A 57,671-nucleotide genomic window follows, 5' to 3' on the forward strand; every position below is an offset into this window, starting at 1 on the left:
ACTCGAGCGGCTTTTTTGTGTCTGCAGTTTCTTACACGTGCTTCCATAGGCTTAAGCGTGTTCATTATCAGCGCCGTTGAAGACTAGCGTCTTGTATAAATCAGCGTAGGCATCGGTCATCCTTTCTATACCAAATTTACTTGTTACAAGCTTATACAAGGCCTCTCCATATTGTGCTCTTTTATCAGGGGCTTCAATTAGACTAATTAAGCTCTCCCCAATTCCGTCAATATCTCCCGGCGCTACCATAACACCTGTTTCCTTATGCTTGATAACTTCGGGTATTCCCCCTACAGGACTAGATAACACTGCACATTTATTAGCACCTGCCTGAAGTAAAATATCGCCTAAACCCTCTGAATAGGAAGGATGAACTAGAATATCTACATTAGGGAGTATTTTAGCTACCTCTTTAGTAAAACCGCAAAGCTTCACATGCTCGTCTAGCTTGTGGCGTTCTATAAGTGATTGATAGCTCTCTTTTAGATTTCCCTCGCCAAACAATAAACAGGTTACATTTTCATGCTTGTTCAATACATCGTGCATAGCCAAAATGATATCCGCTTGCCCTTTTTGAGATATGTACTGAGCGAAGTTTGCAATGACGATATGGTCTTCAGGAATAGAGAATGTACGTCGCAGCCAACCGCTATCTTTGCGTTGGGAATACTCTGTTAAGTCGACTGCTGGATATATAACGCGCTGATGTTCTACGCCTTCACAATGTAGTGAAACCACTTTCCTCACACCTTCAGATACGCTGATAACTGCATCGAATTGTTTGTACTTATAAAATGAAAAGTGAGTTTCGGGGTTATCTATTCGCCTTGTGCAAACCGTAGGCACACCTGAAATTTTGGCGAGCATGGCACCCCATACATCCGAACCCCGTTCGCTGTGCACATGAATAATATCTGGGTTAACCCCATTTACGACTTCCAGTAAACGCTTTACACATAGGAAGTCTGACTCACCGGCATACTTAATGGTATGCGTTTCACAATACCCAAAAGCCGTATGACGAATCTCACTGTCTTCAGCGCAAACCAAGTGAAGTGAAATATCATCATGGTGCTCTAACGCATTGATGAGGTATGCAACTTGTTCTGCGCCACCGTGAAGATGTATGCCAAGTTCAATGTGAAGAACGCGTATACTCAAATGCCTTCCTTAAAATTTATTTAATATTCTGTATACGCTGCTTTTTTATTTAAGACCGTTTTTTTGCGGCTTTTCTTATATGGTTGTGGTTACATCTTGCTGTTTAAACATCGCTATACGCATAAAGCGAGTGATCAATATATTATTGCCTTTCTCATATACACTATTTACTTACGTATAGGGTCGCTTTGCCCTAGACGCGGGCTATTTAGCCACTACAATGTCGAAAGAATCTATCGGGAACTGCGGCACTAGATAGCTAGAATTACCTGCTTACCTCTGGGAGTGGGTGTTTCGCAGTGCCCAGCACACCGTATTTGAAAAGCATAATTCAACATCGATAGTCGATCACTTGTAGTCGTGCCGTCGAAGTATCTGTATCAAAAAGGATGTATTTATGGTTGTTGCCAATACACGTGGCTATAAACCTACTCTACTTGAAACGCTCTGCCGGTGGGGATATTCGCTTGTATTGGCGATTGCCATTCCCTTCGCATTTATTCATTTATTAATAAAAGCCACGAAAACAAGCGATGACTCACATCGAGGGAGATTTGAGCGTTTTGGCATAGTTCCAAAGCCGCTCAAGCAGAATGGCTATTTGTTTCACTGTGTTTCAGTGGGAGAAGTCGTGGCTGCTTCATGCGTAATAAAGCGAATAATGCAACACGAGCCAGACGCGCAAATAACCGTTACTACAACCACGTCTACAGGCTCTGCTCGCGTTCGAGATATATTCAAAGACACTGTTCACCATTTCTATCTGCCTTATGATTTGTCGCTGACTATGTCTTCAATGCTGAAACGCATTAAGCCCAAAGCAGTAATGATTACAGAAGTTGAACTATGGCCAAACCTAATTCACGTGTGCTGGAAGCGCAATATTCCCGTTATGGTAATAAATGCTCGCATGACTGAGCGCTCGGCTAAACGTTATAAAAAAATCGGACAACTATTTAACCCTATGTTGGCTAAGCTATCTCACGTATGTGCTCAAGGGCAGAGAGACTATGATAATTATGCATGGCTTGGTGTTGCGCAAGATAAGCTAACCCTCACGAATAATATTAAGTTTGATCAAGCCGCAAATACAGCGAGCTCTTCTGCACATTTTCTTGGGTTAGCTAAGGGTGAAAGGCCAATACTAGTTGCAGGCAGCACGCACGAACCTGAAGAGAGCGTTATCGTTGAATCTGCAAAGGTTTTATGGAAAGAGAGCCCTCAACTACGGGTGATTATTGTCCCTCGCCATCCAGAGCGCTTTGAAGCCGTAGCAAAATTACTTGAAAAGCATAATCTGAACTTCGTCAAAAGTTCAGAGGTAGATAACGTTCCAAACGATGTGAACGTTATCCTGTTGGATGAAATGGGTAAGTTAAATCATGCTTATGCGGTAGCAACATTTGCCTTTGTTGGCGGCTCTATTGCCGATAGAGGCGGCCATAATGCGCTTGAGCCGGCAGCATTCTCGTTGCCAATAATGATGGGGCCACACACCTATAATAACCCTGTTATCTGCGAATATTTAAAAGAATGTGGCGCATTAAGCATTGTAGAAGATGCTTCTCGCGTTTCTTCAACGGTACAAGAATGGCTTGAATCACCCAGTAAAGCTGAAAAAGCGGGAATGGCCGGTAAAAAGGTACTACAGGATAACAGCGGCGCGTTAGATTCTACTTTAGCGTGTATACATCGCAGTATTCGTTAAATGCCGTCAGTCAAAAACAGCAACTCGTTGTTATTGAACAAAAAAGGAACCCCGCATTTGTGCGTCTGATGCACCAAATTAGGCGCTGTGACAGCTAAAAGATAATGAATAGGGACTTGGTTTTTAGCTATCTATTTGATTATAAAAGGATTGTCAAAGTTGGTTCGCTGCTTGCTATAAAGTGTGCGACAGCGTAACAACAGTAAAATCCAAATAAATATGCACCTTTTAAAAAGGGCACTGCGTTGCGCGTTTTCCAGGGAGAGACCTCCTGCCGGTGGGCAGGAGGTTTTCTTACTTTTGCACTTCTACTTTTTCTTCTTTTCGTTCTGGTTCAATCAAGCTAATCACACGCCATCCTGCTTTAGGCTGAATACTGTTACCGTTGATAAAAGTATAGCTCTTACCTTCAGCGTTGATTGCAATGAGAGGTGTAGCGCGCTCACCATACTGTTTAATGTACTGCTCGTAAGTAAACTCTTCAGATAAACGGGTGGTTTTCACCATTGAGTCACGGGCAATGGCCGATGCTAAATACCCATAAGTAACACCTTCATCGAACAGAGTAAGTTTTTTCGCGTATTGTTCGCTAACTTGGTGACTTGGTCGCGTAGATTGTTCGTTATTTGTCAGCGCCCATACTTTGTCTTTGCCCATCGTGTATTCAAAGTGATAAGCAATAAGTGGGTTAAGCTGTTTATAAGGCGACATAATCAGCACGGTCCCGAATGTATTCAGGTCAAGATGTCGTGCTGCATGGTCAGACATTGGGTTGCCAAAATATACTGGGATATCCTTCATACGCGCTTCTCTTATTGCGTCCCAGTTAGTATCTGCAATGGTAACGTCTAGTTTTTGGTTTATCATTTCCGTCGCTAAAGCGCGGTTGAATTTACTGCCACCGAAAATCAGATAGCCAGTTGGCGCAGGCGCTCTCACCTTAAGTAGCGACGCAACAGTGCGTGAAGTAAGGCTCTGTACCACTACTGTTGCAATAATCACCATAAAGACAATAGGAACGATAATACCCGCGCCTTCATAGCCAATTTCTTCAAGCTTTAAAGAGAAAAGGGCTGATACCGCCGCTGCAACAATACCGCGAGGTGCAATCCAGCTTAGCAAGGCTAATTCGTTTAACTTGAGTCCGGTACCAACGGAGGACGCCAATACGGACAAAGGCCGAGCCACAAACATAATGGCGGCAAGCACTACAACGGAGCCCCAACCTACATCCACTACCGATTGTAAGTTCAAACGCGTGGCAAGCAGAATAAATAAGCCTGAAATAAGTAAAACACTGAGGGTTTCTTTAAATTCAAGAATGTCTTCTACGTCTACGTCCTTCATATTGGCCAGTACCATACCAGAGATGGTAACGGCCAAAAGGCCAGACTCGTGCGCAACATAATTAGACGCTGCAAACACACCCAGAATAACGGTTAACACTGCGGTGTTAAGCAAATAGTGCGGTATCCAGTCTTTGCGAATAGACAGACCAAGCAGATAGCCAGAAGCGAGACCAAGTACGGAGCCAATTCCAATGGTTTTGCCAAACGCTATTAGCGTATGGGTAATGGCGGTTTCTTGCGATGCAACGATAAACTCGAAAACCAGTACGGCGAGCAGAGCGCCGATAGGGTCTATGACAATCCCTTCCCAGCGCAAGATATTGGCCAAATTCGTTTTCGGTCGCACGGTTCTGAGCATGGGCACTATAACCGTGGGGCCTGTTACGGTAACAATGGCTCCGAATAGGAAGGATAGCTGCCAAGTAAGATCAAGACTGTAGTGCGCTGCAGTGGCTGCGACAAGCCAGGTTACAACCACGCCCACAGAGCAAAGGTTTCGAACCATGTTTCCGTGACCCGCGATGTCGCTGAACTTCAGCGTCAGTGACCCTTCAAAAAGAATAATGGCAACAGAGAGAGAAACGACAGGAAACAGCAAATCACCGAATAAGTCGTCCGCGTTGAGCACGCCAAAAACAGGGCCAACCACAATACCGACAATTAACAACGGTAAAATAGCAGGGAGCCTAACCTTATAGGCTAAGTATTGGCAGGTAATTGACAGCAATCCAACTGCAACGAGTGAAAGAAGCGGGTCTGACAAAGTGAGTCCTTAACGTGTTGATATTATTCCATGGTATATCAGCCTAAACATTTGTCATACAGAGACTTTAGGCCAACCTATGTTTATAGCGATATACGCTTGGGCTAAGAGTTTAGACCAATAGACCTTATTTAGCGCACTAAAATGCATGTTAGAGAGTGGGTAGGTTTGATATTATTCGTTACTTATCGTTCTTTTCGGAGCCTTTCATTGAGCACTCACTTTAAATTCGCGGCGTTATCAGCATCGCTTGTACTAGCATCGGCATGCGCGGTTCAATATCCCATCCCTTCTGCACAGTTACAAATAGAAAATATCGTTGAGTTGCCGGAAGAACTTTCAGAAACATCGGGTCTATTTTGCGAAACGGACGGCATGTATTCATTAAATGACTCAGGTAATGCTCCCGTCATTTATCGTATAAATTACCAGGGTGAAATTATTGAACGAACGCGCTTACCGCTCACCAATAAAGACTGGGAAGCAATAACCGCCGACGCTTCATCGTTTTACATTGCGGATGTGGGAAACAATAAAGGCAAAAGAGAGCAGGTCGAAATACATAAAGTAAACCGCTCAAATGTAAATGACATCACCTCTATTACGTTGAAATACGAGGGTAATGACGCTTCGAATAACATTCCTTATGCACATGATTTCGACTCAGAGGCGATGGTTAAGCATGGCGATGACCTGCTTCTTTTTTCTAAAAGTTGGAAAACAGGTATAACCCATATTTATAAAGTGAACGAAGACGAAGCTGAGCAAACCATTAGTACGTTTGCGTCCATTGATGGACTGCCGGGCGTGGTAACTGGGGTAGACTTCGATCAGCGCCAAAATAGGTTTGTTATCACCGGCTACAAATCAGATCCATTTGGAAACTTTGCTACTTTCATGGCTCAAGTATCAAGCGACTTTGCCCTTCTTGATGTATGGCCGCTTAAGCAATATAAACAAGTTGAAGGCATATGCGTGGATAATAGCGGCACATATTGGTTCAGCGAAGAAGCTACTGAAGGGCGCAAAGCATCGTTGTCTAGCGCCAGAGTAATGCCATAACAAGAAGCGCCATAACAAGTAGCGCCAAAACAGGCAACGCCGCAACGAGCAACGCCATAAAAAAGGCGAGCTGATTGATGTCTGGCAGCCAATCCCCCCAAGCTTATTCACGGTTGTGAATAAGCGCTCTTTCATTGTCAGCAGTTGTTCTTTTAAAGTTATCTTTTAGTCGATGTTAGTAAAATGGCTAATACCCAACTGCCTACTTTCCTGTCTATACTGCAATTGTGATCGAATAAGTTGTAGCCAACCACAATTTGAGAGGCAGCGAAAAATGAGACGATTGAACCAGTCCTTTTTAGCAATGTGTATTTGCCCGTGTTTTTTATTGGCGGGTGCAGCAAATGCTTCCGTAGTTGAAAAAGCACAGGAATGGCTCAACAAATACTCAAGCAATGACGACACGTTTTCCTTAACCCTCACCAAAAACAAAATTAAGTTCAAAGGCTGCAAACAAAAGCAGTATCAACTTGCATTTAGCCAAAAACTGGCGCCAATGTTTAACGTTGAAGCCATTGTCCATTACAACAAAGGGTTGCTTGACTACGGTGTTATGTCTCAGCGTGTCAGAAGCCACGAATTTGAAGTGGTTAGCTGGTGGGATAGAGGTGATTATCGGTTGGGGTTAAGCCATAAAGTACGCCCCCGTCATGAGATGAGCATTCCGGTTGCCGATACAATTCGTCTGCCTACCAGTACATCAGCAGGCCTTTATGTAGAAATTCCATTCAAGGAAGACAAGCACCTTCTTACTGTTGGAGCTATGAGAGAGTCGTGGGAAAGTGAAGGAGCATCAATGCAATTGCCATGGCGCTCCAGCCGTGACAATCAAGTAAAAGTAGAATACGCCATCACTTTCTAAATGATGGCGCATAAGGTTGTATTATCTCACCGCTTTGCCATTCATAAGACATAAGTAAACTTAAAGTTTAAATCTGCTCACTTCAGACGAGAGTTCTTGCGCAAGTTCATCGAGCTTGTCACTCACGCTAACCAATATCTTAGTCGCATTCAGGGTTTCTTCACTTAATGCACTAATGTCATTAATGTTTCGACTGATATCTTCAACCACAGTAGCTTGCTCTTCCGTAGCCGTCGCTACTTGCGTGTTCACATCATTAATGTGAGCAATCTCTTCGGCGATATCTTGAAGCAGTTTGTCTATTTCATTGGTTGCGGTTACCACATCGGTTGTGCGTGCTCGACTTGACTCCATTTGCGAAACGGCAGATTTAGAGTCTTGCTGGAACTTATCGATCTTCACCTGTATTTCATCAGTCGCTTGAGCGGCACGTTGTGCAAGTGTTCGCACCTCATCAGCAACGACTGAGAAGCCTCGGCCGTGATCGCCAGCCCGAGCTGCTTCTATAGCAGCATTTAGCGCAAGTAAATTGGTTTGCTCTGAAATACCTCGAATTGTATCGAGGATACCGCCAATGGCTGCGGTGTGTTCATCTAGCGATTGAATAACCCGAGACACATCTTTAATTTGACCCGAAAGACCGTTTATCGCGTGTACTGCACGTTGGGTAATTTCTCGACCGTGAGCGGAATTAGTCGTAGCCATATTCGCATTTTGCGCAGCATGGGTAGCTGACTGGGCTACTTCATTTACCGTACTGCCCATTTCTGTTAGCGCGGCTGCCGCCTGTAAGGTTTGATCGCGCTGGCTCTTGGTTGAGTTTTCTGTTTGATGAGACTGCTTCGCAACATCTTGTGCTGACGCCTTTAGTGCGTGACTTGTTTTCGCCACTTGCGAAATGGTGCCGTGAAGGTGATCAATAAAGTTATTGAACCCTTCCACTAATCGGGCAATTTCCTTTTGTTCTGGCATAGGAATACGAGAGCGTAAGTCGCCTTGTCCTCTGCCAAGCTGCTGGAAAACATCGGCCAGTGATTCAAGTGGCTTGGTAAGCGTGCCTGCTAGCCAAATACCAATAAGTGCGAAAGCGCCTGCTATCACCAAAGCCCAAATAATAATCTGGCGGCTGCCTGCATTTAGCGATGCGTAGAGCTCATGCTCAGGTACTTGTGCAACCACGTACCAACCGGCTTTTTCCACATAGGTACTGGCAAACAGTTGCGTGTCGCCCGCCGCGTCACTGGTGGCCATAGCAAAGCTCTGACGATTGAGTAGTTGCCCTGATGTGCTTGAATCGCTTATGGACGCTAACTTAGCCTTTCCCAATAACTCGGTATTGGGATGAGCGATAATGGTGCCGTTTCCGTCAACAAGAAAGACAAAGCCGGTTTGCGCAATTTTCACCGCATTGATGATATCTAGCAGCTCATCGACCGATTTAGCGACACCCGACATACCTCTGCCGTTTACTTGCTGGTAATTCGCAAAAAGTCGGTAACCTTGACCCGGTTCGTTGTATAGGCTTAGTGAAATTGGTTCGCCGCTATTTTTGTAAGCGAAAAACCACCCATCAAATTCATCGTTTTGTAGCACCCGTAAGAAACCATCTTGGTTCCAATATTTGTAGGTGGTTCTGTCTACAAATGAGGCTACCGTTAAATCGTTAAATTCAACGATATTACTTAAATAGCTAAGGAGACGGCGTTCGCCAGCGCTATCTGCGCCTGCCGACGACCAGGCAAGAATGTCGGGGTTAGAAGCAATGCCGTGAGCAACGGTAAGCATTACACTTGCTTCCCTGTCCACTCGGTTACCAACCTGTTTAAGTAATGAAGGAAGCTGAAGTTCTTCCATGTTCTCTTTAACGAGATCACGGGCAATCCATTGGCTAATAGAACCTACAAGAATAGCAGCAGCGAGCACCGCCACAATAAGAGAAATAATGAGTTTTTGTTTTATACTGAAAGTCATGACTTTCGACCACGTAAGTTAATGCTGAAATTTATGATCAAGGGTGACGTGGCATTGCAGGCACAGCAACGTCTGATACTGAGTCCTAGGCGGGTCAGTACTACTCTCTGATTCTTACGCTAGTGCTATTGTTATTTTTAAAGCGCAGACAAGTTATCGACCTTTTCCCTGCAAAGTTTATACATTTTGCTAGGGCAAAGAGATTGTGAAGCATAATTGACCAATAGGTCAATAGAAAGATGAGGCTTTACAAAAACGTCAGTTACAAAAAAGCCCTCTGCTTTACGAAGAAAACAAGAGGGCCAATGGCGTACTGAAGCTAAATATTTAATTAGCCACAGCTAGGGCCTGTTGCTCTTTGATGTAGAGCGAATAACAACAGGACCTAGGAAGGGTAAGGACGTTAACTTACTCTTTGCTTTCCTTAGGAATAGGGAACCCACGGTCACGCATCAATGCGTCTACCTTGGCGTCACGACCACGGAACTTGCGATATGCTTCAGCTGGATCCATTGCGTTACGTACGGCGAATAGATATTTCACTAACCGATCGCCTACTTCTTTATCGTAGAAACCACCCGGTGCTTCCATAAAGGCTTCTGCTGCGTCAGCAGTAAGAACCTCTGCCCACATGTAGCCGTAATAGGCCGCAGCATAACCTTCACCCGAGAACACGTGACCGAAGTGAGGTGAACGGTGACGCATAACGATTTCTTCTGGCATACCAAGCTTCTTAAGCTCTTCACGCTCAAAAGTATCAGGGGCAATCTTGCTAGGATCGGTAGTATGATACTTCAGATCCATAATGGCAGAAGCCATGTACTCAGTGGTTTTGAAGCCTTCATTGAAGGTTGAGGCCTTCTTAATCTTCTCAACTAGTTCTGCTGGAATTGGCTCGCCTGTTTCATGGTGAACCAGATAGTTGTTGATTACCTCATCGGTGGTCAACCAGCGCTCTAATAACTGAGACTGGAACTCAGTGTAATCGCGTACGCCAGAATGCGAAGACGGGTATTCTACGTCAGACGCTAAGAAGTGAAGAGCATGACCAAATTCATGGAAGTAGGTTTCAGCATCATCCCACGAAATAAGTGTAGCTTCGCCATCAGCACCTTTCACGAAGTTCGAGTTGTTTGAAGACAATACGGTCTTCTTGCCATCGAACGTGGTGTAAGAGCGATACGTCGTTGCCCAAGCACCAGAGCGTTTACCTTGGCGTGAGAATGGGTCAAGGTACCAAAGACCGATATGCTCACCGCTGTCTTTGTCAGTTACTTCCCATACTTTCACGTCTTCGTGGAAAACGGGTACTTTGCCTTCTTCAACAGGTGTGAAGTTGAAGTTGAACAAGCGACCTGCAACGTAAAACATCGCTTCGCGCAGCTTATCAAGCTGTAAGTACTGCTTTACTTCGTTTGAATCTAGGTCGTACTTCGCTTGGCGCACTTTTTCTGCATAGAAGCGGTAGTCCCATGGCGCAATAGTGATGTCTGCACCTTCTTCATCGGCAATGGCCTGCATGTCGGCCACTTCTTCTTCAACGCGAGCAATAGCGGCAGGCCATACTTTCATCATCAGATCCATGGCGTTTTCTGGGTTCTTCGCCATACGATCTTCTAAACGCCACTGTGCGTAATTTTCGTAACCTAACAGCTCAACGCGCTCATCTCGAAGGATTAGGATGCGCTTGATAATGTCATTGTTATCAAACTCGTCGGCATTGTCACCGCGGTTGTAGTAAGTACGCCATACTTTTTCGCGAAGCTCACGATTGGTTGAGTAGGTCAAGAACGGGTCCATAGACGAACGCGTATTGGTAATCGCATACTTACCTTCTTCGCCGCGAGACTCTGCTGCCGCTTTAGCTGCCTTTACAAACGAAGCGGGTAGGCCGTCAAGCTGGTCTTCAGTAATATAAGTAACGTAGTTTTCTTCGTCTGCTAGCACGTTGTTAGAAAACTTGGTGTGCAGAGTAGCAAGTTCTTGGTTAATTTCAGCATAGCGCTTTTTCGCTTCGCCATCTAACGTTGCACCGTTGCGCGCGAAGCTGTTGTAAGTCATCCACGTAATACGCTGTTCTTCTGGCGTGAGCGATTTCAGTTCATCAGACTCGTACACCGTTTTCACTCTTTCAAAGAGTTTTTCATTTTGCGTAATTTGAGTGAAGAAAGCTGACAGTTTTGGTGACATCTCGGCCTGAATTTCGCGGAATTCAGGGCTAGACTTGTTTGAGCTCCAAATGCCGTAATACGTGAATAAGCGTCCAAGCTCTGCACCTGCGCGCTCCATTTCAACAATGACGTTTTCAAACGTTGGTGGCGCTTCGTTATTTGCGATGGCTTCGATCTCTTTAAGATTCAGTTCCATGGCTTTTTCTAGCGCAGGCTTCAAATCTTCCAAATTCATTTTATCGAAAGCAGGCACGCCACCGTACGGGCCTTTAAACTCTTGAAGCAGCACGTTATCAAACTGTGCTTGTTGAGATGTCGCTGTATTTTGTACATCTGTGCTGGTGGTCTCAGGTGCTTTTTGTTCTGAACATGCACCGAGTGCAACCACAACCGCCATAGCGGTGAGTGATGATTTAAATTTACCCATGAGTTTTCCTGTCTGTTTTTATCTATACGTTTTATGACAAAAACCATCTTAAGATAATGTAAAAATAAGTTAAATGCTCTTTAACGTAATTCCTTGCAGCACAGCGGTTTGAAGAGAAATCGCGCTGATATGTAATTCGTCGAAATTGGTCAAATTTTGATTGGCTTTATGCTGGTTGGAAATTACACTGCGCGCGTTCTGAATAGCTGTCTTCCGCAGCTCGTAAACCACTGACTTTTTTACTGTGATCATCATGTTTGAATTACTTCTTCACGCGTTTCCCGTTGCATTCGCTTTGGCTTCCTTTTGGTCGAACACTGAACGTAAATTACTGCTACTGAATTTAGGGTTATGTATTGCTATTGGCTCACTTTTGGTTTTCGAGCAAGCGTGGGGAGGAGCTGTAGTAATTACGGTGGCGGGGCTGAGTACCAGTTATCGTTTAATAAAACAAAAACTACTATCTCCTGTGGCAACCTACATTACATTAATCTCTATGATGGTTATTGTGCTGACGGTGAATAACCTAACCGGTAAAACATCGTTAGTTGAAGCTATGCCGGTGTTAACTTTTATGGCATACCGGTTTGGCGAACTTCACTGCAAGGAAGCGGGTTTAAGGGTATGCATGATCATTGGCTCCATCAACTTCACTGCGTACGGAATAATTACGCAAACGTGGGGATTAGCCATTACTGAAGCCCTGTTTGCAGCCTCGAACCTGTGGTATTACATGAAGCTAAGACGTGCCATGCGCACCAGCCCTGTTTGAAGCGTAAAGTAGTTCATGTCAGACCGATAACTGCACTAACTTAATGACAAGAAAGTGGACGTATTGAAACCGTTGCTTGTATTGAAACCATAGCCGCTTTGTGATTTATTGCGTCTTTAAAGGGAATCAAAATTTCACAGGGAAGACGATGCAACGCAAACCCATCGACAAGGCACTATTTCTTGGTGTTCCAGTGTTTCTACTGGCTCTTTTTATTTTAAATATCACCGCAGAAGGTGAAGTTAAACTCGCGGCTACCCTAGGTAGTGTTGGGCTATGTATTGGCTTTTTCTCTTATTTAAGAAGCAGGCGCTTCGGCAATAGATATCCCATTGAAAAATTGATAGAAAAAGATGGTGATGTTGTAGTGTTTCAATTTTTACATGGACTTGATCGCCAGCCCCTCAGGGTTAACGCCAATACTATCTATGCGCTTAATTTCTCTCACCATTACCTTGGAGTTATCTTGGAAAAGGGCAACGGCAGAGGGTTTGACTTTCACTATCCTCATAAGGAAGCCGCAATAAAAGCGAGACTTCAAGAGGTGCTTGGTGATGATGGGTTTAACAACATAAAAGTGAATGTATAGATAGAGCAAAGGTAGTTTTAAATGGAAGCCCGTGAGTAGTTTTTACTTGCGGGCTTTTTTATTTTATCAGTATAAAAACTTACGCAAACACCACGGTCTTATTTCTGTGAATAATCACGCGGTCTTCTAAATGGTAGCGCACGCCATGAGCCAGTGCGGTTACTTCACAATCTTTACCTTTGCGCACCATGTCAGCCGCGCTATCGCTGTGACTAATGCGTTTTACGCTTTGCTCAATGATAGGCCCTTCATCTAAGTCTTTAGTAACGTAGTGACAGGTTGCACCAATTAATTTCACGCCGCGATCATAGGCTTGCTGGTATGGCTTAGCGCCTGCAAAACTGGGTAAGAAGCTGTGATGAATATTAATGGCTTTGCCTTCTAATTCTTGGCAAAGGGTATCAGGTAAAATCTGCATAAAGCGAGCAAGCACGGTCAAATCAATCTTGTACTCTTGAAGTAAAGTCGTGATTTGCGCAAAAGCGGCTTCTTTCCCTAACGCTTTAAAGTCTACCCAATGGAAAGGGACTTTGTACCAGTCTGCAAACTGTTTCATTTGCGGGTGGTTACCAATAATAACCGGAATATCACAGTGTAGTTCGCCTGTGTGCCAGCGGTGAAGCAGGTCAACTAAACAGTGAGACTCAAGGCTGGCAAGCAGAGCGACGCGCTGTTTTTTGCCGGAGTCGCTCAGCTTCCAGTTCATCTGATATTCGTTAGCAAGTGGGGTGAACTCTTTAACAAAGCTCTGGTGATCTAATTTTAGCGAGTCGGTACTAATTTCATGGCGCATGAAAAAGCGGCCGGTTTGTAAATCGGTATGGTGACTTGCTTCAACGATGGTTGCGTTATGGTCGGCTAAAAATTGCGACACGCTAGCAACGAGCCCGATTTGATCAGGGCAATCTATAACTAATCTAAATGTTTGTTGCATGTGGGCAGAATGGTTAAAAAAACAGGCTATCTTTTTACCCGTGACGCCAGGCGTTGTAAAGGCTAAGCGCCACTTAAAACCAGCTTAAATTGCTATAACTCATAATCATGCTGGGTCTTTAGCAATTTCTGGCTTTAAAAGAGCGCTCATCAAAGCGATGGGAATAAGAAAGACTCGCTCGGTGTTGGATTTATCTTTATTCGTCAGTTATTCCACGCCGCAGCTTTTCTCTTACTGACATGTTGTGTTTTAACGACCAAGACTGACGAATAGGGTAGGTCACTCCTTGCGGCGTAGAAACTGATTCAAACAGATGAAATGCTGAAATGTGGACGTCTACGCTCGGGCTGTAAAGTGGTAGTGGCAAGGTCGAAGTGGCCTTTCGAACAAGGGTTACGTGAGGTTTATACTCTCTGTTTTCTAGCTCAATTGCCGCTCTACGAGCCGCTTTTCGCGATAATTTGGCGAGTTCGCTGAGTGCTTTTGGTGTATCTGTCGGTGCAGCGAAAAGTATTTTAGGGCCATTCCATAACCCCGTTGTATTTAGTGTTAAAGAAAAGGGTTCGCTAACGAGCTGGTCGAGTTCATACACAAGTGCCTCGTGCTGACGATGATTTATTTCACCTAAAAAGCTTAGCGTAATGTGGAAGTTTGCCGCTGGCACTGCATAAGGTTGTGCAGGCCCTTGACTGTTGATGTGGTCGTTATGCTTATTGGCAAACTTACGGGTTCGAGTTGATTCGCTTTTCACCCATTGGCGAGGCATGACTTCAGGCAATGCCTGTTGGCGCCAGCTGTCTAGAGCAAGCTTTTCTGTGGCGCTAAGGTCTAAACCAATAAAGCTTCGCATAGCTTTCCTCCTTCAAATTTGCCCTTTAGTTTGTACATAAAGTTAACGTGTCACCTGCAAGGTAAAAGCGTTGCCACACGTTCATCAAGACTTAAACTTGTCATAGTGCTACCTACGAATTCCAAACAAGGCGCAAGCGTTATGTCTTTTACCAAGTTTAAAAAATAGCAGTGATGTTCGGGTACATCGTGCAAATCAGGTACACTATACTCATCAACTTATAACACCTTTATGCCCTTTATGTTACAGCCGTTTTCTCATTTACCTGCTTATGAACTTGTTACACCGTTACGCGAGGCGGTTACAGCTAACAACACCATTATAGGGGCGCCGCCGGGCGCGGGAAAGTCCACCGTACTTCCTTTGTCACTGCTGAAATCATCGCTTAAAGGAAAAATATTACTTATGCAGCCACGGCGCGTGGTGGTGAGAAACCTTGCGGACTATTTAGCTAGGCAATTAAATGAAAATGTGGGCGAAACGGTTGGCTATCGCATTAAAGGGGAGTCGAAAACATCGTCTGCCACTCGGCTTGAGATCATAACCGAAGGGGTGCTGACTCGCATGATTCAGCAAGACCCTGAGCTTGATGGAGTAGCCGCTATTGTCTTCGATGAATTTCATGAACGCAGTATTCACAGTGACTTTGGTTTGGCACTAGCGCTTGAAGTACAGTCTGGACTTCGCGATGACTTACGTTTAATTATCATGTCGGCAACCTTGGATATAGGACCACTTCAAACGTTGCTCAATGCGCATAGCGTACAGCCAGTAGTGAACTTGAATACCGAAGGGCGCATGTTTCCCGTTGATATCCGCTACACTCAAGATGTGCAGGCGCATGAGTTAGTACCCAAAACCTGCAATATCATAAAGCAGGCCGTAGGCGAACACGACGGTGATATATTGGTTTTCCTGCCTGGGCGAGGAAGTATTAATGCCGTTGCCAGAGAAATAAAAGGGTTAGCTGAGAGTGCGGACATGGCCGTTCACATGCTCTATGGGGCGCTGAGCAAATCAGCCCAACAAGCCGCTATTATGCCAGACCCGCAAGGCAGGCGAAAAATCATATTATCTACCAATATTGCAGAGACAAGTTTAACCATTGAAGGCGTAACTGTGGTTATTGATAGCCTATGGGAAAACAGTGCGCAGTATCATCCGTCAAGTGACATTACAGCGCTTACCCAGCAGCGCATTTCGCAAGCATCTGCCACTCAAAGAGCAGGACGCGCGGGGCGGGTCATGGCCGGAACCTGCTATCGTTTGTGTAGCAAAAGCAGCTTTGAACGTTTGGCCAAACACAATGCGGCGCAAATTGAAAAAGAAGACTTAAGTAGCTTTTTGCTTGATACCTTAGCCTGGGGCAGTAGCCCAGATACCTTGGCATTGTTGACGAAGCCTACACAAGCGCAGCAGCAGGTCACACAACAAAAGCTTCAGCGGGTTAATGCTATCTCACAATCCAGCATTACTCCCTATGGAAGAGCGCTGGCCCAGTTACCCTGTCAGCCCCATTTAGCCCACTTATTGCTGACCGTTAAACAAGGGATTGATGGACTTAGTGCTGATGACAACGAAGCGCTTCGCCACGCTGCTCCCTTTGTTGTGGCTCTTAGCGAAAGTAATATCAGTGTGGGCGGCACAACAAATGTAATGGAAGCGCTGCTAAACGCCAATAGTAATACGCGCAGTCAGCTTACACAGCAAGCTTCCCGTTATGCGCGCTACGTGCAAGATAATGATGGAAAAGCACAACGCTTAAAGCTTGATATTAACGAACTAGATGAGCAAGCCCTTGGGCTTGGTATCGCCATCGCATTTCCTTTGCAGGTGGGCTATCGGCGCAGTGCGTCAGATAAATCGGCAGAGAGCTCGAATACAACAAACGGTAAGCCTAAGACCAGTATAGTCGAATATAAGCTGGCAAGTGGCAAAGGTGCAGAGCTCACTTCTGCTGGAAGCTCATCTGCTTTTGATGAAAGCGAAAATGGCGATGGGCCATGGCTGGCAGTCATTGACGGGCAGCTGATAAAAAGCACGGTGGCAATACGTTTGGCACAGCCTGTACCTGAACGCGGGTTGCGCTTTGCCTTCCCAGACGCATTCAGCGAAAAGCGCAGCGTTATTCTTAACAGCGATACTGGGGTAATGGAAGCCAGAGTAAGTACGGGCTTTTATGAGATAACGTTAAATAGCACACCGGTTTCTGGGCAGGAAAAAAGTCGTGAAAAAGCATTCTGGGATGATGCGTTATGCAATGCATGGTTTACATACCTTGATGCGCTTCCTCTAGCAAGCTGGCCACTTTCTGATGCAGACTGGCAATGGTGGCGAAGAGTGTCCATGGCAGGAAAGCTCAATTTACCACAAGAAAAAGCCTTCGATGAGCCCGACCCCTGGCCGTTGTCATTAAGCGCCCTGGTGCACCAGGCCAAAGACAGTTTAGCGCCTGTCTTAAAAAACTGTAAAAGCATAAGAAATCTCAAGCAGTTACCGTGGAAAACAGCCTTGAATAATGGTTTGTCTTGGCCTCAGCAAGATGCGTTAGCCACGCTCTTGCCAACTCACGTGACTATTCCAACGGGCAGGGAGGCTAGCCTGGATTACCGCGATAATGGGGATATGGTGCTGTCTGTCAAAATGCCAGAATTGTATTCTCAAAGCACGCCATTAACGGTAGCTGGTGGGCGAGTTACGGTTGTGTGCGAACTGTTGTCGCCAGCAGGAAGGCCATTACAAACCACCAGTGATTTAGCGGCATTTTGGCAAGGCAGTTATAAGGAAATACAAAAAGAAATGAAGGGGCGCTATCCAAAGCATTTTTGGCCAGATGACCCAGCAAATGCATTGCCGACCAGCAAAACAAAAAAGCATATGTAGCGCGCCGATACGGCTATACGAACCATCGTTTTCAGGTGATTTTTGTTTGTTTTAAACAAGAGTAGTATTTATACGCCTTTTTCTTATATGCCAGTTTCGTACACAGTATGTTTTTTACGACAGTGGTCGTACGCGGAAACTTGCGCTAAGTTGAAGTATGTAATCTTACTCTTATTTACGGGTTAAACGACGCAATGAAACTACATTGTATTGCTACTGCTGCTTTTTTGTTTGTTACTTCAATTAACGTACAAGCTCATGATTTTTGGCTAGAACCCACAGCCTATCGCTCTAAAGAGCCGAGTTCGCTGGCATTGCAGTTTAAAGTGGGTCATAAGGAAGATACGTCTCATTGGAACCTTGCATGGGATAGAATAGTCGCGTTGCGCACCTACTCTTTTGACGGTGTGACTGATATGGCTGCCAGTGTTGTACCTAAAACCTCAATGCTGCCGGGCATGGCAAAAACAACCAAGCTCCCATCCGGTACCCACGTCATAGGGTTTGAAAGCTATCACGCCACAAGCACATTAAAAGCGAAGAAGTTTAATCAGTATGCAAGAGAAGAAGGCTTAACTGAGGTGCTGGCGCACCGCGAGGCGAGGGGACAAAACGATATCGCCGGCAAAGAGCTGTACTCTAGAAAGGCGAAAACCATTGTGCAAGTTGGTGACGCGGTAACGAACAACGTATTAAAACCCATTGGCCACACATTGGAAATAGTGCCTCTTGAACATCCTTACAAGCTTGCAGGAAACACGCTATCTGTTCAGGTATTATTTAAAGGTAAGCCTTTGAGTAACGCGCTTATTGATGCGTATTCCTTGGTTGATCACAGCGCTAAAGAGCAAGCGGTTAAAACGGATAGTGAGGGCAAGGCGACATTTAAATTTGACGTCGAAGGACCTGTAATTCTGAATACAGTTTGGGGAGTCCCACTTGCAAATAGCGCGGCCGCAGATTTCGAAACCTATTTTTCAAGCCTAACGTTTGAGTACTTTCAGTCACCAACAAAGTGAGTGGTTTACACCTTGTAGGCCACTGAAAATACCAAACAGTGAATGCGTGCCAGAAATGGCGCAGCATATTTCAAGTTTAAGAAGTCGTCGTTGCAAGGTCTATATTAAGTGCAGCCATCACTTCAAGTCCTGGGAACCCATCAGCAATCATGTTGTTACTAATTTGGTAATTGCGAATGCCTTCACGGGTAGCGGGGCCAATAATGCCGTCAGGCTTACCCACATCAAAGCCCAAATTATTCAGCTTGCTTTGAAGGGCAATAATATCTTTGCGATTGTACGCAGGTAAATCAGGTAACGTGGCTTTAATGCCAGACGCGCCAGCGATGCGGTCGGCCAATACACCCACGGCAATGGCATAAAACTCTGAGTTGTTCCAGCGCATAATAACGCGGAAGTTTTTGTAGGCGATAAAGGCGGGTCCGTTGTGACCAGCTGGCACAATAACATAGGCGGTAGTATCGCCTTCGCCCAATTCAGAACCATCAGCTTTTTTCACGCCTTGGGCGTGCCATTCACTGAGAGATTTTCTATTTTTATAGCCTGACTCTTGATAGTCAAAGTTCTCCGGCAGTTGCACTTCACGACCCCAGCGGAAGCTGCGCTCCCAACCCAAGTTGGCAAGAAAGTTTGCCGCAGAAGACAACGCATCTTCTTCACTTGCCCACAAGTTTATTTGTCCGTCGCCATCGCCATCAATAGCGTAGTGGGTATAGGCCGAAGGCATAAATTGGGTGTGCCCCATGGCACCGGCCCACGAGCCAATCATGTCTTCTTTTTGCAGCTTCTCTCGCTCCATCAATTTCACAGCAACAAGAAACTCTTGGGTGAAGTAGGCGCTTCGTCGCTTATCACAAGCCAAAGTGGCAAGCGAGTCGAGTACCGGCATTTTGCCTTTATAAGAGCCAAAGTTTGTTTCTAGTCCCCAAAAAGCGAGCAGATAATGAGGAGGCACGCCGTATTTTTCACTTAGCTTATGCAAAAGTTTGTCGTGCTTTGCATACATCTCTTTACCTTTTTCGGTACGCCAGTCGGTAACGCGCTTGCTGAAGTACCCTGGAAAGGTTTGTACAAATTCTGGTTGGCTTCGGTCTAGCTCAATCACACGATCTTGGTGAACAAGACGAGGAAACACATCATCGATAGTCTGATGGCTAACCCCTTCCTGCTTGGCTTTATCAGCAAGCGCTGCGGTGCAGCTAGCGAATTGTTCATTGGCTAGCGCTGAATTCATTGTCGCACCCGCGAGAAGCAGCGCCATAGACGTGCAAAGTGACGGTCGAAGAAATGAGGCGTAAGACTTGGCCCCTTTAGGCGAACGAGTAGAGAAAAAAGAAGACTTAAATGAAGCTAAGCGCATAGTACGGTTCCTGTGTTACTTGCCAGCATGCTATCGTATTGTGACCGTGAAACGCGAGTAAAATTCATTTTAGTCCTTCAACATATTAGCGCCATGGGACGTTTCAGAAGTATACAAATTCGGAGTGTGTATATTTGGAAACAGTTGTTGAGAGGCGGCCCGAATGGTAATGTTGATACTATTAAAACTAACGTTTTAAAGGCGTTCGTTAAATCCATATCGCAATATGTGCGATGTCATCCTCAATGATCTTCATGGCGTTTTCACGTGGCAAAAAGACAGACAAAAGACAATCCATCTTCAAAAAGTAAAGCATCAAGCAATGGCAAAGGCTCGGCCAAGCGCTCGTGGTTTTTCAAACTGTTTTGGCGAGTCACTCTTATTGGTTTGGTTGTGCTTGGGGCGTATGCCTTCTACCTTGACGCCCAAATTAAGCATGCGTTCTCTGGAAATAAATGGGAAGTTCCCGCGCAGATCTTCGCCCGTCCGTTGGAAATCAGCAAAGGTGAAGAGATAACGCCCCAAGAAGTCATTGATGAGCTCAATTTGCTGGGCTACCGCAAGGTAACCTTTGCCGACAGTAGCGGTGAATATAGCTATCAAAATAAGGTGCTGACTGTACAGCGTCGCGCGTTTCAGTTTCCTGAAGGTGCAGAGCCGTTGCGCCACTTGATTATAACGTGGGAAGGAGCGCGCATTGGTGAAATTTACGATAAGACTCAGAGTCGACCCTTTGGCTCGGTTAGGCTTGAACCTTGGTTAGTAACGCGTATGACAAGCGGTTCGCAAGAAGACCGCATGCTGGTAACGTTAGACACTATTCCTGAAATGTTGCCTAAAGCGCTAACGCTGGTGGAAGACCGTAATTTTTATAATCACCATGGCGTTGCGCCGCTTTCAATTTTGAGAGCCCTAATGGCAAATATTGCAGCCGGTAGAACGGTTCAAGGTGGCAGCACGCTAACGCAGCAGCTGGTTAAAAACATGTTTTTAACCCGTGAGCGTTCTATTGTGAGAAAGGCAAAAGAAGCCATTATGGCGGTGATCATTGATGCCCGTTACAGCAAATCAGAAATTATTGAAGCGTACTTAAACGAAGTGTTTTTGGGGCAAAATGGCGATATGGCCGTACATGGTTTTGGACTTGCTAGCTATTTCTATTTTGACCGACCAGCTAACGAGCTAAGTACGCCCGAAATAGCCACGTTGGTTGCTATTATTAAAGGCCCATCTTATTACAACCCACGCAAATATGCTGAGCGCACGAAAGAGCGTCGTGATTTAGTGCTGCGCATGCTGTTTGATGAAAATGAAATTAGTCGTCAAGACTACGAACGTTTTGTGAATATGCCGTTAGGGCTCGCCAGTGGGGCGAGCCTAGCAAGCGGTAAACACCCTGCTTTCATGGAGCAGGTTCGTCGGGAACTCAATGAAATTCTGGCTGAGCCTAGCTTAAGAGATTCGGGCGTAAAAGTGTTTACAACACTTGATATCGTAGCCCAGCGCCGCGCTGAAAGTGCATTGTCGGGTACGCTAGACGGTTTGCAAAAAGACAGGAAAGTGCCATTACAGGGCGCAATGGTAGTCACAGATAGTGCAAGTGGTGAAGTACGCGCTATCGTTGGCGGAAAAGACTTTGCGTTCAAAGGCTTTAACCGAGCACTAGACGCAAAACGCCCTATAGGCTCGTTGATTAAACCTGCGGTTTACTTAACCGCACTAGAAGATCCAACACAATTTAACTTGGCAACGCCGCTTAAAGACGAGCCCATTACCCTTGAAAGTCGAAATGGAAAAACCTGGTCCCCGCAAAACTACGATAAAGAGTTCAGAGGGCAGGTACCGTTACTTCAAGGACTTGTCGAGTCTTTAAATATACCAACCGTTAATTTAGGCATGCAGATAGGGCTTGATGCGTTAGCCGATACGATAGAGCGATTAGGGGTGACCACGCCGGTCGACAAAGTACCGTCTTTGACCCTTGGTGCTTTTGAATTGACACCATTTAGTACCAATCAAATGTATCAGACCCTATCAAATGATGGGCGTTATATCCCTCTTCATACGGTGACTTCTGTAGTAACAGCAGATAACGCGCTGCTTTGGAAGAAGGCAGAGTTTTTTGCACAGCGCACCGATGAGGCTGCGACCTATCTGCTCAACTATGCCTTGTACAAGGTAACCACAGAAGGCACAGCGAAGCGCATTGGCTGGAATTTTGGCAATGTGAACATGGCTGGCAAAACAGGCACCACAGATGATTATCGTGATAGCTGGTTTAGTGGCTTCGATAGAAACAATGTGGTCACGGTTTGGGTAGGCAATGACGATAACCAACCGGTTAATTTAACCGGTGCAGGTGGTGCCTTGCCTGTCTTTATAAACTATATGAAATCTCAGTCGCCCAAGTCCTTATCACGGCGTTTCCCCAAAGGCTTAGGCATTGCACACTTTGACGCCAAGACTGGCGCTGTTGTGGTTGCAGGGTGTGCAGGAAGTTTAAGCGTACCGGCTATTTTGGATGTGCTTCCTCCACCTCAACAAGATTGTTCAGGCCGCCCTGTAGACAAAGACAGCGATAAAGATGAAAAAAGCTGGTGGGAACGCATATTCGGATAAAAAAACTCCAGGAAGAAGATAGAAAACACAATCATTTGGCTGGGATACTGTCAGTGCTTTCTATCTCCCTCTGGAGTAAAAGGCCCAGGGAAGGCAAATTTTTTAGCGGTAGTCGGTTAGGTTCCTATGTGTTTTTATTGCGTTTTCAGTGACCTTTCTGAAGGAATAGGCGCGCTGTTGAAAACACCAGCGCACTGACTACAAACGCAATAACCGGACCGAGTACCACCATAAATAGGGTTGCGGCGGTTAACATGTGCATTCTCCTTATGCGTCGTTATCGTCTGAGCTGATAGGCTCAATCGGCGTAATAGTGATGTCAGCAACCAATGCATTTGCTTCTTCTGCTTCTGGCTCAAACGTATGGCTTGCAGTTAACACGTCATAAGTCACGCCCAGGTCCAAGCTCTGCTTTACGTCATGCATGGCGCTTTCAACGATGAAATCTGTATGCGAAACAATGTTGTTCTGAGTGTCGTCAGCGAACGCTGATGCGCCCAATACGCTAGTTGCTAAAGTTAGTGCAGTGAAAGTTTTGCGACCGATAAACATAGTAATCTCCAAAAATTAAGTTAGACACTGCACTTGAACATACTGCGTGGCAGCTATCATGTTGCTAAAGGTTTCGATAATAAGTCGTTATCAATTAACAATTAGTTTATAGCGAGGGATGTGCCAACTCGTTAAAAAGTGGCAAGTGGTTGAATTTATGGTGTTTTATCTTTTTATAAAAAATGAAGGTCAAATTGAGAGATTAAAGAAATGCTAAAATTTAGCGAATTTATTATGGAGGTGGTCAAAATGACTAACGCAAAGTTTTTGACATTCGCGCAGCGACACTGGTGACCATGAGAAAGGTCGAAAATAGGGGCGCAGGTCTATAAAAAAGAGCAGCGCCGCCAATGTAATACCAATCCGCATAGATCATTACCCACTCAGCGAGAGTTAAAATGTTCGTAATCGCGGCGTGTTACCGCAGGTATAGTGGTTCTACATCAAGGTGACACAACAAAGAGTACGGACATTTTAAACTCGCCCTTCGGAAAGGTCTGGCAAGCTTCCTAGCTTCATTCTGGGAATTTGAAAGGGAACAGCCATTCCTGCATTCCCACGCTTTGCTAGGAAACTTGCCAGCGCCTTCTGAGTGGGCAATTATCTATGCGGATTGGTATAAAAAAGAGTGAATAGGTCTAGGACGCTTTACTTCTAAATTGTGAAACCATTGTCACTACTAGCGCAATGATCACACCAGCAGCAATACCAACAACACCATCAGCAAGTATAGACATTACCAGCGATGCGTTAGGGATAAGTGCGGTAAACCAGTCGGTAATAATATGCAAAAAACCAATACTGTGAGTGAGGATGCCACCACCGACTAAAAACATAGCCACAGTACCTACTACCGCAAGGGTCTTCATTAGAGCGGGGGCGGCGACCAATAGCGCTCTGCCAATAAATCGTTGAAGGGTGTTCATTGAACCTGTTAACGACTTGCGAAGCATGTAAAGCCCGACATCGTCCATTTTAACTAGTGCCGCTACCAGCCCATAAACGCCAAGGGTAATGGCTAAGCTTAATGCTACTAGAACACCAATTTGCGTAGTAAGTGTTGCATCGGTCACAGTACCTAATGCAATAACAATGATTTCAGCAGACAGTATGAAGTCGGTGCGTATAGCGCCTTTAATTTTATCTTTCTCAAACGCTACCATATCCACATCTTCGTGGGTAAGTGCTTCTATTCTGGCTTCTCGTGTTTTCTCTTCATCTTCGTGGGGAAGGTATTTGTGCAGCAGTTTTTCTGCACCTTCAAAACATAAATATAACCCGCCTAGTACCAAAAGGACGGTTATAAGTGAGGGAACAAAAGCACTTATGGCCAACGCCGCAGGAACCAATATTGCTTTGTTAATAAGTGAGCCCTTTGCTACTGCCCACACAACAGGTAGCTCTCGGTCGGCTTTAACGCCTTGAACCTGGTCGGCGTTTACCGCTAAATCGTCGCCCAAAACGCCCGCTGTTTTTTGCGCAGCGACTTTCGACATGGTTGCGATGTCGTCCATTAACGTTGCTATATCATCAAGTAGGGCAAGTAAGTTAGCTGCGGCCACGTCGAGTATCCTTTGTTATGTATTACAGTTAGAGTAATCCCCAGTGAATAGCAGCTTAGCGTACTTAAAACATGGGTGATATACAATCAGGAATAAAGCTGATAAATCACAGTTTTTAATGGCGCCGTCGGTGGAAAAAATGTGGTGACAGTTGGTATTCATTTATTTTCAGTAATTGTTTTAGTTCAACCCTTTACTTACCCTTAAACGTAGTGTTCGACGCCTTCCTAGGCGTATCAAATATTGCACGTATTTGTGACAAAATGAATAAAAGTGCTTAGTCTAACGGCAGAGAGTACTGAGTTAACGGCAAGGAAATAGATGCAAATAAACGGTGAGTTAAGCAAAAGTTCAGTATTACCTTATATGGACTGTTGGGAGCAATAAAATGACTGACAGCTCAATTCCATCGCTATCCGTACGCTCATATACAAAGCAAACGTGCCGCCATAAACACAACTACTTTCAGTTAGTGCTGCCCATCAACGGGCATATCTTGATAGAAATCGATAATTTTAGCGGGCGAGTAGGCGTAGGCGAAGGCGTATGCATAGCGCCGAATGAGGTCCATTATTTTAGCGCTAACGAACTGTCAAAATTTATTGTGGCGGACTTGGAGTATGTGCCAGTTAATTTAAATGACAGGTTGCACCCGATATTTCAGGTAACGTCAGCATTACAGGCATTTTTATCGTTTGTAGAGATTCAAATTAGCCAATTTGCTGACCAAGGCCATGAAGAAATATTGGCGCTATTTTTAACCTTGCTAGAAACATCCTTGAAGGGATGTGGTATGGATAAGCGAATGACTCCTGTATTAAGTTATATTCATCGAGATCTTTCTCGAGGCTTCACTCAGGGGGAGTTAGCACAGATAGCCTGCATGGGAACAACGCAATTCAAAATACGTTTTAAAGAGGCCACCGGGCATAGTTTACGAGATTATCTTGTGAAAGTGAGAATGGAAAAGGCCAAAGCACTGTTAAGAAATACGGATACACCAATGTCGAGTATTGCTCAATTGACGGGATATGACGATGTTCCAGCATTCAGTAGACGGTTTAAAGCGTATTTCGGGCAACCCCCTAAGTTTTTCAAAAGAAAGTGACTGTGATAAGGGCTTACCTCACATGTCGGTAAATCGTTGATAGAGACAACTAGTTAATCTCTTCGTCTTTAGGAAGTTTATTGACTCTGGCTTCTATAAAACGTTTGTGGTCGTCCATTTTGGTGCATTCTAAGGTTCCACCAGCAATCCCACTCAATATCGCCAAAGTTTTATTGGTCGTACTGCTACAGTTTACGCGTTTTGAAGGGCGTCGATTTTCATTAGCTTGTATTTGCTGTGTGCTTGGCCCGCTAAGCACAGGACTATTTTTACGCTCTTGAAATGCTTTTGCTGCCTGTTCTGCGTCTTCAGCGACTTTGTCACTGTGATACTTTTCAAAGTAGAGGGCTGCGCCATCTTTTACCGATAGATTCAACGAGCCTGCGCGCCGATTTGCGTCTTTTGATAAAGTGGGCGACGGCAGTGTATTAGTCGGCTTACTTTCAATGGGTACCTGCTGTGTATCGGGCTCAGCATTTTTCTGCTGCTTGGGCGCAGGGCTTTCTACAATTTCATTCTTACTATCAAGTGCTTCAGTCGCTTTGGTTGCGTCAGGCTTCAACTCAATTTCTTGCCTTTTAGGGGAAACATCGATTGGTTTAGTTTCTTGTGGTTTAGCTTGGGCAGGAGGGCGTGGAACGGGGGGGTAGTACAGTCTGGCGCTTATCTCCGGCGTTCGCTCCAAAACATTTACTCGTGCTTTTTGGTTGTTGATGCCCATTTGAGAAAGTATGACCACTACGATGACCCCAAACACATGTGCACAGCCCGAAATTAATAGTGGGCGCCACGCCGTTTTCTTTGCAACGGAATGGTGTTCAATGCTGCGCTCAGGCGCAAAGAAAGATGGGGTGATAGTCGTCATAGTAAACAACAGACCATGGGCCCTATCGAATAGTTCCTTCCTAATTTCATCGCACTTTTTAGTCCTCTCACCTTACCGCAACCTCATACCGCTTCAAAATTGGGCAAATTTTTAACAGTGCACCATTAGTGTGCATTATTTTTGTGCGTTCTTGAAGCGTTTGCTTGTATGTATTTGATTTATTTGGCTAATCATTTGTGGCATGGCTCTTGGTTTATCTTCCCATAGTTGGAAACACGACCATAAATCACAGAATAACCAAAACAAACTGGGAGCAACTCATGAAACTAGTCACAGCGATCATCAAGCCGTTCAAGCTAGATGATGTTCGTGAAGCCATTTCAGAAATCGGTATCGACGGTTTGACCGTGACCGAAGTGAAGGGCTTTGGACGTCAAAAAGGACACACTGAACTTTACCGCGGAGCGGAATATCAGGTGGATTTTCTACCTAAAGTCAAACTGGAAATTGCTGTTCAGGATGATCAAGTAGAGCGCCTGGTAGAAGCCATCGTTGGCGCTGCCAAAACAGGCAAAATTGGAGACGGCAAGGTGTTTGTTTACGACCTTGAACACGCCGTTCGTATTCGAACTGGTGAGTCGGATAGCGACGCGCTGTAAGCCACAACGATATATTTGCGGAGAAAACCATAATGGAAATCACTTTTGAACTTGGGTATGCGCTAGATACCTTTTATTTTCTAATCTGCGGTGCACTGGTTATGTGGATGGCTGCAGGTTTTGCGATGCTTGAAGCTGGTCTTGTTCGAGCGAAAAACACCACAGAAATTCTAACTAAAAACGTGGCGCTATTCGCTATCGCTTGCACTATGTACATGATTTGCGGTTACGGCATTATGTACGGTGGCGGCGACTGGGGTCCATTCCTAAGCGGTATCATGGCTGATGGCGCAACAGGTGTCGCTGAAGAGCCAGCAACATATGCACCTTCTGCTGACTTCTTCTTCCAAGTAGTATTTGTTGCAACAGCAATGTCTATCGTATCTGGTGCGGTAGCTGAGCGTATGAAGCTTTGGGCATTCCTAGCGTTCGCAGTTGTTATGACGGGCTTCATCTACCCAATGGAAGGTGCTTGGACATGGGGCGGCGAAGCAGTATTCGGTATGTATACGCTTGGCGACCTTGGTTTCTCTGACTTTGCAGGTTCAGGTATTGTTCACATGGCTGGTGCAGCTGCTGCTCTTGCTGGTGTTCTTGTGCTTGGTGCTCGTAAGGGTAAATACACCGCTGACGGTAAAGTAAACGCGATTCCAGGTGCAAACTTACCGCTTGCAACTTTAGGTACATTTATCCTGTGGATGGGTTGGTTTGGCTTCAACGGCGGTTCAGTACTGGCTACTGCAACTGTTGAAAGTGCAAACTCAGTAGCGATTGTATTTATGAACACAAATGCTGCAGCTGCTGGTGGTGCAATTGCTGCACTTATCGTAGCACGCATTCTATTCGGTAAAGCTGACCTAACTATGGTACTTAACGGTGCACTAGCCGGTCTTGTGGCTATTACAGCAGAGCCTTCAACACCTACACCATTACAAGCTACTTTGTTCGGCGGCCTTGGTGGTATTTTAGTAGTACTTAGCATCGTTGCACTAGACAAGCTTAAGATTGACGATCCAGTGGGCGCAATTTCAGTTCACGGCGTGGTAGGTCTTCTAGGTCTTATCCTTGTACCTTTCACTAACGATGGTTCAAGCATCTCTGGTCAGCTAATTGGTGCAGCGACTATCTTTGTATGGGTATTCGTAGTGAGCCTAGTGGTATGGCTAGTGATTAAAGCGGTTATGGGTGTACGTGTGAGCGAAGAAGAAGAATTCGACGGCGTAGACATGAGCGAATGTGGTCTGGAAGCATACCCAGACTTCACAAGCAGCCGTTCGTAAGAGAGTCTCGATTAGGCAACGAAACAACAATAACAATAATGCCTTATTACTTCGTTTAAGCCCCGCTAATGCGGGGCTTTTTTCGTTTCATGCAATGTGTTTTAAGCTCATTACTGAGCTTAGGAAAAGAGCCTATGCGTAATGTGACAATAACGCTACACTATGAATCGATATACTGACGCTAGATTTATTATCGGCAACGTTTTAGTAAAAGGACGGTTATGATTGCAAGTGTGCGACTTCTACCTTTGATACTGGCTTTCTTTAGTATCAGCTGTTTGGGCTATGACAGAATAACGGGGCATCCCTTTGCAAGTCGCTCAGAAGTTATTGCAAAGAACGGCATGGCAGCAACAAGCCAACCATTAGCTACGCAAGTGGCGTTGGATATTTTAAAACAAGGCGGCAGTGCGGTTGATGCAGCTATTGCAGCTAACGCCATGTTAGGTTTAGTTGAGCCTACAGGCAGCGGTATTGGCGGCGACCTATTTGCTATTGTGTGGGATGCAAAAGAAGAAAAGCTAGTCGGTTTAAACGCTTCTGGCCGTTCACCCAGACAGTTAACCAAAGCGGTGTTTGCCGAGCGTGGTTTGCATCAAATTCCAAAATTCGGTCCTCTACCTGTTTCTGTCCCTGGCGCTGTAGATGGCTGGTTTGCACTACACGAAAAATTTGGCAAGCTGCCCATGTCTGCGCTGCTTACGCCATCTATCAAATATGCCCGTGAGGGGTTTCCTGTTTCAGAAGTCATTGCCTATTACTGGCAGATGAATCAAGAGCGAATAGGTCATTATGACGGCTTCGCAGAGACTTTTCTTATCGACGGGAAAGTTCCGCAAAAAGGCGATGTTTTTAAAAACCCTGGCTTAGCCGTGACCTATGAAAAGATTGCAACAGGCGGGCGAGATGCTTTTTATAAGGGCGATATCGCACGCACTATCGATGCTTACATGAAGTCTCAAGGCGGCTTTTTGTCATACCAGGATTTGTCATCACATACCTCGGAGTGGGTAGAGCCCGTCTCTGCTAACTATCGCGGGTATGATGTGTGGGAACTTCCGCCCAACGGACAAGGCATAGCGGCACTACAGATTCTCAATGTGCTTGAGCACTATGATATCGAAGGAATGGGGTTTAACTCAGCAGACTACATCCATACCTTTGTTGAAGCCAAGAAGCTCGCCTTCGAAGATCGCGCTAAGTTCTATGCGGATCCAGACTTCAACGATATTCCAGTCGACTGGCTAATTTCGAAAGAGTATGCCGCTAAGCGCCAGAAGCTCATAGATAATGAACGCGCAGCGAATCGCGTTGATGCGGGTATTTATGAAGGGGATACCATTTATCTGACCGTTGCTGATAAAGAGGGCAATATGGTGTCCTTAATTCAAAGTAACTACCGCGGAATGGGCTCAGGCATGACACCTCCAGGGCTAGGTTTTATTCTTCAAAATAGAGGTGAGATGTTTACCCTTGAAGAAGGGCACTTTAACGAATATCGCCCGGGAAAGCGTCCATTTCACACCATTATCCCGGCTTTTGTAACAAGAAACGGTAAGCCGGTGATGAGCTTTGGCGTGATGGGCGGTGGGACTCAGCCTCAAATGCATGCGCAAATTATTGTAAACATTCTCGACTTCGGAATGAATTTGCAGGAAGCGGGGGATGCTCCACGCATACTGCACAGTGGGTCGAGTAGCCCAACGGGCGCGTTGATGACTGATGGTGGCTATGTGAGCTTAGAATCGGGGTTCAGTGAAACCGTTCAGCGAGAACTCATGGAGCGGGGGCATAAGCTTCAACGCGTGGTAGGCGCGTTCGGTGGCTATCAGGCCATCGCTTGGGACGAGCAGAAAGGTGTCTATTTTGGCGCTTCAGAAACGCGAAAAGATGGACAAGCCGCGGGCTATTAAGCACACTAGTGTAGATAATAGGCGGCGGAGTTAATTTGTTCCCCCGTTTGCTGCTTCGCTTTAAAGGGTTTCAAAGTTTGAAGCAGCCGCTACACTTTACGATAAGGTTCGCACAACAAAGCGCGGCGAATGATCGCCAGCAGCGAAACGTCAGAACAAGGCGTTAATAACAACAAGAGCGGCAATGACACAACCACAAAAAGGCCTCTGCGCTGAGCCAAATTTACATGCACAGTATTTACTACTGAACGTCATTGATGACGATAGCCAAGCCGTACGCGCCAAACTATCTCGCGTGCTGGATATATTCGAGCATTTTGAGAATGAGCACTACGAAGCCATGGTAACCGGCGTTGTCGCTATTGGCACCGGTTACTGGGCTGAGGTATACCCCGGTTTGATACCTGTTGAGCTTGCCCCTTTTCCTGATATGCAGTGTGATGATAGAAGTGCCCCCACCATGCCTTGCGATCTCTTCATTCAAATTCGCGCTGATAGGCTGGATATTTGCCATGCGGTTGGCATTGAAGTGATGGATTTGTTGCGTATTCATGTAGAACTGGTAGAGCAAATAAGAGGGTTTAGGTACTTAGATGGCCGTGACCTCAATGGTTTTCTCTATGGCGCAGATAATCCACGTGGAATGAAGCGGAGACAAGTCGGCATTATTGGCGAAGATGACCCTGATTTTAGCGGTGGCAGCTATGTTCACATACAACGCTATCGCCACGATTTAAGGCGCTGGAATAGTCTTTCAAGCCGTCAGCAAGAACAAGTGATGGGCACCACGCAAGAACACAATTTGGTAAGTAGCGAACAGTCTGAATCTTCGCATTGTGTTAGGGCAAGCACTGTTGCGCCCGATGGCGACGAACCAAGGCTAATTAAGCAAGGCATGCCATACGGTGATATGGCCTCCCAAGGTTTATTCTTTGTAAGCTGTAGTGCCAGTGCGCGGCCATTTAAACAGATGCTCCACAGCCAAATATACGGCAACGGTGAAGGCGATTATGACAGATGGCTGGACTTTACCAGTGCTGGAACAGGTGCTGCGTTTTTCGCGCCATCCATTAATTTTATTCGCCAGCAGGCTAAGTTATCTGAGTCCTAAATTTAACCGTCGCTTATGGCCATTGGGATTAGTAGACTAGCGCACCATCCCAATCTTCCTTAAAATCGACGCTTCTGTAAATTCGACAAACATCTATGTGATGATGCGCTAGCGAATCGTTTGGGCTCATAGCGACAGCGGTCTCAAAAAAAGAAATGGCCTCGTCCCACTGCTGATTTATACGGCATGCGATACCTGCGGCAATCTTGGTCTGAACCGCCAATTTCTTTTCCTGCTCACTCTCTGAAAGGTGGCTTAACACCTCGTATATTTCAATTGGCGCTTTTCGTCCTTTCACTCTTACCCAGTCAAGCAAGCGGGTTTTAATTGGGAAGCCAGACCCTATGGTCTGAAGAACTTGGGCACTAACGATAATATCCGCCTCGTATTTGGGGGTTAAAGCTTCTAAGCGGGAAGCAATGTTTACGCTATCGCCAATGACGGTGGTATCCATTCTATCTTCTGAACCTACCGTACCCATAATAACAGGCCCAAAGTGAATACCTATTCCCATATTAATTGGTTCGTAGTTACTGTTCTTTCTATGGCCGTTATATATTGTCAGGGCTTTGCGTAAGTCGAGCGCAGCATTAACCGCATCCATAGCTTTTTGTTGTGAAGATCCTTCGCGATGGTCGAACAGCGCCATAATGGCGTCGCCCATGAACTTATCAATAAAACCGTGGTTTTGATGAATAGGATCGTTCATTCTGGTGAAATAAGAATTAAGAAAGTTCATCAACTCTTGTGGCGTAATACGTTCAGAAAAACCGGTAAAGCCTCTGATATCGCAAAACATAATCGCAACGTCGTTTTCAGCCGCATAGCCAAGACCCAGCGCGTCTACGTCAGAATTCGACATGTGCTCCACAAACTGCTTTGGAATGAATTTTTGAAAGGTTTGTGTAAGCCTTTGGGCCTCATCGGCTGCTGTGTGAAAGTGCGTTTCATCGTCGTTTTTTGCGACAGTGGTGGAGACATGACGCCGACGTTTAAATTGGCTAGCTCTGTATGCAAACCGACGGCTGCGCCTTACGTGCAAAATTGTGATAGCGACACTGTAGAGAAAAAGCGCGCAAATAGCGCCAAACTGCCAATCCATTGATAACACCACACCTATAAACTGCTTTTAAATGAAGGCTAATAATCTAGCCCGCGAGGAATTCAAGCGTTACGTATGAGAGAAGCAATGAAGAAGAGGCACTAACACGCCACGGTGGGCGTATTAGTGCAAAAATTACCAGAAAGGAATTAACTTAAAGCGTTGAGAACACTTTATCTGCTGCAGCAAGGGTTTGCTCAATGACTGCAGCGTCATGCGCTTTAGAAACAAAGCCCGCTTCATAAGATGCAGGTGCTAAGTAAACGCCTTGCTCTAGCATACCGTGATAGAACTTGTTGAATTGCTCGGTATTACAGTTAATTGCTTGCTTGTAGTTCGTGACTTTCTCTACGTCAGTAAAGAATATCCCAAACATACTGCCGGCAATATTAGTAGTTAGACTAATATTGTGTTTGTCAGCAAGGGCTTGGAAACCATCAACTAGCGTTTGCGTATTTTCGAAAATTGAATCGTAAAGTCCAGGCTGCTTTATTTGCGTTAAAGCAGCAAGACCTGCAGCCATTGCTACCGGGTTACCAGAAAGCGTACCCGCTTGGTAAATTGGCCCTGTCGGTGCTATGTGAGTAATAATGTCACGACGACCACCAAAACAGCCCACTGGCATGCCGCCGCCAATGACTTTACCCAAGCAAGTCAGGTCTGGTTTGATGTTATAACGCTCTTGCGCCCCGCCGCGAGATACGCGGAAGCCTGTCATTACTTCATCAAAAATCAATACGCTGCCATATTGGTCACAAATAGCGCGAAGTCCTTCAAGGAAGCCTTCCACAGGAGGGATACAGTTCATGTTTCCTGCGACAGGTTCAACGATAACGCACGCAATATCATCGCCATGGGCTTCGAATATTTCTTTTACGCTGTCTAGGTTGTTGTATTCAACGGTAAGCGTATGCTCAGCAACATTTGCTGGAACACCTGGTGAACTTGGTACACCAAGGGTTAGCGCCCCTGAGCCCGCTTTCACTAGCAGAGAGTCGGCGTGCCCGTGATAGCAGCCTTCAAACTTAACAATTTTGTTTCTGCTCGTGTAGCCGCGAGCCAGGCGAATAGCTGACATAGTGGCCTCTGTACCAGAGTTCACCATGCGTACCATTTCCATAGATGGAACCAGTTCGCTAACCAACTCAGCCATGATCACTTCAGCTTCGGTAGGTGCACCGAAAGATAGGCCGTTATACGACGCTTCAATAACCGCTTCGCGAATTTGGGCGTTATTGTGACCTAGAACCATAGGGCCCCAAGACTGAATATAGTCAATATATTGCTTACCATCCGCATCCCACATGTAAGCGCCATCAGCTTTCGTGATGAAGCGAGGTGTACCGCCTACCGCTTTAAAAGCGCGAACGGGTGAATTTACGCCACCAGGAATGGTTTTTTGGGCGCGGGTAAATAGGGCTTCAGATTTTTGCATGTAATTACTTACTCTTATTGCTGTACCAAACAACGTCACGCTCGTACTTAGTGAGAAGGTTTTCTACACCCAGAGTAAGCGCAAACAATGCCATTCTGACAAGTACACCATTATCGGTTTGTCTAAAAATGGCGAGGTTTGGATTGAGGTTTAGATCGTTATCTAATTCGTTGGCTTCCATACGTGAATCTCGTGGAAGTGGATGCATGATAACGGTCTTCGACTGAAAGTGTTTTGTGTAAATCGACTGATTAAGGCGGAACTTACCTCGGTATTTGTTGGCTTCTTCCTGAGAAGGAAAGCGCTCTTCCTGAATGCGTGTTTGATAGCATATGTCCGCATCCATATTCCCTTCAAGGGTATCGGTAATCGTAAGCTGGTGCCCCGCATTTTCGATGGCGTCTATGATGGGCTGAGGCATGGCCAGCTCTTTTGGCGAAATGAGCGTAAAGCGAATGTTTTTAAACAAACATAACAAGCGAGATAAAGAGTGTACTGTTCGGCCGTAGCGCAAATCACCAATCATGGCGATGTGTAAGCCGTCAATGCCGTGGCCATTGTATTCCAGTTCACGTTTAATCGTGAACAAGTCCAACAGTGCTTGGGTTGGGTGTTCGTTTGCACCATCACCACCGTTGATAACAGGTACACGACTACCTTCGGCAAATTCTGCCACTGAACCCGCCGCAGGATGTCGCATTGCAATAATGTCGGAATAGCCGCTCAGCACACGGGCTGTGTCGTACAATGACTCACCTTTAGCCAGCGCAGAGCTCGACATGCCGGTGGTTTCTCTAACTTCACCACCTAAAAGGTTGAATGCGGTACCAAAGCTAACTCGCGTACGGGTACTTGGCTCAAAGAAAAGGTTACCGAGAATGGCGCCATCTAGCACGGTTGTGCGCTTTTGTCGTTTGGCATAGGGTTGCATGGAATTGGCAACTGAGAACACTTTCTCAATGGCCTCGCGATCGAATTGATTAACCGAAAGAATGTGGTTACCGGTAAAGTCAGACATGCGCTTCTCAATCATCAACGAAAACGGCGCTAGTTTATAATACCGCTGGGGTTAAGTCATTAGCGCAACGTTAATCTTGCCTTACGTTTTTCTCAGTTTGGCGTTTTATTGAAAAGGGCTTTCCAAAAATCAAAATGCAAGTGTGCATGTGCGCATATGTCGGCTAATTGTGTTGCTGAGTATAGTGGGTAAAGAGTAAAAGGATCTTTTCAGCCGCGCTATTTACGTGGGCTGTAATCGCTTCGTCTTGAAGCGGAGACTGTATGCCGCACAGCATCATGGTGTGATATTCCCCCTTAAGCAGGGCGCAATAGTCAACTGCCAGCTGTTGGGCGATATCACGGCTTAAGCTACCTTCTCCGAACTTCTCTATGACATCACTCAATGTAGATAGGGAAGCTTCGGGGCCAGCCTGATAAAAAAGTGTTGCCACATGAGGGCTATTTACCGCTTCAGCTATAATTACTCGAAAGATAGCAATGGCTTCAGGATCTTGTAATAGTCGCACAAACTGACAGCCAACTTTTCGTAAACATTCTAATAGTGAGAGTGAGCCTGAAGTGGCGTCGATAAGTTGCTGGGTGTCGAGTTGGTATGATCTGCATTTCGATGAGATTGCCGCTTTAAAGAGAGCATCTTTTCCTTCGAAATGAGAATAGACCGTTTGTTTAGACACACCAGAGGCTTTAGCCACAGTGTCCATAGATGTGTTGGCAAAGCCCTCTTTTAAGAACAGGCAAGACGCTGCATGCAATATAAGATGGTATTTCTCTTCGCTCTTAGGTCGGCCTTGCTTTCGAGTGGTAGCCACGTTCGTTCTCACTGTATTAACGAATATTTAAATATCAAACTGGACGGTCTAGTATTTATATACTAGCATAGCACAATAAGTATGCAAATATAGCCCAGAGCAAACGCTAAACTGGTTAAAGGAAATGTTATGACTGCTGCAACGACGCCTTCTAAAAGTGGCAAACTCTCACTTATTATCGCTATTGCCGTTTTTACTGCAGCGTTGGTCATTCTTTTGATGACAGCAGGGCTTGGCAATGCGACACAAACGCCAGAGGCAAGAGTTCCCGTTGCAGTGTCCACTGGAACAGTCAAAATTCAATCGGGCTTTGAAACTCCAATCAATGTTTTTGGGCTTATCGAATCCCCACGGGCCACTTCGCTTTCATTCGATATGGCAGGGCAAGTCAATACATTACTTGTTGAAGAGGGCGATGTAGTAAGCAAGGGAGATGTTCTAGCCCGTCAAGATATTCAGCGTCTCAATGCCAGAAAACGTGAGCTTCAAGCCTCACTTGAGCGTGCGAACGCCGACCTTGAACTTGCTAGAGTAAACAGCGAAAGAACCACGTCGTTGGTTGAGAAAAAGCTAGAATCAGCGCAGCGACTAGACGAAACTAAGGCAAGTCTCAATGTCGCTAAGGCCCAAGTTAGTGAAATGCAGGCCGCCCTTGAATCACTGAATGTAGAAATAGAAAAAACGACCCTTATTTCTCCCTTCGATGGCGTAGTCAATCGACGATTTTTTGATGAAGGCAGTGTAGTTAGCGCTGGAACCCCCGTGTTTGGAATTACGGGCATAGAGAATTATCAGGCACGTTTCGCGGTACCTGCCGATGTTGTGGATCAGTTTGACCTTAATGAGCCGGTGCTGGTTAGCGTCGGGGATATTGATGTGGCGGGTACTGTTACACAGCGCTTACCTGTTCGCAACGTGCAAACGCGAACCATTGATATTTTAGTGACATTAAATAGTAATGAGCGGGTACGCCCCGGTGACATGGCTATTTTGTCTGGCTTTCGTTCTCACTCTGAGACAGGAAGTTGGCTGCCGGTTAACGCGCTAAGCAACGGCTTGCGCGGTTTGTGGCGCGTATTTGTTTTATCAAACGAGCAAAACGCCACCCTTGAAGCCCGTGTAGTGGAAGTTGTATATACCGACGGAAACAACGCGTTTGTGCGCGGAGCGCTTAAAGGTGGAGAGGTTTACGTAAGCGAAGGTACACACAAACTCGCACCTGGCCAGATGGTATCAATCCCTAGTCAACATCAAGCTGGGGCACGCTAATGAAGTCCTTTAACTTCGGCTCAGATAAATCTTATCCATGGTATACCTTATTTTACCGACGAGGGCATTTACTCATACTAAGTCTTCTGGTGCTAGTCACAGCAGGGTTGTCAGCATTAGGCTCTCTGCCGCGTATTGAGGACCCGCGAATAGATACGCGAAACGCACTGATCATCACTCAATACCCAGGCGCGTCGGCGGAACGGGTAGAGGCTTTGGTTAGTGATGTGCTTGAAGACAGGCTTAGAGAAATATTTGAAATAAAGGAAGTGAAGTCCACGTCGCGTGCTGGTATCTCCATTATTCTCATAGAGACGCAAGACTGGATAAATAATTCAAGTAACGAACAACTATTCAGTGAAATTCGCGATGCCATTGGCGCTGCCGCTGAGTCATTCCCTGAAGGTGCAATGGCGCCAGTTTTCGATGAAAAGCGCGGCGCGACAGCGTTCACTTTATTGCTATCTGTGCGAGCAGACCACTTTGAAAATACCCCTATTACACTCACCGCGCGTTTAGCTCAAGAACTTACAGACAGGCTGCGAAACGTTAACGGCACTGAGCTAGTGCGTGTATACGGCGCACCGCAGGAAGAGATTAGCGTCAATATCGACCCTATTAAGCTTGCCGCAACGGGTCTTACCTTACAGCAAGTAAGCAATTTAATAAGCCGCGCCGACCCCAAATTACCTGCGGGTATGCTTAACTCCCAGCAAAGTAATTTGCGCTTTACCGTGGGAGAGGGCTTAAATGGCGTGAACATGATTGCTTCAATTCCCTTAGTTAACGAGCAAGGTCGCTACTTACGGGTAGAAGACGTCGCTACAGTGGAGCGCAGTTTTACTACCCCTCGCAACGAAGTGGCATTTCTAAATGGTGAAGAGTCTATCTTTGTGGCAGCGCGTATGCAGCCGTCACTGCGTTCTGATGTATGGACAGAAAATGCATTAGCAGTAGTGGAGCAGTTCAATAAAGACTTCAGCGGAACCTTAACCGCTACCGTCGCATTTGAGCAAAACGAATATACCGCTACTCGACTTGCTGACTTATCGATGAACCTGCTTATGGGGTGCGCCGTGGTCATGATGGTTATTCTACTTTTCATGGGGTTTCGTGCTGCGTGGATTGTGGGCCTGGCACTTCCCTTATGCGCCGCTTTTGCCTTGTTCTCTTTAAGTTTTTACGACGAGCAAATTCACCAAATGTCTATCTTTGGCATGATCATCGCCATTGGTTTACTTATCGATAATGCCATTGTTATTACCGATGAAATTCGCATTAATTTACAAGATCCTAATTTAACGCGAGTAGGTGCTATGGCCAAAAGCGTTTCACATCTTTTTGTACCGCTTTTGGCTTCAACGCTGACGACCATTTTAGGCTTTATGCCCATCTTTCTTTTAGACGGAAACATCGGTGACTTTGTTGGCCCGATTGCCATTAGCGTGGTGATGGCACTTATTGGCTCGCTGTTTATTTCTCTTACTATCATTGCAGCCCTCGCTGCCCGATTTTTGCCAAAGCACGACAATAGTTCGCAACATGAAACAGCATCGAAGGCGTGGTGGAAAGTGGGATTACAAGCGCCAGAGCTCAGTCTCGCTTTTAAAAAGCAATTGGGTAGATGGGTTAAACAGCCAATTTTGGTGTTACCGGTTATTGCTTTGCTTTGTTTATCTGGCTTTGTACTGTCTAAAAGCTTAGCCAATGTGTTTTTCCCAAGTGCAGATAGAGACCAGTTCGAAGTGTACCTGTGGACCAAAGAAGGGAGCAGTATCGACAACACAACGAGCTATGTTAAAAAAATAGATAGTGCTATTCGCAGTGAGCAAGGCGTGAAACAAGTTAGTTGGTTAGTCGGGGGCTCTGCGCCGTCGGTGTACTACAACCAGATGATGACGCGTGACAACATGCCCTATTTCGCAAATGCTGTGGTGTCGACAGATACAGTGGATGACGCCGTTGCGCTAGTGGGCAAACTACAACAAGAGCTTGATAGCGCGTATCCGGAAGTACAAATTGTAGTGCGAGCCTTTGGGCAGGGTCCGCCTATTGCGGCGCCTGTTGAGGTAGAGATTTTCGGCCCTGATCTGAATGTGTTGAATGACCTAGGCGACAAAGTACGCATGTTAATGTCTGAAGTCGACGGCATTTCTCAGTCTATAACCAGCGTTTCAATGGGAGAACCCGAGCTTAAAATAAACGCGGACAGCGATAACCTGTCTTACTTGGGGCTTACGCTTTCCGAGCTTGCCAATCAAATGCAGATAAACTTTTCAGGTATTACCGGTGGTTCTGTTTTGGAAAGCACAGAAGAAATTCCTGTACGCGTAAGGCTAGACGAGGCGTATAGACAAAATGTAACGGGCGTAGACGCCATGCCAATTCCGGTTGCAGGAGACAATGCTATTTCTTGGTCGCCACTTGCTGCTGTAACAAACTTAACGCTTCAGCCTGCAACCAGCAGTATTACGCGCCTTGATGGCGAAAGGTTAAATCGTATTCAGGCGTTTTTGCTTCCTGGTGTCCCGGCCATTGATGCAAGTAACCATTTGCGAGATCTGCTCGAAAGCCGATTAATTCTTCCCGAAGGATATCGTATTCATTTAGCGGGAGACGCTGATGAACAGCAGCAAGCATTAGGTAAATTAGCGACCTATGCGCCGGTGCTGTTGGTTCTTATGGTAACAACGCTCATTCTGACTTTTACCAGCTTGCGCATGGCGGGTGTAATCGGATTAGTGGCAATACTTTCTGTAGGGCTGGGTATGTTCAGTCTTTGGATATCTGGATTGCCGGTTGGGTTTAATCCGCTGCTAGGTTGTGCAGGCCTTATTGGCGTAGCAATCAACGGATCGATAGTGGTCATTGCCGCTATCAACGCGAACCCCAAAGCAAAGCAGGGAGACACGAAAGCCATTGTTGAAGAAACCATGAGCTGTAGCCGCCATATTTTATCGACTACTTTCACAACGGTAGGTGGATTGATTCCTTTGCTATTGTTCAGTGAAGGTAGCTTTTGGCCGCCGTTGGCCGTGGTGCTGGCTGGTGGAGTAGGATTCTCGGTAATCTTGTCGTTAGTCTTTACGCCAACTTTAGTGGCTGCTTTTCAACGATACCGTTATAGAAATCACACATTGGCATAATTTTACGGTTAAACTATCCCTTTTTAACCCACGTATAAGTTTGGCTTACTTAGCGTATGCGAAAATCAAATCCTCTTTTGCGTTGGTGGCAAACCGACTGCGTGAAGTGTAAACGCATGAGACTTTATATCGTTTGGGCCGTAATCATGTTAGTGGTGTATTTTTATGTCTGGTACTAGTGTCGAACCAATTTATATCCGAGCTGCCTCGAAAAGTAACGGTATCACTAGCCTGGTGCTGGGCTGTATCGGTTTGTGTATTGCGGCACTGTGGTTAGCCTTTCTTCCCGATTGGCTGTTCTTAGCGGGGATTTTTATCACCAGTGCAGCGTTAGTGTGCTTGCTCGTAGGGTACTTCAAAATTCGTGAGCCCGACTATAGTTTGGAAATAGCCAAAGACTATATTACTTATCGCCACCGTCTGGGCAGTTGGCGCATTCATTGGGACAACCTGCTGCGCGCAGATTGCCCCCGTGTTCGCCATGGGCTGGAGCATATTCCCCTTGAAACCATCGGTTTCAAAATCAAAAGTTACACGGATTTCCTCAATACGATTTCACCACGGCTTGCAACGCACTTGTTAATGGAGCAGCGGCCATTGCTAATGCAGAACACAGATGAGAATTGCGCCTCTGGAAGCTGTTATGAGCAATCTATGTTTGACGATAAGCAGTACGTTATGGAAGACGGGACCATCATTAAAGGCATTAAAGCTATGCTGGCACATCGTATGGTAGAGCTAAGAAAGCGCCTTGGGTATGATATTTTTATCGCGAGTTCAGAGCTAGATAGGGATGCCAGCGAGTTTGCAGGACTTATTGCTCAGTGCCAGAAAGCTAGGCAGTCTCCTGAAGCCAGCTAAGCTCATCGTAGCAATTAGACTTTATTCGCCTAGCTGCGGCTGTCCTTCAATTTACTCTCATTAAGCACTTTCTTGGCTTCGGCAATAAGGGCTGGTAAGTTTTCCTCGACTAACTTGTGCTGACCAAGTTTAAGTGAGCTCTCTGTTTCGTTGGCTAAATGCTGCATGCGCGGCAGACCTGTATAGCAACACGCACCGTGTAGTTTGTGAACTTCGGTCTTAAGCCCATTGTAATCTTGATCGTCCCAAAGCGCCGAAAGTGTCTCGATAGTTTCGGGCAGTAACGCAATAAAACTGTCTAACATTTCTTTTGCTGTATCTTGATTTTGATTCGCTCGTTTAAGTGCTAGCTGCCAGTCGATAGAGGGAAAGACGATTTCACCGGGCTCAACATTGTGGCACCACGAATTGATAAGCGTAATAAGTAGCTCAACCTCAATAGGCTTAGGTAAGTAATCGTCCATGCCAGAGGCGAGCAGTCTTTCTTGCTCTTCTTTAAATGCGTGGGCTGTCACAGCCACTATTGGGGTCCCCATATTCAGCGGTGATTTACGAATTTCTCGGGTGGCCTGCAGTCCGTCCATGCCTGGCATCTGCACGTCCATGAGAATTAAGTCAAATTCTTGAGTCTGGCATTGATTGACGGCGTCTTGTCCACTGATCGTTGTGGTTAGCTCGACAGGAGAATGATCGAGCCACGTATGCAGCAGTTTAAGATTCATTTCCATGTCATCAACGGCAAGAATTTTAGCTTTTGGTAGCGTGCCTATTTTCTCTTGCATCGCATTTTTAGCTGGCGTTGTATGGTGGTGCACCAGGCTATCTAACTTGGTAAGCGTCATCGGCATACGCGCTTGTGAATGGAAATGTTGCGACAGGCTTGGGTATTGCGCAAAAGGTTCAGGGCCGGAATACCAAAGTATGCGCTTTTGCGCAGGGAATTGTACAAAACGACTTAAATAGGTATCCCGCAATCCCATCTTACTTACCGGCACAGTTGCCATGAAAAAGTCGTACTGGCCTTTAAGTGACATCAAATAATCTAGTGATTCAACAGAGGTAACCTGCGCACCCAAAATCGATAACATGCTTGCACTTGAGCGACGTGTTGCAGGTACCGGATCGAAAATAACCACGTTCTTACCTTTCCAGTCTTCACTACTAGTTAACGCATATTTCTGGCTTAACTGGTTCATACGTAGTGATACGTTAAACGTAGAGCCTTGGCCTAATACACTTTTTAGCGTTATATCACCGTTCATTAAGCGAACCAGCTCTCGACTTATCACGAGACCTAATCCAGTGCCTTGGTAATTACGGTTAAGGGCGTCGTCTACTTGCGAGAAGGCGTTAAATAGCTTTTTTCTGTCTTGTCGGCTTATTCCGATACCTGTGTCTTCAACGGTAATATTTACTTCGTGAATACCATGAGGAAGCGAGCGTCCGCTCACCGAAAACGTAATGGTGCCGCTGGACGTGAATTTAAGTGCATTACTTAACAAGTTATTGAGCACTTGCTTAATACGAAACACATCGCCAATGAGCTTTTCAGGGAGCGGGTGCAAATCAAATACAAATTCGATGCGCTTGCTGTGGGAAGATTTAGCCATGATAGTGACCATTTCTTCAAGCAGCTTATTGGGCGAGAAAGGCTGATTATTAATTTGCAGTTTACCGGCCTCAATTTTAGAAAAATCGAGGATATCGTTAACGATTGTTAGCAGGTTGTCCGCGGCCGTGTTTACAATTCTGACTTGCTCTTGCTGGTCAGTGGGTAGCGACGCATTGTTCAGCTCTTTGCTGAACCCCAAGATGGCATTAAGAGGTGTGCGAATTTCATGGCTCATGTTGGCCAGAAATTGAGATTTAACGTTACTGGCTTTTATCGCATCTTTGCGAGCGATATCTAAACGGGCATTCTGCTCTTCAATGAGCTCCATATTGTTGCGCAAATCATTTGTTGCTTGCTCAACTTCGCTTTCCAGCTGGCCTCTGCTTTTCTCCATTAATGCAAAGGAAAAGAGCCCGGCTTCTAAGAAAACACCCACCTGAAAACAATAGGTGGTGAAGTCATTGGAAGGTAAAATTCCGATAAGGCTTAACATACCTATAATTGCGCCTGTGGCGAGCATACTCCATGCAAAAATGAAGTAGCGAGCTGGCTTAAATTTATTGAAAAATGCTTCGAATCCAGCGTAGATATAACTCAATATCGCCACAAGACCCACGCCGTATACTAGGTTGTTCTTCCAAATAGAAGGAAGCAGATCGAAGAAGCAGACTAGCCCTGTTAGCGCTTGGCAAACCAACAGTAAGTTAATGACAGGATGTGCCGTGGGAGAGTGCTTTTCCGTTTCCAAAAACGTTTTGGTAAAAAAGCCTGAGCTTATACCAATAATTACGAATATCAGCTCTGAATGTCCAACCAGCCAAGAGGGGATCCCCTGACTAAACAGCAAGTGCGTATGGCCGCCCCACACAAACTGCCACAAAATAACCGCGGCGATATAGCCAACATAGGCAATCAGACTTTTTTCCCGCACGCCAAAAAATAGAGCAAGGTTATAAATTGCGAGAATAAGCAATCCGCCGTAGAAAAAGCCCCAGAGCAAGCTGTCCATTTGGAAGTAGCTGCTATGTAGCGGTTCGGCTTGAATTCGAAGTGGTGCAATTAGGCTAGATGAGCGACTTTCAATGCGTATGTAAAGGTCGACAGGATCGCTATCAGGCAGCTCAACACGAAAGGTTGGAACACGAAAACGCTGTTCTTTTTGAGCTTTCCCCTGATGGCTTTGCTTTATTACCTTGCCGTTTTGCACCAAATAAAAATCAACACTGTCGAGTTGGCTGAAATTTATTGAGAACACCCAGTGTTTATCGTTTGAAACATTGGCAACAGAAGTGAGTAGCCACATGCCATTATTACGAAACCCAAAGTTAGGGTTGTCATGGGGATGCATAAGGAAGTCATTGCGCCTTCGTGATACATCGCTGATAGTAAGCTGATAATCGGTTTCAAATAAAAAATACAGAGAGTCTGATAAATCTAGCGTACTTTCTTCATCGAAGAGCTGCTCGATATGCTGCGCGCTGGCATTCGAAGGCAGGTAACTGCCTACAACAAGAAATAAAAAAAGAATACGCGAAAGATAGCCATGATTATCTGTACTTACGTTACCGTTTGATTAGGGGCTTTATTATTTTTAGTTTTACTCGTAAGAGTGAAAATTGAACGGCAAATTTCACCCAATGCTATTTAACCACTCTCTTTGAAGAATAACAAAACAAACCCTCACCCCATACAATGAGTAAGACCCAAAAGTCGCGACAATTGGTTTCAAGGATTGCACACAAATGCGGTTTACCCCACAATAGCCTTTAACGCTCGGGAGCTTTCACTAAGTGGTGCGCTAAATTGTCCACAATCGACAGCCTAACTAGCACGAGCGCATTGGTATTAATAACAAAACGAAAAAACTATCATGAGTGACGAGATCATCATTAATCGCGATGGGGTAGAGCAACTTCCTCTTCGACGTTTCACCGAAGACGCTTATCTAAACTATTCCATGTACGTCATCATGGACCGTGCACTTCCACATATTTCGGATGGCTTAAAGCCTGTTCAGCGACGCATCATTTATGCGATGTCAGACCTAGGGTTAAATGCAAATGCCAAATATAAAAAATCGGCGAGAACCGTAGGTGATGTGCTGGGTAAGTTTCACCCTCACGGCGATTCTGCCTGTTATGAGGCGATGGTGCTCATGGCTCAGCCTTTCTCTTATCGCTACCCTTTAGTAGATGGTCAAGGTAACTGGGGTGCGCCGGATGATCCGAAATCGTTTGCTGCCATGCGTTATACGGAAGCTAAGCTCTCGCGCTTCTCTGAGGTGCTGCTGAATGAACTTGGACAAGGTACGGTAGATTGGGTACCTAATTTTGACGGTACGCTAAACGAGCCTAGCGTGCTTCCAGCTCGCTTGCCACATATCCTATTAAATGGCGTGACAGGGATTGCCGTTGGCATGGCGACGGATATTCCTCCTCACAACGTGAGAGAGTTGGCCAACGCGTGTGCCATGTTGTTAGACAACAGCAAAGCCGAGCTTAGCGATGTGCTAGAACACGTTAATGGACCTGACTATCCTACCGAAGCTGAAATTATTACGCCAAAGTCTGATATTCAAAAGCTGTACGAGACTGGGCGTGGTTCTATAAAAATGCGCGCGGTGTATATGGAAGAAAACGGTGATGTTGTTATTACCGCTCTACCTCACCAAGCGTCTGGTGCCAAGATACTAGAGCAAATTGCCGCGCAAATGCAGGCGAAAAAGTTACCGATGGTAAGCGATCTTCGAGACGAATCGGATCATGAAAATCCAACCCGTTTGGTGATTACGCCTCGCTCAAATCGTATTGATGTGACTCAGCTGATGCAGCATTTATTTGCAACTACCGACCTAGAGAAAAACTACCGGGTCAACTTGAATATGATTGGCCTAGACGGTCGCCCTCAGGTGAAAGACTTACGTACGATTTTGTCTGAATGGTTGCAGTACCGAAAAGATACTGTGACGCGCCGCTTGCAATACCGTTTAGATAAAGTGTTAGCGCGTTTGCATATTTTAGAAGGTTTATTAATTGCGTTTTTGAATATCGATGAAGTTATCGAAATTATTCGCACGTACGACAAACCAAAACCAGAATTAATGGCGCGATTCGGTTTAAGTGACACACAAGCGGAAGCAATTCTGGAATTGAAGCTTCGTCACTTAGCCAAGTTAGAAGAAATGAAGATTAAAGGCGAGCAAGATGAACTTGCAGAAGAGCGCGACAAGCTTCAGCAGCTTCTAGGCTCAGATCGCCGCCTTAAAACCCTAATTAAGAAAGAAATCCTTGCAGACGCTGAAAAGTACGGTGACGACAGACGCTCACCTATTGTTGAGCGTGGTGAAGCTAAAGCGCTGTCTGAAAAAGAGCTGGTACCTGCTGAGTCTGTAACTGTTGTGCTGTCAGAAAAAGGCTGGGCACGCTGTGCAAAAGGTCATGATATCGATGCGGAAGGTTTAAGCTACAAAGCTGGTGATGCCTATTTATCCAGCGCCGAAGGCAAGAGCAACCAGCCTGCCGTGTTTATGGACAGTTCAGGTCGTACTTTCTCTTGTGACGCTCACGGATTGCCGTCTGCACGAAGTCAGGGGGAACCGCTAACCGGGCGCTTCAGCATAGTGGGTGGCGAGTCATTCCAACACGTCATTATGGCGCAAGACGAAAGCAAATTCTTAGTAGGTTCAGATGCAGGTTACGGCTTCGTCGGCACATTTAAAGATATGGTGAGTAAGAACAAGGCAGGTAAAGCCTACTTATCATTGCCTACTGCGGCGAAAGTGATGAAACCAACACCGGTTACAAATCCAGACTCCGATTGGTGCCTAAGTATTTCTAATGAAGGTCGCATGCTCATGTTCCCACTACGCGACTTGCCAAGTTTAGGTAAAGGGAAGGGGAACAAGCTTATCAATATTCCTTCTGCAAAATCGCAATCTCGAGAAGAGTACGTGAAGGTGCTTTCTGTTGTACCTGATGGTGCCGCAATTAAAGTGGGGGCCGGTAAGCGCAACATGACACTGACGGCTGACGACCTTACCCACTATCAGGGAGAAAGAGGCCGAAGAGGGAATAAATTACCGCGAGGACTACAGCGGGTTGATACGGTTGAAGTTGTCTTACCCAGCAAGGACGAAACATCTGAAGATTTGTCATAAAGTTTAAGTTGTTCTTATGCTTAGGTGAACTACACTCAAAAAGGGATTAGATGAGGAATTTACATGCTAGGCATAGTTTTTACATCGTTAATCGATATGCTCGAGGAGAAAGTTTCTCCTGAGTTTGCTGACGATGTCATCATGGAAGCTGGGTTAGAAAACGACGGCGCTTATACCGCAGTGGGCTATTACCCGTTTGAACAAATGCAACGCCTGTTAGGTGTGCTGGTAGAGAAAACGGGTAAGTCAGCTAACGAGCTACTCTACGATTTCGGCTATTACTTATTTGGTAAGTTAGGTGCAGTGCATGGCGACGTGCTGGCCAATACAGAAGGCATGTTGGATATGCTGGAGCACTTGGACGGCGACATTCATGTTCAGGTTAAGAAGCTCTACCCAGACGCCGACCTACCCCGATTTACGGTGATATCCAGAACCGATAACACCATGCGCTTACAGTATTATTCTGAAAGAGAATTATATCCTTTAGCAGAAGGCTTGATGGACGCAGCCGCAGCTCATTACAACTGCACCCTGGAAAGGGAAACCCATCAACTAGATACGCCTCATACCTACGAATTTAGTATATCTCTCGTTTAACGGAGGCATGTTATGTCAGATGGAACAACGCATAGCACGCCTTCTGGTAGCGACCGTGCTGCGTTACTTGAAAGGCGTTTAAAGCGAGAGCGAAATGCGAGAGAGCAAGCCGAAGCTTTGCTGAGAGAAAAGACGCAAAGTTTGTATGCTACGCTTCAAAAAAGCCAAAGTGCACAGAAAGATTTGGAACTTGCACTATGGGCGTCGCAGGAGTCTTTTTGGAATTGGGAGGCAGAGAATGACATTATGGAATTTCGCTCATTCTCACTACATTCTGAAAGTGTATCTACCTGGTCAGGCACCTTAATTGAGCTTCTAGAGCGGGTACATGAGGACGATTTAGACGGTCTGCAGTTTCACTGGAGCATGGCGCTACACGGCAATCGTGACCGTATAGAGTTTTCTTTTCGCTTAAAGCTCGACAGCAATTTTCAGTGGGTAAGGCTGCGCGGGCGCGTGCTGAAGCGCGGAAAAGCGGGTGAAGCGCTTCATATTGTTGGCACCACAAAAGACATTACTCAGCAGCGCAAAGCCGAGCAATCGTTTCACTTAATGGCCTCTGCTTTTGCGAGCTCACGTGAGCCCATGTTAGTACTCTCACCTGATCTTGTTATCACAGAATGTAACGATGCATATATTCAGCTGATTGCTGCGCCTTTCAAAGAGCAATGCATTGGTTTGGATTTCAACCAAATATTCATTGCTGAGAAAGTCGATAAAGTGCAGTTGGCGCTTGATAAACAAATTCGCTTCGAGTCGAAAGTGAAGACGCAAAACGGTGAAATTAAGGTTGTCGATATCTCGGTGGCTTTGTTTGAGACCTACCAGCAAACTTCATCTTATTTGATTGCCACAATGCGCGACATCAGCGATAGAAAACGCAACGAAGCCAAACTACGTCAACTGGCATTGCACGATGAGTTAACCGGCCTTTCCAATCGCAATTCGCTGCGTGAGTCCATCTCCGGGTTAGTACAAAAAGAACAGCACTTTATTTTGGTCTTTATTGATCTGGACGGGTTCAAAGCAATTAACGATAACGCAGGGCATGAAAGAGGGGATATTGAGCTTCAGCGCGTAGGAGCGCTCCTTACTGCCATATTCGGCCCGATAGGGGAAGTCGGCAGGTGGGGTGGTGATGAGTTTATTGCCGTATTGCCTAATCAGAATGTTGAGGAAATTGCTGAACGCTCTGAGCGGCTTATCAGCCAGATAGAAGAAGACGCCATAACCGTAAAAACGTCGGAGCTTAGGCTGTCTGCCAGTATTGGCATTGCTGAATTTCCAGAACATAGTGATAACCTAGAAAGCTTGGTGCAGTGTGCCGACGCCGCAATGTACCGTGCGAAAGAGCTGGGTAAAGGGCAGGCGTTTATTTACGAGTCAGGTCTCTATGAGAGCATGACCCAGCAGGTCAGTATGGTGAATGACTTGCGCAGAACAGTAGAGAACCACCTACTCGATTTCTATATTCAGGGTAAATATGATCTAAACGGTGAGTTAAAAGGCGGTGAAGTACTGTGTCGCTGGATTTCAGGCTTACACGGTGTTGTATCGCCGGCAGTGTTTATTCCCATAGCAGAAGAGCACAAGCTGGACAGTGCTATTGGTCTTCAAGCACTGGAAGCGGCATGTGATTACATTTCAATAATGGAGTCGCAGCAGGGTGATGCCATTCCTTTGTCTGTGAATATCAGCGCTAATCAGATGCTTGACCCAGAATTTCCAAATCAGGCAATGTCTATCTGTATGGATAATGATGTGTCTCCCGAATTTATTGAGCTAGAGCTCACTGAGTCGGTCTTTATTCGCGATGAAAAATCAGCACTTAGAGCATTAAACACGTTGAGAGATCATGGGTTTAGACTGTCTCTGGATGATTTTGGCAGTGGCTTTTCATCTCTTAGCTACTTGCGAAGTTTCCAGTTTGAAGTGGTTAAGGTGGATAAAAGCTTAATTCAGGGTATTCACCAAGATAGCAAAGCCAATGCGCTATTTAATGGTCTGATAGCCATGTTAAAGAGTTTGCAGATAGATGTGGTGGCTGAAGGCGTAGAGTTGGAGTCTTATTTGCCTTTCATGGAGCAGGCCGACATTCAGCTAATGCAGGGGTTTTACTTTGATAAACCAATGCCTTACGATCAGTTCTTGGCAAGGCATACTACTGAGCCTAATCGGTAATGTCTTCAGCTAAGCATAAACAAAAAAAGCCCTATCGGGCTTTTTTTAATGACTAAGCAAGCTCGTTACTTAGCATTGGTGCTTTCAAAGATTTTATCTGCCGATGCGGCAACAAAGCCTTTGTAAAGCTTACCATCAGGCATTTCATAGCGTTGTGCAAACTCGTAGAAGCAGCTTGGAATTGCCACAGTTTCGTCGCTAAACGCTACGTCAGCACGGTCAGCCATCGTTGATGATTGCGCTAAAAATACGTCTGGACCACCTTTAATTTCGCCGCCAGAGGTGTTTAGCACAAAGCCTGCTTCTTTAAGCAATGTGTTTACGTCGGTAAGCTCGTCAGTACGGGTTAAGTGATTAACACTTACCGTAAAGTGGTTAGCACGGAAGCCCCATGCCGCCATCCACGCCGCGTATTCTGATTCGTTAAGCAGTGTGTCGTATTCTGCTTTAGTAACGTCCCAATGTTTACCCGAGTACAAGAAGTTATCTGCATCCACTACAGACTCAGGCATTTGATCAACCATCTTCTTGATAATTGCTTGGGCAGTTTCAGAAAGCTCATTTACACGAAGCTCACTAATAAATACTTTTGGTTTAGTATCGTCAGGGTGCTCGAAATGCTTTGCAGTAAGCTTTTTCGCCTCAAAGTCATAGTCGCCTTTAGCTTCATAACCCAATGCTGAGAAGTGCGCAGCAAGCTTGTCTAAGCGGGTTTTATCAAGAGCAAAAGTTCGAAAAGCTACATGGTCGTTAACGATGTCGTTCGTGTTTTCTTCACCCGCCAAAAGTGCATGAATTTTATGCGCTGAGGGAGTGATGGTAACGTAATCGTCCCACATGTTGCTAAACAACGTATCGATGTTGCTATGCATGGTGGTAGGGTCCTTTCTGTCGTTGACTATTTTTAAACGAATAGTTCGTATAGGGTTGGTACTAAACTGGCCGACACAAAAATCATGTCGGCCTTTTTGTAACGTGAAAAGCTTGGGTTACATCGACAAGCCTGGGCTTAATTTGCCCGGCATAGTAACTTTATCAAGCTCAACTGAAGCAACTGGGTACGCACAGTAGTCGGCTGCATAAAACGCACTTGCTCTGTGGTTACCGCTGTCGCCCACGCCACCAAATGGCGCTGCGCTGCTTGCACCTGTAATAGGTCTATTCCAGTTTACGATGCCCGCGCGAATGCGTGCGAAGAAGTAGCGATAATCTTCTTCGTTGTCGCCTAGAAGACCTGCTGATAAGCCAAAGCTGGTGTTATTCGCTTCTGCGATAGCTGCGTCAAAATCGCTGTAACGAATCACTTTAAGTAGTGGACCAAAGTGTTCTTCGTCAGGCAGTGAAGCAAGCATGTCTGTCACATCAATGATGCCAGGAGTAGCAAAACCTTTGTTCTCATCTTTTTGTTCAAGGCGAACCAGTACTTTACCACCAAGGTTTTCAAGCTCTTGCTGTGCTTTTACCATCAGTGCAGCGGCATTGCTTGAGATCATTGCGCCCATAAATGGTTGATCTTCAGCGTCATAATCACCCACCTTAATATTCTTGGTCACTTCGATTAAGCGAGCAAGGATTGCATCACCCTGTGCATCGGCTGGTAAGAATAGGCGACGTGCACACGTACAGCGCTGACCGGACGTAATGAAAGCAGATTGAACGATGTCATGTACGGCAGCATCAACATCAGCCACATCTTTAACAATGAGTGGGTTGTTACCACCCATTTCAAGAGCCAAAATTTTACCTGGGTGACCTGCGAACTGCTCGTGCAAGATTTTTCCTGTGCGTGAGCTACCCGTAAAGAAAAGACCATCGATATCGTTATGCGACGCCAATGCCTTACCTGTTTCAACTTCACCTTGTACTAGGTTGAGTACACCCGCTGGCAGGCCAGCAGCATCCCATAGCTTCACCATTTCTTGTGCAACCATAGGCGTCAAATCGCTTGGTTTAAACACAACCGTGTTACCTGCAATAAGGGCTGGAACAATGTGTCCGTTTGGCAGGTGGCCAGGGAAGTTGTATGGGCCAAATACAGCAACAACGCCGTGAGGCTTGTGTCGAATGAAGGCTTTACCTACAGGCATTGGGTTTTCAACGTTACCCGTGCGTTCAAAATAGGCTTTTTCAGAAATACCAATTTTGCCCATCATGGCGCCAACTTCAGTGGCAGTTTCCCATTCTGGCTTACCCGTTTCTTTAGCCATAACTTTGGCAAGGTGCGCTTTAGCTTCTTCTAGCTTAGTGCCATAAACCTTAATAATTTCAAGACGCTCTTCAACGGTTTTCATGCTCCATGCTGGAAGTGCAGCACGAGCAGCGTTAATTGCGTCATCAATTTGAGAGGCTGTCGCAGACTTACCTTCCCAAATCACTTCGTTTTTTGCAGGGTCAATTGACGCTAAGTCATGACCTTGTCCGGCAACCCATTCACCGTTGATAAAATGTGTATGTAGCATAGTGGGTGTCCTTTTAATCTCTGAATGTAACGGGGGCGAAGCGTACGTGCTCTCCCTCTTTGACATTCAATGCAGCAGCGGCTTGGCGAGATAGTACGGCAACTTGCTTTTCTTCGCTTACCGTCATCTCGGTGGCAACTGCACGAAAATCAGATACTGATGTATTAATGATGTAGTGCGTTTGCCCTTGGGCAGCAGCGCTATCGTCAATCACTACAGGCAGTTTTAAACTCGACTGAGCCGTGCGGATGTGGCTTAAGTTTGCTTCTACCGTCGGGCCTGCGTCGAAAATGTCTACATAGCCGCGGCAAGAAAAGCCTTCTTCTTCAAGAAGCTGAAGAGCAGGGCGTGTTTTGTCATGAACTTCGCCAATGACTTCCTGCGCTTCTTTGCTAAGCAGATTTACGTATATCGGGTACTTCGGCATAAGTTCAGCAATAAACACTTTATTACCAATGCCAGTTAAGTAGTCGGCAGTAGGAAAATCCATAGAGAAGAAATGGGTTTCCAACCACTCCCAAAACGGTGAGCGTCCTTCTTCGTCACTCACACCGCGCATTTCAGCAATAACTGTCTCTGAGAAGCGTTCACGGTGCTCCATCATGAACAAGAATCGAACCTTTGAAAGGAAGCGGCCGTTTATGCCGCCACGGGCTTGTTCGCGAAGAAACAGCGTACATATTTCAGTAACACCGGTGTAGTCATTACAAAACGTTAGAATGTCTACCGTGTTGTGAATGTTAAGCTCGCGCGAGGCGTGCACTACTTTGCTTAGGTGGTAATGATAGAACGCATCGTCTATACCAACAGCCGCTTCTATACCTGTTGTTCCCACTACCTGTCCGGTAGTGGTATCTTCCATTACAAACAAGTATGACTCATCGCCAGGTTCGGTTACGTTTGGTTTGTTAAACGCAGTTTCTGCACGATCAATTTTACGCTGCAGCAACTCGTCGTTGACAGGTAAAGACGTAAAGCCAATACCTGATTCAACGGCGATTTCTTTAAGCGCGTTATAGTCGGCCTTCGTGATAGGGCGAATGATATTCATGTTCGCTACTCGTGTTGTAATTATTCGGCGTTTACAACGGCAGCAACGGCGCGTTCAAAACGTGCAAGACCTTCTTTGATGTCTTCATCAGGAATAACCAGTGAAGGTGCAAAACGAATAACGTTCATGCCAGCAACAAGACACATAAGGTTCTCTTTCGTTGCAGCCATCATGAAGTCACGTGCACGGCCTTGGTATTTTTCATTTAACGCACAACCTAACAGCATGCCTTGTCCACGTACTTCTTCAAATACGTTGTACTTTTCATTGATAGCACCTAGTAGTTCACGGAATAAGGCCTCTTTCTTAAGTACACCTTCAAGCACTTCTGGCTGGTTCACGATATCTAACGCTTTTTCCGCAACAGCACAGGCTAGTGGGTTACCACCGTAAGTACTACCGTGGGTACCTGGCTTAAGGTGTGCAGCGATGTCTGCTGTGGTAAGCATGGCACCAATTGGGAAGCCGCCACCAAGAGATTTAGCGGTTGTTAGGATATCAGGTGTTACGCCAAGACCCATATAGGCATAAAGGTGACCAGTACGACCAACACCCGACTGAACTTCGTCAAAAATAAGTAATGCGTTGTGCTTGTCACAAAGCTCGCGAACACCTTTTACGAAATCTACATCAGGTGGAATAATACCGCCTTCACCCTGAAGCGGTTCCATCATTACCGCGCAGGTTTTGTCAGAAATTAGCGCTTCAAAGGCAGCTAAATCGTTGTAGTCACAGTGGTCAACAGCGCCTGGCTTAGGACCAAAACCGTCAGAGTAAGCAGCTTGACCACCTACTGTTACGGTAAAGAAGGTACGGCCGTGGAAACCTTTGTTGAACGCGATGATTTGGTTTTTGTCTTCACCGTGCTTGTCCAGCGCCCAGCGACGAGCTAGCTTCAATGCTGCTTCGTTCGCTTCTGCGCCTGAGTTTGCGAAGTAAACTCTATCTGAAAACGTTGCGTCATTTAGCTTTTTAGCTAAACGAAGGGCTGGCTCGTTAGTGAAAACGTTGCTTAAGTGCCAAAGCTTGCTGCCTTGTTCATTAAGAGCTTTCACAAGCTCTGGGTGACAGTGACCTAAAACGTTAACTGCAATACCGCCTGCAAAGTCGATGTACTCAGCTCCATCTTGATCCCATACGCGTGAACCTTCACCTCGAACAGGTACCATACCTGCTGGGTTATAGTTAGGAACCATTACATCATCAAATGTAGCGCGAGTTACGTTCATCTTTGTTACCTCTGCGTTGGGCGCCAATCACACTGTGTGATTTGGCCTATCGAATCTATGAGCACATTTTAGTACTACTTTGGTCGATAAGCGTTAATTGGGCGCGTAAAAACTAATCGGATTTGTTCAACAGTATGCCATTTTTTTTAACATTTGTCTTCTATGCAAAGGGCTGCAGCCCTTTATTTATAAGGACTGTGGCTTAATTTGCAGGAAAAGTGAATAACTATTAACTACTGGGCTATATCAATTAGTAATAATCAATTTTTGCGCTGAGAAAAGGGCTGCATACGGGTTTTAATGCACTGTGAGGCAATAAAAAAGGGGGGATAGGACTGGAAGCCTTACCTGTTTAATGTCGCTAAAAACGGGCAACGCATTGAGCAACCGTCAATAATTTGGGGCATCATGCACATGAAATGAAAAAGGTGCATAACGAGTGCATGAATATCCACTAAAAATTAATGATTCTCTTCGTTTTTTACCAAAGGAAGGGTGAAAATATCAATGGTTTTGAGTTTTTCGAGTGCACCTGCAGGGTAGCGTTGCTCCATGAAAAGCGGCTTTACTTCTTTCATTTCAACAAGCTTTAACTGATGTAACATCCGAATTTGTGTGTAGGTTCGGGCTTGATGAAGTACCTTACTGAGTGTTTTAGGCTGTGCGGGTACTTTATCGGCACACGCTCGCATAGGTTCTGCAATAGGCAAGCGCATTAACTGCATCCACTCCAGAATATCCGCGCTGATTGGATCTGCGAATTCTTGCTGCAGAGCAATAAGGTGGTTGGCTGAAGGAGCCACTTTGAGTAGCGCTTCATGTCGCTTTTGCTCTTTGTCTTTCTGGCATTCTTGCAACAGGTGTAGCTGAATTTTATCGAACAGTTTGAAGTAAAGTCTTGTTACGACACAGCGCCCCAAATTACTGAGCATCGCAAGGGTATAAGCCTGGTTTTTGTTTAAATCCGTAAGTGCTGCAAGGCGTTTCGCCGTTATAGCAACGCCAGTCGTATAAGGCGTAAGCTTTTGTTTAATTAGCGGGTAAGGGTCGGTAATCTGAGGCATAGCGCGCTTTAAAATGAGCGACGGTATCAATGTGCGTAGGTTTTCAATACCCAAAAAGCTCAATGCTGTGCGCAGTGTCTCTACCACAATGATACGCCCTCGGGAGTCTTTGCGTCTAAATCGTGGAGTATTCACCACAACGATTAGTTCATCATAAAGCCATGGCATGGTTGCGGCAATTGGCTCTAGTTTCGAAACCGAGCATGCCTTCACGGAAAGTGCATCAAGAAGCTCGCCGATATTTTCGGGCAAGTTAAGTACATTTTGAACGAGTTCGTCGGTATAGCCTAGCTGCTCTGTTAATTCACCTAAAAGGATCTCGTGAAGATGGTGACTCACTGATTCAAGGTATGACGCTTCGGTTTTCTCTTGAAGGCGCTTGTTTTCAATCGCCACTTTTTCAACGTGCAGTAGCAGCCTGCGCGCATCACCTTGCTCCGATTGCTCGAAGCTTACCTCTCCCACCTTGCGCCTTCCTAGCATTTCCAGCACTCGCTCTGGCGATATGATCATATTTTCAAAACGATCATCTATCGTGGGCGGTGTGGTTGCCCCCATTGTCATATTAAAAGCACTCCTGCTCATAACTTTTTGGTGAACGGCAATATTATCGTACATCAGGGGCCTTTATTACTTTCGCTACGGTAATGATGAAAATGGTAGCTACTGCTTGAAAGCAAGCCTTATTTACCCTGCAACTGTTGATATTGCGTGTGCGATGCTTCGTATAATCTTTATTCAGCGCATTGGCTAAAACGAATTATGAAAAGTTAAACGAAAAATCAGTGAATTGCGAGTAATTCTGGCCTTCAAGCGTAACCTTTTACACTATAGAAGCGTATCGGCATCAAACTCGTATACTTAAATTGATTTAAACTGAAGAAACGCATCCAGTACGCTATGACCGTGTTCGGTAAGTAGTGACTCGGGGTGGTACTGCACGCCCCAAATAGGGTGATGATTATGGGAAATTGCCATGATTTCCTTTGTGCCCTTTGCGGTTTCACACCATGCATCAACACTCAGTGAGGCAGGTAGCGATGCGGGATCTAAAACCAATGAGTGGTAGCGCGTCACGTTAAACGGGTTAGGTAAGCCTTTGAACAGGCCACTGTTGCGGTGTGTTAGGGGTGAAACTTTTCCATGCTTAATCTCTTGTGCACCTACTACCTTGGCACCAAACACTTGACCTATAGCTTGATGACCCAGGCATACACCTAAAATAGGAATCTTGCCTGCAAAATGTTCAATCGCAGATAAGCTTATGCCCGCTTCGTTAGGCGTGCATGGTCCCGGTGAAATAACTAACTGTGAAGGCGCTAAGCGAGATATGTCGTCTAAGGTCAGTGCGTTATTTCGCACCACTTCAACGTCGACGCTGAGCTCAGTGAAATACCGAGCGAGGTTATGAGTGAACGAATCGAAGTTATCAATTAACAGCAACACAGCAGTGCTAGTCCTTGGTATTTCTAAGTTGCGAAGGTTTTAGCCATGAAGGATTAAATGAACCCTTCATGGCGTGTAGCAAGATGTTGGAATTCGGCTGTTATGGCTTTGGAATAAAGCCGACTGCTTTGTATACTTTAGCCAAAGTTTCAGCCGCTCGCGCTGACGCTTTCTCAGCACCCTGACGCATTACGTCGTCAAGATATGCTCTGTCTGCGCGAATTTCAGCATAGCGGGCCTGAATTGGTTCAAGTAGAGCAACCACAGCGTCTGCAACATCACCTTTAAGGTGGCCATACATTTTGTCAGTATATTCAGGCTCAAGCTCTTTAATTGATTTACCTGTCGCAAGCGAAAGTAGAGTCAGTAAGTTAGACACGCCTGGTTTTTCAGTTGGGTTAAAGTAGATATTAGCTTGCTCGTCAGAGTCGGTCACGGCACGTTTGATTTTCTTGGCCAACTTCTTAGGATCTTCTAATAAGCCGATGAAGTTATTCGGGTTGTTGTCAGACTTAGACATCTTCTTTTCAGGCTCTTGAAGGCTCATGATGCGCGCGCCAAAGTCTGGGATATACGGGTCAGGTAGACGAAATACATCGCCGTATAGATTGTTAACACGTGTAGCAATGTCACGAGTCAATTCAAGGTGCTGCTTCTGATCTTCACCTACCGGTACTTTATCTGCTTGGTATAGCAAAATATCTGCTGCTTGGAGTACAG

41 protein-coding genes and 1 pseudogene (1 of these 42 running past the window's edge) are annotated in these 57,671 nt (G+C 45.7%); 19 read left to right on the forward strand and 23 right to left on the reverse strand.

Annotated features, from left to right (window positions below):
• Nucleotides 1-51: 51 nt before the first annotated feature.
• Nucleotides 52-1,161 (reverse strand): glycosyltransferase family 4 protein, encoded by a 1,110-nt coding sequence (locus KUL49_RS15980; protein ID WP_131137922.1) that lies wholly within the window; start codon nt 1,159-1,161, stop codon nt 52-54.
• 397 nt (nt 1,162-1,558) lie between these two features.
• Here KUL49_RS15980 and waaA point away from each other — a divergent pair, with 397 nt between their 5' ends.
• Entirely contained in the window at nt 1,559-2,869 is a 1,311-nt protein-coding gene (waaA, locus tag KUL49_RS15985) for a lipid IV(A) 3-deoxy-D-manno-octulosonic acid transferase (protein WP_131137923.1), read from the forward strand.
• A gap of 294 nt (nt 2,870-3,163) precedes the next feature.
• Here waaA and KUL49_RS15990 read toward each other — a convergent pair whose 3' ends face one another.
• Nucleotides 3,164-4,981 (reverse strand): sodium:proton antiporter, encoded by a 1,818-nt coding sequence (locus KUL49_RS15990; protein ID WP_014975447.1) that lies wholly within the window; start codon nt 4,979-4,981, stop codon nt 3,164-3,166.
• A gap of 210 nt (nt 4,982-5,191) precedes the next feature.
• Here KUL49_RS15990 and KUL49_RS15995 point away from each other — a divergent pair, with 210 nt between their 5' ends.
• Together KUL49_RS15995 and KUL49_RS16000 are read left to right on the forward strand one after the other, a co-directional pair.
• The gene (locus tag KUL49_RS15995; protein ID WP_131137924.1) at nt 5,192-6,043 is read left to right on the forward strand and encodes a hypothetical protein; all 852 of its coding nucleotides are present in this window, start codon (nt 5,192-5,194) and stop codon (nt 6,041-6,043) included.
• Nucleotides 6,044-6,317: 274 nt separating this feature from the next.
• Nucleotides 6,318-6,905 (forward strand): hypothetical protein, encoded by a 588-nt coding sequence (locus KUL49_RS16000; protein ID WP_131137925.1) that lies wholly within the window; start codon nt 6,318-6,320, stop codon nt 6,903-6,905.
• A 60-nt stretch (nt 6,906-6,965) separates the two neighbouring features.
• Here KUL49_RS16000 and KUL49_RS16005 read toward each other — a convergent pair whose 3' ends face one another.
• The 3 genes from KUL49_RS16005 to KUL49_RS16015 form a co-directional block, all read right to left on the reverse strand.
• Nucleotides 6,966-8,876 carry a methyl-accepting chemotaxis protein gene (locus KUL49_RS16005; RefSeq protein ID WP_131137926.1) on the reverse strand — a complete coding sequence of 637 codons (1,911 nt, stop codon included), beginning with the start codon at nt 8,874-8,876 and terminating at the stop codon, nt 6,966-6,968.
• Between the two features lie 408 nt (nt 8,877-9,284).
• The gene (locus tag KUL49_RS16010) at nt 9,285-11,474 is read right to left on the reverse strand and encodes a M3 family metallopeptidase (protein ID WP_131137927.1); all 2,190 of its coding nucleotides are present in this window, start codon (nt 11,472-11,474) and stop codon (nt 9,285-9,287) included.
• Between the two features lie 69 nt (nt 11,475-11,543).
• Complete coding sequence (locus KUL49_RS16015; protein ID WP_014975451.1) at nt 11,544-11,729, reverse strand: hypothetical protein; 186 nt, start codon at nt 11,727-11,729, stop codon at nt 11,544-11,546.
• Between KUL49_RS16015 and KUL49_RS16020 the strand changes: the two genes are divergently transcribed.
• Together KUL49_RS16020 and KUL49_RS16025 are read left to right on the forward strand one after the other, a co-directional pair.
• Nucleotides 11,728-12,246, forward strand: coding sequence for a YgjV family protein (locus KUL49_RS16020; protein WP_014947990.1), 519 nt, complete (start codon nt 11,728-11,730; stop codon nt 12,244-12,246). The two genes, KUL49_RS16015 and KUL49_RS16020, sit on opposite strands and share 2 nt — an antisense overlap.
• 148 nt (nt 12,247-12,394) lie before the next feature.
• Complete coding sequence (locus KUL49_RS16025) at nt 12,395-12,835, forward strand: hypothetical protein (RefSeq protein ID WP_131137928.1); 441 nt, start codon at nt 12,395-12,397, stop codon at nt 12,833-12,835.
• Between the two features lie 79 nt (nt 12,836-12,914).
• On the opposite strand, the gene purU is transcribed toward KUL49_RS16025, so the two are convergent.
• Nucleotides 12,915-13,769 (reverse strand): formyltetrahydrofolate deformylase, encoded by an 855-nt coding sequence (gene purU / locus KUL49_RS16030; RefSeq protein WP_131137929.1) that lies wholly within the window; start codon nt 13,767-13,769, stop codon nt 12,915-12,917.
• A 196-nt stretch (nt 13,770-13,965) separates the two neighbouring features.
• On the reverse strand, nt 13,966-14,619 hold the full coding sequence (gene thpR / locus KUL49_RS16035) for an RNA 2',3'-cyclic phosphodiesterase (RefSeq protein ID WP_131137930.1): 654 nt from the start codon (nt 14,617-14,619) through the stop codon (nt 13,966-13,968).
• Between the two features lie 231 nt (nt 14,620-14,850).
• Here thpR and hrpB point away from each other — a divergent pair, with 231 nt between their 5' ends.
• Both hrpB and KUL49_RS16045 read left to right on the forward strand, forming a co-directional pair.
• On the forward strand, nt 14,851-17,502 hold the full coding sequence (gene hrpB, locus KUL49_RS16040) for an ATP-dependent helicase HrpB (RefSeq protein ID WP_131137931.1): 2,652 nt from the start codon (nt 14,851-14,853) through the stop codon (nt 17,500-17,502).
• 194 nt (nt 17,503-17,696) lie between these two features.
• Complete coding sequence (locus KUL49_RS16045) at nt 17,697-18,521, forward strand: DUF4198 domain-containing protein (RefSeq protein ID WP_131137932.1); 825 nt, start codon at nt 17,697-17,699, stop codon at nt 18,519-18,521.
• 76 nt (nt 18,522-18,597) lie between these two features.
• On the opposite strand, the gene KUL49_RS16050 is transcribed toward KUL49_RS16045, so the two are convergent.
• Complete coding sequence (locus KUL49_RS16050) at nt 18,598-19,881, reverse strand: lytic murein transglycosylase (protein ID WP_131137933.1); 1,284 nt, start codon at nt 19,879-19,881, stop codon at nt 18,598-18,600.
• 267 nt (nt 19,882-20,148) lie between these two features.
• Between KUL49_RS16050 and mrcB the strand changes: the two genes are divergently transcribed.
• The gene (mrcB, locus tag KUL49_RS16055) at nt 20,149-22,500 is read left to right on the forward strand and encodes a penicillin-binding protein 1B (RefSeq protein ID WP_131137934.1); all 2,352 of its coding nucleotides are present in this window, start codon (nt 20,149-20,151) and stop codon (nt 22,498-22,500) included.
• Nucleotides 22,501-22,767: 267 nt separating this feature from the next.
• Here mrcB and KUL49_RS16060 read toward each other — a convergent pair whose 3' ends face one another.
• Nucleotides 22,768-23,052, reverse strand: a complete 285-nt coding sequence (locus KUL49_RS16060) for a hypothetical protein (protein WP_131137935.1) — start codon at nt 23,050-23,052, stop codon at nt 22,768-22,770.
• A gap of 638 nt (nt 23,053-23,690) precedes the next feature.
• Nucleotides 23,691-24,614 carry a DUF808 domain-containing protein gene (locus KUL49_RS16065; protein ID WP_131137936.1) on the reverse strand — a complete coding sequence of 308 codons (924 nt, stop codon included), beginning with the start codon at nt 24,612-24,614 and terminating at the stop codon, nt 23,691-23,693.
• Between the two features lie 388 nt (nt 24,615-25,002).
• Between KUL49_RS16065 and KUL49_RS16070 the strand changes: the two genes are divergently transcribed.
• Nucleotides 25,003-25,722, forward strand: a complete 720-nt coding sequence (locus KUL49_RS16070) for an AraC family transcriptional regulator (RefSeq protein ID WP_131137937.1) — start codon at nt 25,003-25,005, stop codon at nt 25,720-25,722.
• 49 nt (nt 25,723-25,771) lie between these two features.
• On the opposite strand, the gene KUL49_RS16075 is transcribed toward KUL49_RS16070, so the two are convergent.
• Nucleotides 25,772-26,587 carry a hypothetical protein gene (locus KUL49_RS16075; protein WP_131137938.1) on the reverse strand — a complete coding sequence of 272 codons (816 nt, stop codon included), beginning with the start codon at nt 26,585-26,587 and terminating at the stop codon, nt 25,772-25,774.
• Between the two features lie 281 nt (nt 26,588-26,868).
• On the opposite strand from KUL49_RS16075, the gene glnK reads away from it, so the two are divergent.
• The 4 genes from glnK to KUL49_RS16095 all read left to right on the forward strand — a co-directional run bounded on the left by glnK (nt 26,869) and on the right by KUL49_RS16095 (nt 31,511).
• Nucleotides 26,869-27,207 (forward strand): P-II family nitrogen regulator, encoded by a 339-nt coding sequence (gene glnK / locus KUL49_RS16080; protein ID WP_012516988.1) that lies wholly within the window; start codon nt 26,869-26,871, stop codon nt 27,205-27,207.
• Between the two features lie 32 nt (nt 27,208-27,239).
• Nucleotides 27,240-28,487 (forward strand): ammonium transporter, encoded by a 1,248-nt coding sequence (locus KUL49_RS16085; RefSeq protein ID WP_014948004.1) that lies wholly within the window; start codon nt 27,240-27,242, stop codon nt 28,485-28,487.
• Nucleotides 28,488-28,708: 221 nt separating this feature from the next.
• Complete coding sequence (gene ggt / locus KUL49_RS16090; RefSeq protein ID WP_131137939.1) at nt 28,709-30,400, forward strand: gamma-glutamyltransferase; 1,692 nt, start codon at nt 28,709-28,711, stop codon at nt 30,398-30,400.
• Between the two features lie 184 nt (nt 30,401-30,584).
• Nucleotides 30,585-31,511, forward strand: coding sequence for a Dyp-type peroxidase (locus KUL49_RS16095; protein WP_131137940.1), 927 nt, complete (start codon nt 30,585-30,587; stop codon nt 31,509-31,511).
• 28 nt (nt 31,512-31,539) lie between these two features.
• On the opposite strand, the gene KUL49_RS16100 is transcribed toward KUL49_RS16095, so the two are convergent.
• The 4 genes from KUL49_RS16100 to KUL49_RS16115 all read right to left on the reverse strand — a co-directional run bounded on the left by KUL49_RS16100 (nt 31,540) and on the right by KUL49_RS16115 (nt 35,877).
• A complete protein-coding gene (locus KUL49_RS16100) occupies nt 31,540-32,613 on the reverse strand; it encodes an adenylate/guanylate cyclase domain-containing protein (RefSeq protein ID WP_131137941.1) in 1,074 nt (357 codons plus the stop codon).
• Between the two features lie 154 nt (nt 32,614-32,767).
• Nucleotides 32,768-34,048 carry a glutamate-1-semialdehyde 2,1-aminomutase gene (gene hemL / locus KUL49_RS16105; protein WP_131137942.1) on the reverse strand — a complete coding sequence of 427 codons (1,281 nt, stop codon included), beginning with the start codon at nt 34,046-34,048 and terminating at the stop codon, nt 32,768-32,770.
• 4 nt (nt 34,049-34,052) lie between these two features.
• A complete protein-coding gene (locus tag KUL49_RS16110; RefSeq protein ID WP_014948009.1) occupies nt 34,053-35,066 on the reverse strand; it encodes an aspartate carbamoyltransferase in 1,014 nt (337 codons plus the stop codon).
• Nucleotides 35,067-35,229: 163 nt separating this feature from the next.
• Nucleotides 35,230-35,877: a TetR/AcrR family transcriptional regulator gene (locus KUL49_RS16115; protein WP_014975467.1), complete on the reverse strand. Its 648-nt coding sequence runs from the start codon at nt 35,875-35,877 to the stop codon at nt 35,230-35,232.
• 129 nt (nt 35,878-36,006) lie between these two features.
• Here KUL49_RS16115 and KUL49_RS16120 point away from each other — a divergent pair, with 129 nt between their 5' ends.
• From KUL49_RS16120 to KUL49_RS16130, 3 genes are all read left to right on the forward strand, one after another.
• Complete coding sequence (locus KUL49_RS16120) at nt 36,007-37,146, forward strand: efflux RND transporter periplasmic adaptor subunit (RefSeq protein ID WP_131137943.1); 1,140 nt, start codon at nt 36,007-36,009, stop codon at nt 37,144-37,146.
• Complete coding sequence (locus tag KUL49_RS16125) at nt 37,146-40,292, forward strand: efflux RND transporter permease subunit (RefSeq protein WP_131137944.1); 3,147 nt, start codon at nt 37,146-37,148, stop codon at nt 40,290-40,292. The genes KUL49_RS16120 and KUL49_RS16125 overlap by 1 nt, the downstream gene beginning before the upstream one ends.
• Before the next feature lie 165 nt (nt 40,293-40,457).
• On the forward strand, nt 40,458-41,153 hold the full coding sequence (locus KUL49_RS16130; RefSeq protein WP_131137945.1) for a DUF2982 domain-containing protein: 696 nt from the start codon (nt 40,458-40,460) through the stop codon (nt 41,151-41,153).
• 29 nt (nt 41,154-41,182) lie between these two features.
• Here the strand turns inward: KUL49_RS16130 and KUL49_RS16135 are convergent.
• Nucleotides 41,183-44,310, reverse strand: a pseudogene (locus tag KUL49_RS16135) (7TM diverse intracellular signaling domain-containing protein).
• Nucleotides 44,311-44,635: 325 nt separating this feature from the next.
• On the opposite strand from KUL49_RS16135, the gene parC reads away from it, so the two are divergent.
• The 3 genes from parC (at nt 44,636) to KUL49_RS16150 (ending at nt 49,702) form a co-directional block, all read left to right on the forward strand.
• On the forward strand, nt 44,636-46,921 hold the full coding sequence (gene parC / locus KUL49_RS16140; protein ID WP_131137946.1) for a DNA topoisomerase IV subunit A: 2,286 nt from the start codon (nt 44,636-44,638) through the stop codon (nt 46,919-46,921).
• A 63-nt stretch (nt 46,922-46,984) separates the two neighbouring features.
• The gene (locus KUL49_RS16145; RefSeq protein WP_014948016.1) at nt 46,985-47,521 is read left to right on the forward strand and encodes a heme NO-binding domain-containing protein; all 537 of its coding nucleotides are present in this window, start codon (nt 46,985-46,987) and stop codon (nt 47,519-47,521) included.
• A gap of 12 nt (nt 47,522-47,533) precedes the next feature.
• The gene (locus KUL49_RS16150; protein WP_131137947.1) at nt 47,534-49,702 is read left to right on the forward strand and encodes a bifunctional diguanylate cyclase/phosphodiesterase; all 2,169 of its coding nucleotides are present in this window, start codon (nt 47,534-47,536) and stop codon (nt 49,700-49,702) included.
• Between the two features lie 65 nt (nt 49,703-49,767).
• Here the strand turns inward: KUL49_RS16150 and KUL49_RS16155 are convergent, their stop codons facing one another.
• From KUL49_RS16155 to trpS, 7 genes are all read right to left on the reverse strand, one after another.
• On the reverse strand, nt 49,768-50,574 hold the full coding sequence (locus tag KUL49_RS16155; protein WP_131137948.1) for a DUF1338 domain-containing protein: 807 nt from the start codon (nt 50,572-50,574) through the stop codon (nt 49,768-49,770).
• 117 nt (nt 50,575-50,691) lie between these two features.
• The gene (gene astD, locus KUL49_RS16160; RefSeq protein ID WP_014975473.1) at nt 50,692-52,161 is read right to left on the reverse strand and encodes a succinylglutamate-semialdehyde dehydrogenase; all 1,470 of its coding nucleotides are present in this window, start codon (nt 52,159-52,161) and stop codon (nt 50,692-50,694) included.
• A gap of 13 nt (nt 52,162-52,174) precedes the next feature.
• Nucleotides 52,175-53,212 carry an arginine N-succinyltransferase gene (gene astA, locus KUL49_RS16165; protein ID WP_014948020.1) on the reverse strand — a complete coding sequence of 346 codons (1,038 nt, stop codon included), beginning with the start codon at nt 53,210-53,212 and terminating at the stop codon, nt 52,175-52,177.
• Between the two features lie 20 nt (nt 53,213-53,232).
• Nucleotides 53,233-54,441, reverse strand: coding sequence for an aspartate aminotransferase family protein (locus KUL49_RS16170; RefSeq protein WP_014978113.1), 1,209 nt, complete (start codon nt 54,439-54,441; stop codon nt 53,233-53,235).
• Nucleotides 54,442-54,902: 461 nt separating this feature from the next.
• Entirely contained in the window at nt 54,903-56,069 is a 1,167-nt protein-coding gene (locus tag KUL49_RS16175) for an HDOD domain-containing protein (protein ID WP_131137949.1), read from the reverse strand.
• Between the two features lie 297 nt (nt 56,070-56,366).
• Nucleotides 56,367-56,951: an aminodeoxychorismate/anthranilate synthase component II gene (locus KUL49_RS16180; RefSeq protein WP_014948023.1), complete on the reverse strand. Its 585-nt coding sequence runs from the start codon at nt 56,949-56,951 to the stop codon at nt 56,367-56,369.
• Between the two features lie 100 nt (nt 56,952-57,051).
• Nucleotides 57,052-57,671, reverse strand: the 3' portion of a protein-coding gene (trpS, locus tag KUL49_RS16185; RefSeq protein WP_039225099.1) for a tryptophan--tRNA ligase. The gene runs 388 nt beyond the window's last position; only the last 620 of its 1,008 coding nucleotides appear in the window; its start codon lies off the right edge, out of view; it ends in the stop codon at nt 57,052-57,054.

The organism is Alteromonas sp. KUL17 (genome assembly GCF_006538305.1).
Lineage (GTDB): Bacteria > Pseudomonadota > Gammaproteobacteria > Enterobacterales > Alteromonadaceae > Alteromonas > Alteromonas macleodii.

Excerpts from the sequence above, each read along its gene's own strand:
- KUL49_RS16130 (WP_131137945.1), top strand. The coding sequence starts at position 40,458 with ATGTCTGGTACTAGTGTCGAACCAATTTATATCCGAGCTGCCTCGAAA.
- KUL49_RS16020 (WP_014947990.1), top strand. The coding sequence starts at position 11,728 with ATGTTTGAATTACTTCTTCACGCGTTTCCCGTTGCATTCGCTTTGGCT.
- KUL49_RS16125 (WP_131137944.1), top strand. The coding sequence starts at position 37,146 with ATGAAGTCCTTTAACTTCGGCTCAGATAAATCTTATCCATGGTATACC.
- KUL49_RS16150 (WP_131137947.1), top strand. The coding sequence starts at position 47,534 with ATGTCAGATGGAACAACGCATAGCACGCCTTCTGGTAGCGACCGTGCT.
- KUL49_RS16100 (WP_131137941.1), bottom strand. The coding sequence starts at position 32,613 with ATGGATTGGCAGTTTGGCGCTATTTGCGCGCTTTTTCTCTACAGTGTC.
- KUL49_RS16145 (WP_014948016.1), top strand. The coding sequence starts at position 46,985 with ATGCTAGGCATAGTTTTTACATCGTTAATCGATATGCTCGAGGAGAAA.
- purU (WP_131137929.1), bottom strand. The coding sequence starts at position 13,769 with ATGCAACAAACATTTAGATTAGTTATAGATTGCCCTGATCAAATCGGG.
- KUL49_RS16015 (WP_014975451.1), bottom strand. The coding sequence starts at position 11,729 with ATGATGATCACAGTAAAAAAGTCAGTGGTTTACGAGCTGCGGAAGACA.
- KUL49_RS16085 (WP_014948004.1), top strand. The coding sequence starts at position 27,240 with ATGGAAATCACTTTTGAACTTGGGTATGCGCTAGATACCTTTTATTTT.
- astD (WP_014975473.1), bottom strand. The coding sequence starts at position 52,161 with ATGCTACATACACATTTTATCAACGGTGAATGGGTTGCCGGACAAGGT.
- thpR (WP_131137930.1), bottom strand. The coding sequence starts at position 14,619 with ATGCGAAGCTTTATTGGTTTAGACCTTAGCGCCACAGAAAAGCTTGCT.
- KUL49_RS16120 (WP_131137943.1), top strand. The coding sequence starts at position 36,007 with ATGACTGCTGCAACGACGCCTTCTAAAAGTGGCAAACTCTCACTTATT.
- KUL49_RS16075 (WP_131137938.1), bottom strand. The coding sequence starts at position 26,587 with ATGACGACTATCACCCCATCTTTCTTTGCGCCTGAGCGCAGCATTGAA.
- hemL (WP_131137942.1), bottom strand. The coding sequence starts at position 34,048 with ATGCAAAAATCTGAAGCCCTATTTACCCGCGCCCAAAAAACCATTCCT.
- KUL49_RS16175 (WP_131137949.1), bottom strand. The coding sequence starts at position 56,069 with ATGACAATGGGGGCAACCACACCGCCCACGATAGATGATCGTTTTGAA.
- glnK (WP_012516988.1), top strand. The coding sequence starts at position 26,869 with ATGAAACTAGTCACAGCGATCATCAAGCCGTTCAAGCTAGATGATGTT.
- KUL49_RS16170 (WP_014978113.1), bottom strand. The coding sequence starts at position 54,441 with ATGAACGTAACTCGCGCTACATTTGATGATGTAATGGTTCCTAACTAT.
- KUL49_RS16045 (WP_131137932.1), top strand. The coding sequence starts at position 17,697 with ATGAAACTACATTGTATTGCTACTGCTGCTTTTTTGTTTGTTACTTCA.
- waaA (WP_131137923.1), top strand. The coding sequence starts at position 1,559 with ATGGTTGTTGCCAATACACGTGGCTATAAACCTACTCTACTTGAAACG.
- KUL49_RS16005 (WP_131137926.1), bottom strand. The coding sequence starts at position 8,876 with ATGACTTTCAGTATAAAACAAAAACTCATTATTTCTCTTATTGTGGCG.
- KUL49_RS16110 (WP_014948009.1), bottom strand. The coding sequence starts at position 35,066 with ATGTCTGACTTTACCGGTAACCACATTCTTTCGGTTAATCAATTCGAT.
- parC (WP_131137946.1), top strand. The coding sequence starts at position 44,636 with ATGAGTGACGAGATCATCATTAATCGCGATGGGGTAGAGCAACTTCCT.
- KUL49_RS16060 (WP_131137935.1), bottom strand. The coding sequence starts at position 23,052 with ATGTTTATCGGTCGCAAAACTTTCACTGCACTAACTTTAGCAACTAGC.
- KUL49_RS16070 (WP_131137937.1), top strand. The coding sequence starts at position 25,003 with ATGACTGACAGCTCAATTCCATCGCTATCCGTACGCTCATATACAAAG.
- ggt (WP_131137939.1), top strand. The coding sequence starts at position 28,709 with ATGATTGCAAGTGTGCGACTTCTACCTTTGATACTGGCTTTCTTTAGT.
- KUL49_RS16025 (WP_131137928.1), top strand. The coding sequence starts at position 12,395 with ATGCAACGCAAACCCATCGACAAGGCACTATTTCTTGGTGTTCCAGTG.
- hrpB (WP_131137931.1), top strand. The coding sequence starts at position 14,851 with ATGCCCTTTATGTTACAGCCGTTTTCTCATTTACCTGCTTATGAACTT.
- KUL49_RS16050 (WP_131137933.1), bottom strand. The coding sequence starts at position 19,881 with ATGCGCTTAGCTTCATTTAAGTCTTCTTTTTTCTCTACTCGTTCGCCT.
- KUL49_RS16155 (WP_131137948.1), bottom strand. The coding sequence starts at position 50,574 with ATGCATAGCAACATCGATACGTTGTTTAGCAACATGTGGGACGATTAC.
- KUL49_RS16010 (WP_131137927.1), bottom strand. The coding sequence starts at position 11,474 with ATGGGTAAATTTAAATCATCACTCACCGCTATGGCGGTTGTGGTTGCA.
- KUL49_RS16000 (WP_131137925.1), top strand. The coding sequence starts at position 6,318 with ATGAGACGATTGAACCAGTCCTTTTTAGCAATGTGTATTTGCCCGTGT.
- KUL49_RS16095 (WP_131137940.1), top strand. The coding sequence starts at position 30,585 with ATGACACAACCACAAAAAGGCCTCTGCGCTGAGCCAAATTTACATGCA.
- astA (WP_014948020.1), bottom strand. The coding sequence starts at position 53,212 with ATGAATATCATTCGCCCTATCACGAAGGCCGACTATAACGCGCTTAAA.